The organism is Rossellomorea aquimaris (assembly GCF_003315075.1).
In the GTDB taxonomy this organism is placed as follows: Bacteria; Bacillota; Bacilli; order Bacillales; family Bacillaceae_B; genus Rossellomorea; species Rossellomorea aquimaris_C.
Genome location: NZ_QNRJ01000017.1, coordinates 1 through 57671, shown reverse-complemented (window position 1 = coordinate 57671; position 57671 = coordinate 1). Strand labels below are relative to the sequence as shown.

General features: G+C 38.3%; 56 protein-coding genes and 2 pseudogenes (1 of these 58 running past the window's edge). 48 read left to right on the top strand and 10 right to left on the bottom strand.

Annotated features, from left to right (window positions below; translation table 11 throughout):
* From DET59_RS16880 to DET59_RS16855, 5 genes are all read left to right on the top strand, one after another.
* A protein-coding gene (locus DET59_RS16880) for a type III polyketide synthase (RefSeq protein WP_113970784.1) crosses the window boundary here: on the top strand, positions 1-467 show its 3' portion. Its footprint begins 604 nt before the window's first position; 467 of the gene's 1071 nt are visible here — the last part of the coding sequence; its start codon lies beyond the left edge, outside the window; it ends in the stop codon at positions 465-467.
* Positions 467-1033, top strand: a complete 567-nt coding sequence (locus DET59_RS16875) for an isoprenylcysteine carboxyl methyltransferase family protein (protein ID WP_113970783.1) — start codon at positions 467-469, stop codon at positions 1031-1033. The genes DET59_RS16880 and DET59_RS16875 overlap by 1 nt, the downstream gene beginning before the upstream one ends.
* Before the next feature lie 446 nt (positions 1034-1479).
* A complete protein-coding gene (locus DET59_RS16870) occupies positions 1480-5097 on the top strand; it encodes a dynamin family protein (protein WP_113970782.1) in 3618 nt (1205 codons plus the stop codon).
* Positions 5098-5296: 199 nt separating this feature from the next.
* Positions 5297-6127, top strand: a complete 831-nt coding sequence (locus DET59_RS16860; protein ID WP_113970780.1) for a sulfurtransferase — start codon at positions 5297-5299, stop codon at positions 6125-6127.
* Between the two features lie 114 nt (positions 6128-6241).
* Complete coding sequence (locus DET59_RS16855; RefSeq protein ID WP_113970779.1) at positions 6242-7141, top strand: 5'-3' exonuclease; 900 nt, start codon at positions 6242-6244, stop codon at positions 7139-7141.
* Between the two features lie 60 nt (positions 7142-7201).
* Here the strand turns inward: DET59_RS16855 and sspL are convergent, their stop codons facing one another.
* A complete protein-coding gene (gene sspL / locus DET59_RS16850) occupies positions 7202-7339 on the bottom strand; it encodes a small, acid-soluble spore protein L (protein WP_113970778.1) in 138 nt (45 codons plus the stop codon).
* A gap of 107 nt (positions 7340-7446) precedes the next feature.
* Here sspL and DET59_RS16845 point away from each other — a divergent pair, with 107 nt between their 5' ends.
* Both DET59_RS16845 and DET59_RS16840 read left to right on the top strand, forming a co-directional pair.
* A complete protein-coding gene (locus tag DET59_RS16845; protein WP_113970777.1) occupies positions 7447-7935 on the top strand; it encodes a divergent PAP2 family protein in 489 nt (162 codons plus the stop codon).
* Positions 7936-7969: 34 nt separating this feature from the next.
* Positions 7970-8236, top strand: a complete 267-nt coding sequence (locus DET59_RS16840) for a DUF6123 family protein (RefSeq protein ID WP_113970776.1) — start codon at positions 7970-7972, stop codon at positions 8234-8236.
* A gap of 159 nt (positions 8237-8395) precedes the next feature.
* Here the strand turns inward: DET59_RS16840 and DET59_RS16835 are convergent, their stop codons facing one another.
* Positions 8396-8782, bottom strand: a complete 387-nt coding sequence (locus tag DET59_RS16835) for a reverse transcriptase-like protein (RefSeq protein WP_113970775.1) — start codon at positions 8780-8782, stop codon at positions 8396-8398.
* A gap of 137 nt (positions 8783-8919) precedes the next feature.
* Positions 8920-9597: a queuosine precursor transporter gene (locus DET59_RS16830; RefSeq protein ID WP_113970774.1), complete on the bottom strand. Its 678-nt coding sequence runs from the start codon at positions 9595-9597 to the stop codon at positions 8920-8922.
* Positions 9598-9697: 100 nt separating this feature from the next.
* Here DET59_RS16830 and DET59_RS16825 point away from each other — a divergent pair, with 100 nt between their 5' ends.
* Positions 9698-10354 carry a reverse transcriptase-like protein gene (locus DET59_RS16825; protein WP_113970773.1) on the top strand — a complete coding sequence of 219 codons (657 nt, stop codon included), beginning with the start codon at positions 9698-9700 and terminating at the stop codon, positions 10352-10354.
* 72 nt (positions 10355-10426) lie between these two features.
* A complete protein-coding gene (locus DET59_RS16820) occupies positions 10427-10603 on the top strand; it encodes a zinc-finger domain-containing protein (RefSeq protein ID WP_113970772.1) in 177 nt (58 codons plus the stop codon).
* Positions 10604-10675: 72 nt separating this feature from the next.
* Here the strand turns inward: DET59_RS16820 and cspD are convergent, their stop codons facing one another.
* A complete protein-coding gene (gene cspD, locus DET59_RS16815; protein WP_113970771.1) occupies positions 10676-10876 on the bottom strand; it encodes a cold-shock protein CspD in 201 nt (66 codons plus the stop codon).
* A 195-nt stretch (positions 10877-11071) separates the two neighbouring features.
* On the opposite strand from cspD, the gene DET59_RS16810 reads away from it, so the two are divergent.
* Both DET59_RS16810 and mntR read left to right on the top strand, forming a co-directional pair.
* A complete protein-coding gene (locus tag DET59_RS16810; RefSeq protein WP_258549710.1) occupies positions 11072-11557 on the top strand; it encodes a metal ABC transporter permease in 486 nt (161 codons plus the stop codon).
* Between the two features lie 79 nt (positions 11558-11636).
* The gene (gene mntR, locus DET59_RS16805) at positions 11637-12053 is read left to right on the top strand and encodes a transcriptional regulator MntR (RefSeq protein ID WP_113970769.1); all 417 of its coding nucleotides are present in this window, start codon (positions 11637-11639) and stop codon (positions 12051-12053) included.
* A gap of 118 nt (positions 12054-12171) precedes the next feature.
* Here the strand turns inward: mntR and DET59_RS16800 are convergent, their stop codons facing one another.
* Positions 12172-12390 (bottom strand): DUF3892 domain-containing protein, encoded by a 219-nt coding sequence (locus DET59_RS16800; protein WP_113970768.1) that lies wholly within the window; start codon positions 12388-12390, stop codon positions 12172-12174.
* Between the two features lie 700 nt (positions 12391-13090).
* On the opposite strand from DET59_RS16800, the gene DET59_RS16795 reads away from it, so the two are divergent.
* From DET59_RS16795 to DET59_RS16735, 13 genes are all read left to right on the top strand, one after another.
* Complete coding sequence (locus DET59_RS16795; protein WP_113970767.1) at positions 13091-13765, top strand: class I SAM-dependent methyltransferase; 675 nt, start codon at positions 13091-13093, stop codon at positions 13763-13765.
* A 248-nt stretch (positions 13766-14013) separates the two neighbouring features.
* Positions 14014-15705 carry a formate--tetrahydrofolate ligase gene (locus DET59_RS16790; RefSeq protein ID WP_258549709.1) on the top strand — a complete coding sequence of 564 codons (1692 nt, stop codon included), beginning with the start codon at positions 14014-14016 and terminating at the stop codon, positions 15703-15705.
* Positions 15706-15733: 28 nt separating this feature from the next.
* On the top strand, positions 15734-16231 hold the full coding sequence (locus tag DET59_RS16785; protein WP_113970766.1) for a hypothetical protein: 498 nt from the start codon (positions 15734-15736) through the stop codon (positions 16229-16231).
* A gap of 44 nt (positions 16232-16275) precedes the next feature.
* Entirely contained in the window at positions 16276-17139 is an 864-nt protein-coding gene (locus DET59_RS16780; protein ID WP_113970765.1) for a DegV family protein, read from the top strand.
* Between the two features lie 91 nt (positions 17140-17230).
* Complete coding sequence (locus tag DET59_RS16775; protein WP_113970764.1) at positions 17231-17875, top strand: HD domain-containing protein; 645 nt, start codon at positions 17231-17233, stop codon at positions 17873-17875.
* On the top strand, positions 17872-19758 hold the full coding sequence (locus DET59_RS16770) for an ABC-F family ATP-binding cassette domain-containing protein (RefSeq protein ID WP_113970763.1): 1887 nt from the start codon (positions 17872-17874) through the stop codon (positions 19756-19758). The genes DET59_RS16775 and DET59_RS16770 overlap by 4 nt, the downstream gene beginning before the upstream one ends.
* A 78-nt stretch (positions 19759-19836) precedes the next feature.
* Entirely contained in the window at positions 19837-20964 is a 1128-nt protein-coding gene (locus DET59_RS16765; protein ID WP_113970762.1) for a conserved virulence factor C family protein, read from the top strand.
* A gap of 23 nt (positions 20965-20987) precedes the next feature.
* Complete coding sequence (locus tag DET59_RS16760; RefSeq protein WP_113970761.1) at positions 20988-21422, top strand: BrxA/BrxB family bacilliredoxin; 435 nt, start codon at positions 20988-20990, stop codon at positions 21420-21422.
* Between the two features lie 105 nt (positions 21423-21527).
* On the top strand, positions 21528-22304 hold the full coding sequence (locus DET59_RS16755) for a class I SAM-dependent methyltransferase (RefSeq protein WP_113970760.1): 777 nt from the start codon (positions 21528-21530) through the stop codon (positions 22302-22304).
* Between the two features lie 288 nt (positions 22305-22592).
* The gene (locus DET59_RS16750) at positions 22593-23183 is read left to right on the top strand and encodes a YpjP family protein (protein WP_113970759.1); all 591 of its coding nucleotides are present in this window, start codon (positions 22593-22595) and stop codon (positions 23181-23183) included.
* 313 nt (positions 23184-23496) lie between these two features.
* The gene (locus DET59_RS16745; protein WP_113970758.1) at positions 23497-24186 is read left to right on the top strand and encodes an anthrax toxin lethal factor-related metalloendopeptidase; all 690 of its coding nucleotides are present in this window, start codon (positions 23497-23499) and stop codon (positions 24184-24186) included.
* A 22-nt stretch (positions 24187-24208) separates the two neighbouring features.
* Positions 24209-25003 (top strand): thymidylate synthase, encoded by a 795-nt coding sequence (locus tag DET59_RS16740; protein WP_113970757.1) that lies wholly within the window; start codon positions 24209-24211, stop codon positions 25001-25003.
* Entirely contained in the window at positions 25000-25485 is a 486-nt protein-coding gene (locus tag DET59_RS16735) for a dihydrofolate reductase (protein WP_113970756.1), read from the top strand. The genes DET59_RS16740 and DET59_RS16735 overlap by 4 nt, the downstream gene beginning before the upstream one ends.
* Positions 25486-25557: 72 nt before the next feature.
* Here the strand turns inward: DET59_RS16735 and trhA are convergent, their stop codons facing one another.
* Entirely contained in the window at positions 25558-26196 is a 639-nt protein-coding gene (trhA, locus tag DET59_RS16730) for a PAQR family membrane homeostasis protein TrhA (protein ID WP_113970755.1), read from the bottom strand.
* Positions 26197-26389: 193 nt separating this feature from the next.
* Here trhA and DET59_RS16725 point away from each other — a divergent pair, with 193 nt between their 5' ends.
* From DET59_RS16725 to DET59_RS16715, 3 genes are all read left to right on the top strand, one after another.
* Complete coding sequence (locus DET59_RS16725) at positions 26390-27043, top strand: SOS response-associated peptidase (RefSeq protein ID WP_113970754.1); 654 nt, start codon at positions 26390-26392, stop codon at positions 27041-27043.
* Between the two features lie 84 nt (positions 27044-27127).
* Complete coding sequence (locus DET59_RS16720; protein WP_258549708.1) at positions 27128-27400, top strand: YpmP family protein; 273 nt, start codon at positions 27128-27130, stop codon at positions 27398-27400.
* 211 nt (positions 27401-27611) lie between these two features.
* The gene (locus DET59_RS16715) at positions 27612-28454 is read left to right on the top strand and encodes a DegV family protein (protein ID WP_113970796.1); all 843 of its coding nucleotides are present in this window, start codon (positions 27612-27614) and stop codon (positions 28452-28454) included.
* Positions 28455-28534: 80 nt separating this feature from the next.
* Here the strand turns inward: DET59_RS16715 and DET59_RS16710 are convergent, their stop codons facing one another.
* On the bottom strand, positions 28535-29020 hold the full coding sequence (locus DET59_RS16710) for a PCYCGC motif-containing (lipo)protein (protein WP_113970752.1): 486 nt from the start codon (positions 29018-29020) through the stop codon (positions 28535-28537).
* Between the two features lie 220 nt (positions 29021-29240).
* Here DET59_RS16710 and DET59_RS16705 point away from each other — a divergent pair, with 220 nt between their 5' ends.
* The 3 genes from DET59_RS16705 to DET59_RS16695 all read left to right on the top strand — a co-directional run bounded on the left by DET59_RS16705 (position 29241) and on the right by DET59_RS16695 (position 31752).
* Positions 29241-30218: a nucleoside hydrolase gene (locus tag DET59_RS16705; RefSeq protein WP_113970751.1), complete on the top strand. Its 978-nt coding sequence runs from the start codon at positions 29241-29243 to the stop codon at positions 30216-30218.
* 119 nt (positions 30219-30337) lie between these two features.
* Positions 30338-31168 carry an SGNH/GDSL hydrolase family protein gene (locus DET59_RS16700; RefSeq protein WP_113970750.1) on the top strand — a complete coding sequence of 277 codons (831 nt, stop codon included), beginning with the start codon at positions 30338-30340 and terminating at the stop codon, positions 31166-31168.
* Complete coding sequence (locus DET59_RS16695) at positions 31165-31752, top strand: YpmS family protein (RefSeq protein ID WP_113970749.1); 588 nt, start codon at positions 31165-31167, stop codon at positions 31750-31752. The genes DET59_RS16700 and DET59_RS16695 overlap by 4 nt, the downstream gene beginning before the upstream one ends.
* Positions 31753-31828: 76 nt before the next feature.
* Here the strand turns inward: DET59_RS16695 and DET59_RS16690 are convergent, their stop codons facing one another.
* Positions 31829-32569, bottom strand: coding sequence for a DUF4397 domain-containing protein (locus DET59_RS16690; protein ID WP_113970748.1), 741 nt, complete (start codon positions 32567-32569; stop codon positions 31829-31831).
* A 327-nt stretch (positions 32570-32896) separates the two neighbouring features.
* Here DET59_RS16690 and rsgA point away from each other — a divergent pair, with 327 nt between their 5' ends.
* From rsgA to DET59_RS16670, 4 genes are all read left to right on the top strand, one after another.
* Positions 32897-33925 (top strand): ribosome small subunit-dependent GTPase A, encoded by a 1029-nt coding sequence (gene rsgA / locus DET59_RS16685; protein ID WP_258549707.1) that lies wholly within the window; start codon positions 32897-32899, stop codon positions 33923-33925.
* A 156-nt stretch (positions 33926-34081) separates the two neighbouring features.
* Positions 34082-34624, top strand: a complete 543-nt coding sequence (msrA, locus tag DET59_RS16680) for a peptide-methionine (S)-S-oxide reductase MsrA (RefSeq protein ID WP_113970794.1) — start codon at positions 34082-34084, stop codon at positions 34622-34624.
* Positions 34621-35043, top strand: a complete 423-nt coding sequence (gene msrB, locus DET59_RS16675) for a peptide-methionine (R)-S-oxide reductase MsrB (RefSeq protein WP_113970747.1) — start codon at positions 34621-34623, stop codon at positions 35041-35043. The genes msrA and msrB overlap by 4 nt, the downstream gene beginning before the upstream one ends.
* Before the next feature lie 108 nt (positions 35044-35151).
* On the top strand, positions 35152-35652 hold the full coding sequence (locus DET59_RS16670) for a PTS sugar transporter subunit IIA (RefSeq protein ID WP_113970793.1): 501 nt from the start codon (positions 35152-35154) through the stop codon (positions 35650-35652).
* Between the two features lie 100 nt (positions 35653-35752).
* On the opposite strand, the pseudogene DET59_RS16665 reads toward DET59_RS16670, so the two are convergent.
* A pseudogene (locus DET59_RS16665) lies at positions 35753-35965 on the bottom strand (DUF502 domain-containing protein); the annotation flags it as partial.
* 164 nt (positions 35966-36129) lie between these two features.
* Here DET59_RS16665 and DET59_RS21885 point away from each other — a divergent pair.
* Positions 36130-36270 (top strand): YjcZ family sporulation protein, encoded by a 141-nt coding sequence (locus DET59_RS21885; RefSeq protein WP_113970745.1) that lies wholly within the window; start codon positions 36130-36132, stop codon positions 36268-36270.
* Positions 36271-36334: 64 nt separating this feature from the next.
* Here DET59_RS21885 and DET59_RS16655 read toward each other — a convergent pair whose 3' ends face one another.
* Positions 36335-38128: a methyl-accepting chemotaxis protein gene (locus tag DET59_RS16655; protein ID WP_181778208.1), complete on the bottom strand. Its 1794-nt coding sequence runs from the start codon at positions 38126-38128 to the stop codon at positions 36335-36337.
* Between the two features lie 918 nt (positions 38129-39046).
* Between DET59_RS16655 and DET59_RS16650 the strand changes: the two genes are divergently transcribed.
* The 13 genes and pseudogenes from DET59_RS16650 to DET59_RS16585 form a co-directional block, all read left to right on the top strand.
* Positions 39047-40354, top strand: a complete 1308-nt coding sequence (locus DET59_RS16650) for an aspartate aminotransferase family protein (protein ID WP_113970743.1) — start codon at positions 39047-39049, stop codon at positions 40352-40354.
* 2 nt (positions 40355-40356) lie between these two features.
* Positions 40357-41055 carry a 3-oxoacid CoA-transferase subunit A gene (locus DET59_RS16645; RefSeq protein WP_113970742.1) on the top strand — a complete coding sequence of 233 codons (699 nt, stop codon included), beginning with the start codon at positions 40357-40359 and terminating at the stop codon, positions 41053-41055.
* Positions 41034-41696, top strand: coding sequence for a 3-oxoacid CoA-transferase subunit B (locus tag DET59_RS16640; protein ID WP_113970741.1), 663 nt, complete (start codon positions 41034-41036; stop codon positions 41694-41696). Before DET59_RS16645 ends, DET59_RS16640 begins: the two co-directional genes overlap by 22 nt.
* Before the next feature lie 11 nt (positions 41697-41707).
* Positions 41708-42973: a peptidase gene (locus DET59_RS16635; RefSeq protein WP_113970740.1), complete on the top strand. Its 1266-nt coding sequence runs from the start codon at positions 41708-41710 to the stop codon at positions 42971-42973.
* Positions 42974-43181: 208 nt separating this feature from the next.
* Complete coding sequence (gene ablB / locus DET59_RS16630) at positions 43182-44015, top strand: putative beta-lysine N-acetyltransferase (protein WP_113970739.1); 834 nt, start codon at positions 43182-43184, stop codon at positions 44013-44015.
* 92 nt (positions 44016-44107) lie between these two features.
* Positions 44108-45112: pseudogene (gene kamA / locus DET59_RS16625) on the top strand (lysine 2,3-aminomutase); the annotation flags it as partial.
* 79 nt (positions 45113-45191) lie between these two features.
* A complete protein-coding gene (locus tag DET59_RS16620) occupies positions 45192-46760 on the top strand; it encodes a recombinase family protein (protein WP_113970738.1) in 1569 nt (522 codons plus the stop codon).
* A gap of 703 nt (positions 46761-47463) precedes the next feature.
* Complete coding sequence (locus DET59_RS16610; protein ID WP_113970736.1) at positions 47464-48705, top strand: MFS transporter; 1242 nt, start codon at positions 47464-47466, stop codon at positions 48703-48705.
* A gap of 12 nt (positions 48706-48717) precedes the next feature.
* On the top strand, positions 48718-50163 hold the full coding sequence (locus tag DET59_RS16605) for a serine hydrolase domain-containing protein (protein ID WP_258549712.1): 1446 nt from the start codon (positions 48718-48720) through the stop codon (positions 50161-50163).
* Positions 50160-50891: a 4'-phosphopantetheinyl transferase family protein gene (locus DET59_RS16600; protein WP_113970734.1), complete on the top strand. Its 732-nt coding sequence runs from the start codon at positions 50160-50162 to the stop codon at positions 50889-50891. The genes DET59_RS16605 and DET59_RS16600 overlap by 4 nt, the downstream gene beginning before the upstream one ends.
* Positions 50882-55306 carry a non-ribosomal peptide synthetase gene (locus DET59_RS16595; RefSeq protein ID WP_113970733.1) on the top strand — a complete coding sequence of 1475 codons (4425 nt, stop codon included), beginning with the start codon at positions 50882-50884 and terminating at the stop codon, positions 55304-55306. The genes DET59_RS16600 and DET59_RS16595 overlap by 10 nt, the downstream gene beginning before the upstream one ends.
* Positions 55307-55331: 25 nt before the next feature.
* Complete coding sequence (locus DET59_RS16590) at positions 55332-56030, top strand: thioesterase II family protein (protein ID WP_113970732.1); 699 nt, start codon at positions 55332-55334, stop codon at positions 56028-56030.
* A gap of 22 nt (positions 56031-56052) precedes the next feature.
* The coding region (locus DET59_RS16585; protein ID WP_142675602.1) for a condensation domain-containing protein at positions 56053-57671 on the top strand (1619 nt) is incomplete at its 3' end.

Here is a 57671-nt window from a genome sequence, read left to right as displayed (position 1 = left end):
ATAGTCAGGTGCTCAAAGACATTTCACATCCTCTGCCAACCATCTTTGCCACCCAGTCGACATTGCTCCGGGATTCCCTTGATGTGATGGGATGGGAAGTAAAGAATAATGGTCTGTATGTGGTGTTTTCAAAGGATATTCCAACACTTGTAAAGAACTGGCTTCGTCCGAATGTGGAGGGATTCATCCACGATAATGATCTCAGGCTTGAAGACATTAAACATTTCGTAGCTCATCCCGGCGGAAGGAAAGTCATTGAAGCCTACCAGGAAGCTTTAGGGATGGATGAAAGTATGACATCTGAATCTATGAAGGTGTTGAAGCAATATGGGAACATGTCCTCTGTAACGATACTGTATGTCCTGAAGGAATTCATGAATAAAGGCTGTGAACGGGGAGATATAGGGTTAGGTACAGCTTTAGGACCGGGATTCAGTTCAGAACTGCTTTTGATGAGGTGGGAATGATGCTTTATTTTATCCTGTTTTTTTCTGTACTCCTGATTCAGAGACTTGTGGAGCTGTACATCGCCAGATCAAATGAAAAGTGGATGAAGGAGCAGGGAGCGAAAGAATATGGACAATCCCATTATAAACTGATGGTCGCTATCCATATAGCGTTTTTTGTTTCCCTATTAATAGAAGGAGGGATCTTTCATACTGGGGTTAATACCTATTGGCCTCTTCTGTTGACTGGTTTTATCCTGACTCAGCTGGGAAGAATGTGGGTGATCTCTTCCCTCGGGAAGTATTGGAATACGAAAATCATTGTGCTTCCGAGCGCTGAAGTGGTGGCGAGAGGTCCTTATAAATATTTGAAACATCCTAATTATTTTATCGTTACATTGGAATTCTTGATTGTGCCGTTGCTCTTTCATGCGTATTGGACACTTTTTATCTTTGCACTATTGAATCAATTCATTCTCTCTATCCGTATCCCACTGGAGGAAGATGCCCTCCGAATTGAAACCGATTACGAAAGCGTCCACCTCCATACTAAAGGTTGGATTCCCCTAATCAAAAAAGAAAAATAATTTTCTTATTGAAAATGATTATCGTTTTTGATAAGATTCTAATTGAAGATGAAAATTATTCTCATTTATATATTAACAAAAGGGTGGGGACAAATATGGTATCGTTTCTGATAGTGTTTACTGTAATAGTGTATGGCTTCATGATGAAGTATGTTTTATCAAATGTGATGAAGGATTCAGCACAAGAAAAGAAAATATCTTCATACCAGAAAAACTCAAAAACTTTTGTTCATTCAAACCTGATTGCAACCGAAACAACTCGATAGATACATAGCCTTCTTCTCCGGAAGAGGGCTTTTTTGTTTTTTCACTCAATAAACCATCTGCATATACTGATATCGTTATCATTATTTCCTTTGCTTGATATGATTTCATAGAGAAATTGAGATAAATACGATAAAATAAAACCGTTATCATTTTTCTGAAAACAGAAAGGAACTAGTACAATGAGTCAGATAGAGCATAAAAGTACACAATTACATAATACATTGCAACAACTTACAGCCTACCACGATCGGTTCCTTCAAAACGGAGACGACGAGCGGGCTGCAAAGGTAGAAAGATTAGCGGAGAAATTACACAACCATGAATTGATTTTAGCCTTTTGCGGCCATTTCTCTGCAGGGAAGTCAACGATGATCAATCACTTAATGGGAGAAGAAATCCTCCCGTCTAGTCCAATCCCTACCAGTGCAAATTTAGTAAAGGTGCACCATGCACCAACGGATTTCGCAAAAATTCATTATCATCATTCCCAACCCCTATACTTTCAGGCACCGTATGAGTTCTCCACCATTAAGGACTTCTGCAAAAACGGAGAGGAAGTATATTCTGTAGAAATAGGTCGAAGCAAAAGTGAGATGCCGGAGGGTGTATCGATTTTAGATACCCCGGGTGTAGACAGTACGGATGATGCCCACAGGCTGTCAACGGAATCGGCCATTCATCTTGCTGACGCCGTCTTTTATGTGATGGATTATAACCATGTTCAATCTCAGGTGAACTTCGAGTTCACAAAGGAAATGATCCGTCATGGAGTCAAGCTGTATCTCATTGTAAATCAGATTGATAAGCACCAGGAAGAAGAATTGGCATTCAGCGACTTTATAAAAAGTGTAGAGAATTCGTTTGCATCTTGGGGTGTGGTCCCCAATGGGATGTTTTTTACAAGTTTAAAAGCTCCTCATCATCCTCATAATGATCTTGAAAAATTAGAGTCATTGATTGAAGAACAGGTGAAGAAGAAAAGCGAACTGATAGAAGCCTCTGCTGAATCGGCCATCTCACAATTGCGGTCTGAGCATGAGAAGTGGTATGAGGAAGCCCTTGAGAAAGTTGAAGAAAAAGGAAGGGACATCCTGACAGCTGATGAATGGAATGACAAAGCCTCCCTTCTGCAAGCTGAAAGTAGATTGATTGATACTTTAGCAAAAAATAACGTAAAAACGATAAAAGACCATTTTGAGGAAGAAAGAAGGGAAATCCTTAAAAATGCGTATTTAATGCCGTTTGAAACAAGAGAATTAGCGAAAGATTTTCTCGAAAGCAGGCAATCAGACTTTAAAGTAGGGTTTTTATTTTCGAAACAAAAAACAGAAGACGAAAAAGCGCTCAGGATCCGGAAGTTCAGAGAAGATATAAATACCAGGATCGAATCTCAATTAGAATGGCATTTGAAGACACTGGGAAAAAACATGGACAAAGAATACAGTCCTTCATCAGGTCAACCCATCAAGTGGGATCAATTATCTCTTGAAGTGGATGAAACATTCCTTATCGATTTGATCAAACCTGGTGCAGGAATTACGAGTGATTACGTTCTCCAATACTGTGATGATCTTTCTGAGGAATTAAAGAGGAAAGCCAGGAATATTACAAATGATTTGATTGAAGCAACTTTGAATGAAGTGGAAAGCGCGTCTGCAGTAGAGAATTCAGCTTTAGAAACTGAGCTAAATGAACTCCAAAAGAAAACAGGAGTCATCTATCAATGGAACACATTACATGAAGAAAAGACTATCCAACTTCGAAAATTAATGAACATTGAAATCGATCAGAGACAAGCAGATTCTGTTCTCCAACAGTGGATCGTGAATTGGAAGGCAAGGGCGGAAGAGTATATTCTCGCCACTGACATGGAGTTGGATCAGAAAGAGAAAACCACACGAACCAGGGAAAAAGTTGAGACGGAGCCACGGCAACAACAGCAAGCTTCCATTGAAGAGGTTATCGAACGTTTAGAAACGATGACCAGTGTATTCAGGAAATACAAAGGGTTCAGAAAGACGGCAGATTTATTAGAAGGAAAGAAAGAGCGACTGTCCAATCAATCCTTTACAATCGCATTATTCGGTGCGTTTAGTGCGGGGAAATCATCATTTGCCAATGCACTATTAGGGAAGAAAATACTCCCGGTGAGTCCGAATCCGACAACGGCCTCCATCAATCGAATCAATCCGGTATCAGAAGTCGGTGAGCATGAGACTGCTCATGTCCAAATCAAGACGTACGACCAGTTATTTCAAGACATTGTTCATTCACTTTCCTATTTCAATCGCAGTGTTTCAACACTTGATGAAGCAATGGAGGTTGTCCCCGCTTTAACGAGTGAAGGCAGCGGTAAGGAGAATGTACACCTTTCATTCCTGCAGGCTTTTACTAATGGTTATCCTGCCTTTAAAGATAGTATTGGAATGACTAAGAAGGCAAATCTTGATGAGTATAGGGGATTTGTAGCAGATGAAGCTCAGGCTTGTTTTGTGGAGTCCATCGATCTCTATTACGATTGTGATATTACAAGGCAGGGAATCACACTCGTCGATACACCAGGAGCAGATTCGATTAACGCGCGTCATACGGGAGTGGCATTTGAATATATCAAAAATGCCGATGCGATACTATTTGTGACCTACTACAACCATGCATTTGCCAAGGCAGACCGTGAATTCCTCATTCAATTGGGCCGGGTGAAGGACACGTTTGAACTAGATAAAATGTTCTTTGTCGTTAATGCCATCGACCTTGCAAGCGGCGAGGAAGAAAAAAATGAAGTGATCGATTATGTAGAGACGCAGCTGGTTCAATATGGAATCCGTTTTCCGAGGATCTTTGGGGTATCTTCTCTCCAAGCTCTTAGAGAAGCAGATTCAGAAAAATCAGGAATGGATCTATTTAAGAAGGAATTCCAAACATTTATACAGAATGAATTAGTGAGCATGAGTATCGAGTCCGCTCTCAGTGAGTGGGATAGAGGCCTGCAGCGATTTAACCAATACATTCATACGGCTTCAAGTGATAAAGCGTATAAGGAAGTACGCAAACAGGAGCTGAACGATGCGAAGGTTGAGGTTCGCTCACTTATCGATACGAAATCCGTCCACCCACTTGAAATCGAAATGCAGCAAGAATCGAAGGAACTTGTCTATTATGTGAAGCAAAGGGTATTTTTCCGGGTATCCGATTTTTATAAGGAAGCCTTTCATTCAGGATTATTTCTGCAATACTCCAACCAATCCCAAGCGATAAAGGAAGGATTAAAGGAATTTCTTGCAAGTGTCGGATTTGATCTGGCACAGGAAATGAGAGCCACTTCTCTTCGCATTCAGCAGTTCATTCAGAAACTACTGAGTGAGCATTGGTTGGTACTTGAAGAAATGATTCAACAGGTGGAGAAAGAACTGGTATTATCTCCTCAGGACTACCAAAACGAAAGCACCATTGAATTTGAGAACGCATTAAAACAAACAGAGCTGCGACTATTCGAAGAGGCATTTTCTTCATTTAAGAATCCAAAGCATTTCTTTGAACAAGGCGGAAAAAAGAGTGTTCAGGAAAAATTGGAAGCATTACTTCATGAGCCTGCAGACAGCTATTTAGAACAGGAGCAGAAACGGCTGGAAGGTTGGGGTGCTTCGTATTTAAGTAGAGAGTTTGACAAGCTAAAAGAAGAAATGTTGATTCAGGTGATGGAGCAGATCGATTCAAATATTGATGCATTAGAGAGTGTTCAGGACCTCAACAAGCTAAAGTATGATTTGGAGCAACTCGAACAGATTCAATCTTAAAGAAAAGAAGGAGGAAAGTCGTGGCGAATCCTTATCATTGCTGTGCTACATGTATTCACATTCAAGGAGTCAAGACTGAACAGAAGACCTCCTATTTCTGTTCCCGACTGGGCTATGAAACCAAAACCACTTATCAATTTTCTTGCTGGGAACCTAAGGAGGAAGTACTGACGTTAATGAAGAAGAGGGGGATAATATCATGAAGACAATTATCGATACGGATTGGCTAAGTGAGCATGTTCATGATGAGAATCTAAGAATCATTGATTGTCGTTTTTCTCTGGGAAACCCGGCAGAGGGGCGGGAGCGGTACAAAGAGAGTCATATTCCGGGAGCCGTCTTTTTCGATTTGGAAAAGGATTTATCAGGATATGTGAAAAAGCATGGGGGGCGCCATCCCCTTCCGAATATGAAGAACTTTTTGCGCAAGGTGGAGGACGTCGGTATTGATAATGATACAACGGTCGTCATTTATGATGAAAAGGAAGGTGCATTCGCTGGCCGGTGCTGGTGGTTGTTCCAATACATCGGACATGAGAAGGTATATATCTTAAATGGTGGGTTTGCAGCTTGGAAAAAGGCTGGAGGGAAAACTGAATCGACCGTTCCTGTGTTTCCTCTGAAAAGCTATCGTCCAAGCTTTAACGAAACGATCGCGGCTTCTCTGGATGAGGTGAGGAGCATTGCAAATGGGGATCGAGACATCCCATTAATCGATTCCCGTAGCAGAGAAAGATACTTAGGCCATGAAGAACCGATAGACCGCATTCCGGGTCATATTCCAGGGGCGGTCAACCTTCCATGGACAGATGGTGTGACGGAAGGGTATTTTATTCAGGGAGAACAGCAGAATGATCGCTTCGCTCATCTTAATAAAGATGAGCCGGTGATTGTCTATTGCGGATCCGGTGTAACAGCGACACCGAATTTCATTGCACTTAAGGAAGCAGGATTCCATACTGTGAAACTTTATGTTGGAAGCTACAGTGATTGGGTGTCCTATGAGAATCACAAGGTTGAGAAGGAATAATGGCGAATAGCTAATTGGAAAAGGTTCATCACTTTTCCAATTAGCTATTTATTCGTATATGTTATACTTTATAAAGTGAACAAAAACGAGAATGAGCGATGAGGAGTGTATGAATTGAATAATAAAAATGAGCATTTATTACTTATAGATGGTATGGCGCTATTATTTCGATCTTTTTTTGCAACAGCCGTAACGGGTCAATTCATGATGAACTCAAAAGGACTTCCCACCAATGGAGTTCAGGGGTTTATGAAGCATTTACTGATGGCGGCGGACCATGTGAAGCCCACACATATCATAGTATGCTGGGATATGGGGAGTCAGACATTCCGTAATGAAGTATTCAATGACTATAAATCGAATCGAAATGCACCACCTGTTGAACTGATCCCTCAATTTGATCTTGCAAAAGAGGTGGCGGAAGGATTCAATCTTTCGAATGTGGGTGTAGTTGGTTACGAAGCAGATGATTGTATCGGGACACTTGCCAAGATTCATCAAACCGATCGCAAAGTATCCGTCCTGAGCGGTGACCAGGATCTCCTGCAGCTTTTGGACGACAATATTGATATTATGCTCCTGAAAAAAGGCTTTGGTAACTATCAAACCTATACGAAAGAGATTTTTGTGGAAGAGAGAGGAATTACTCCTCAGCAATTCATTGATGTGAAAGCATTAATGGGTGATACAAGTGATGGATATCCAGGAGTTAAAGGAATCGGCGAGAAAACGGCACTAAAGTTGATTCAACAATATAAGGATATTGCAGGTATTCTCGATCATCTGCACGAGTTAACCCCATCTCAACGAAAGAAGATTGAAGTCGATCTGGACATGCTTCATGTTTCAAGAAAGTTAGCTGAGATTCACTGCGAGGTGCCGCTATCTGTTTCGGTAGAAGAAGCTCGTTGGAATAACGTAGCCCATGAAACGCTTTCCTTTGTGGATGACTTAGAGTTGAAGGTGCTTAGAAGATATTTGGTAGGTTCTAATGTGATGGTTGCCACAAGCTAGCCATTTATAGGAGTGTCAGGGATCCGTTTTGGCCCCTGACACTTTTTTATGTGGAAATGCTTACTTTGTATTCGATTTCTTAGCGGAATTTTCCAATTGGCCCTTTGGCTCCATGGCAAATTCTGCATCCTGGGATATCCCTTGTGGATTCACGCTTTTGGCATTTTTACCTTTGTTTTTGTTATTTCCTTTTGTCATACCGAAACCCCTCCTTTACTGTAATCACTATTATTTTGGCTATGTTCATAATAAATATCCTATGTGCAGAGAATTTTAGGACAAACTAAAGACAGGGAGGTGTAAGGGTGAATAAAGGGATTGTTACAGCACTTATTAGTATCGCTCTCGCACAGGGTCTGAAGATTCCACTGCATTTTTTAAAAAAGAAGGAATGGAAGCCTGATCTGTTTTTCCAAACGGGGGGAATGCCAAGTTCTCATAGTGCAGGAGTTGCTTCTTTAACGACATTTATAGCATTAAAGAGGGGTGTCAGAACGATTGACTTTGCTCTTTCATTTATCTTTGGTCTAATCGTCATGTACGATGCACAAGGAATTCGAAGACAAACAGGTGAGCTGACCCTTAAGGTGAATAGTTTAGATGAGCTCGTTCGCAAAGCTCATGATAAAGAAGCGGTAGAATTCGAAGAGAAAAAACCAAAGCGCCTGAAAGAAATGCTGGGGCATCAACCTCAAGAAGTAGTCGGAGGAGCATTACTCGGTTCGTTTATGGGCTACATTGCCTTCCTGTTTTCGAAAAAGGATAGGCAAAAGAAAAAATTTTCTGTAAGATAAGAGGAGACAAAGTGGCGATAAGGTGAGGAGAAACGTGAAAAAGACAACTGAAGAATTTCTCATAGATCTTGAAAATAAAGGCTTCAAATTTCAAGAAGACGCAATTGGCTTCATCTATTTTGGCAAAAAATACACAGATGCCCCGGATGAACTGGTCAATAGCGCCATTGAAATCACATTAAAAGCTCAAAAACAATTCGATAGCAGTTTTTACATGTCCATATTAGAAAGACTTCATTCCCAAAACATCGCATCCCGAAAAGAAGCGCTGAGATGGATGGAGAAACAGGGCTTGGCATAAGACACGGGACCACCCAAAAGTGTTGTTTCCTTTTTGGTGGTCTTTCCTATTGCTCACCATAAAAAAATAGGAGAGCCGTTAATCGGCCTCCTATCTCCCTCCAATAGAATGATTGCAGTCCAAGGCCATATCAGTAATCCGAGCCAAATGAATCCGCCTCTAGTTCAGATGAATGGCTTTTCTTGCCAGCTCATCTGCCGCTTTATTTTCCTTACTGGGTATCCACTTTATGAAGAAAAGGTCCATTTGCTTCGTCATGTCCAATATATCATGGAGTAACTGCTTATATTGAGCATTCCGTACAAACTCTTTCTCTATCGCATGAACGACAGCTTGAGAATCACTCTTCAGCCACACGGTATCAGGATGTTTATCTAAACAGATCTCCAGAGCTTTCTTGCATGCCATGAATTCAGCTTCATGATTATCCATGATTCCTAAAGGAATAGAATATTTTTCCACTTCCCCGTTATGTTTAATCAATATTCCGGCTCCACTTGGCCCTGGGTTACCAGCACTTGCTCCATCAATATTCACTTCGATCATATGCGTTCACCTCAAAGTACATCTTTAGCATAATAGTATAGTAGCACATTAAATAGAAGGTAGGGAGAAGGGAACCTTAATCCATCCCTTCAATAGAATAGCCGGGGATAACCAGTTCCCCCGGCTCCAACCAACGATCACACATCTTTAGGGAATCGTTTAGCCACATAACCAAATGGGGTATCAATAATGGATATGACCCATTTGAGGAGATAGGTCGTAATGAAAATTTCAAACCAGACATCCATCGGATATTCTCCCAGGAAAGCGATGCTTGTGAAGACAAGAGTATCCAATAGCTGACTCACCATCGTACTTCCATTATTACGAATCCAAAACTGTGAATCTGAAGGGAATTTCCTCTTTAAATACGTGAAGATATACACGTCCGTTAATTGACTCACGAGGTAAGCAACTAAGCTTCCAAGAGCAATTCTAGGGATGATCCCAAAGATTGTTGCCAGAGATTCTTGGGCGAAATCTTCAGGATGTGGTTGAAATACTAACACGAGCTGCATAATAATAGTCATAACGATTAAAGTGAAGAACCCCATCCACACTGCTTTCTGGGCTTCTTTCTTTCCATATTTTTCATTAAGGATGTCCGTTACTAAAAAAGCGGTCCCGTACATGGCATTCCCTAAAGTAGCGGTCAACCCGAAAATCTCAATCGTTTTAACGACCTGTAAGTTAGCTAGTATCGTGGATACCCCTATCCATACAAACAGTCCGGTTCGTCCAAACATTCGATACATAATCAGTAGTAAAGAGAATGTAATGAGAACGAAGACCAATCCAAACCATATATTAAACATATAAAGTCCTCCTAATGAAGATGTTAATGAAACAATAGTCCTCATTATACAAATAAAAGCAAAAATGAACAATCGTATGAAGAAAAAGGAGTGAATGATTATGGAAATGAAACTAAAATTTAAATATGCAAGCAAAACAGCGTCGAGTATATGGTTTGAATCCAACTACTTCCCAAGAAAAGAAACAATGATTCATATCGATGATCTGATGAAAACCGGAAGAGTCCATGATCTTGAAATCATAGATGAAATGGGGAATTCGTGGTCAAGAAAGGAATTTATCAAACTGAATCAGGAATTGGAAAAGGAACCAGAAAACATCGTTGTGTATTTCGACGGAGGGTTTGATAAGGAATCGCTCATTGCCGGTGCAGGGATTGTCATCTATTACGATAAAGGTGGAGAATCTTTTAGAATCAGAAAAAATGAACTTCTCGAGGAAATTGAAAATAATAATGAAGCTGAATACGCAGCTTTACATATTGCCCTCGGATTACTTGATGAAATCGGTGTAAAAAATGCCCCTTGTACGATTAATGGAGATTCCCAGGTGGTCATAAAACAGTTGGAAGGGGAATGGCCTTGTTATGAAGAGGGCTTGAGTCGGTGGCTCGATCGTATTGAAGCACTGATCAAAAAGCTTCGATTGAAAATCCATTGGTCCGTGCTGAACAGAAAAGATAATAAGGAAGCGGATAAGTTGGCCAATCAAGCCTTACAAGGGACAAAAGTCCACAGCAATAAACGAATAGAATAATTTCGTTCCCAATTATATACTCTATAAATAACCATACACAGTATGCCTTCGAACAAGCTTAGGAGTGATCACATGAATCGAAAAGAAGTGGTGGATAAAGTGGATGAGCTCATAGACACCTACTGCAACGACTGCTTACTTAAAGCACACTTTCGCAAAGAGTATGGAAAAACCTATGCTCACCGCTTTTGTATAGAAAAATGCACCATAGGAGAACAAATTCGGAATTACGGACAAAAATTGAATTGAAAAATAAAGGGCAGCAATTCTTAGGTGAACCTAAGAATTGCTGCCCTTTGGTATGCTATATTGTTCGAACGATTATAATTTAACTACGTTTGCTGCTTGAGGTCCGCGATTTCCTTCAACAACGTCGAAAGAAACTTCTTGCCCTTCTTCTAATGCTTTGAACCCTTCGCCTTGAATCGCTGAGAAATGTACGAATACATCTTCTCCACCTTCAACTTCGATGAATCCAAACCCTTTTTCATTGTTGAACCATTTTACTTTACCATTCTGCATTTTCGAATCCTCCTAAATCGTTCAAGCACGTTTGTGCCTCTGGAAAATAGTTTTCACGAAATGATTGACTCTCATACGTTAGAAAGAGGCATGAAAATCGTTCACTTCAATGATGTCTTTACTATACAATATGACGATTTTTGAGTCAACATTCCCACCTGTTTTTGCGGAAATGTTTAAACGATTTGGTTAATATTGTCATTTCCGATACTTGGGGACATTCCTAAATCAGTTGTGATGCTGGGATCTGTATTGCTATTGGATATCCTTATCATCTTCCTTCTGTTCAAAGAGTTTAAATTAACCTCTTTTGATCCAAGTATGGCAGCGGCAATCGGTATCCCGGTACTTGCGGTTCATTATATCTTAATGGGTCTGGTATCCGTTACGACTGTATCCGCATTTGATAGCGTTGGTGCGATTCTCGTGGTAGCGATGCTCATTGCCCCTGGTGCTACAGCATATTTACTTACGGACCGATATAAAGTGATGCTTCTATTAAGCGGAGTCATTGACGTCTTTGACAGCATCATCGGATATTACGGGGCAAAGATGTTCGATGTGTCCATTTCCGGTGCAATGGCAGTGGCCGCAGGACTTGTTTTCTTCATCGTATGGATGTTATCACCGAAATACGGGTTGATATCCAGATTCTTAAATCAGAGATTGACAGAGGAGTAATTTAAAGTGCTTGGGTTGTATTCATTCTGTAGTTATAGTAAACTTTTAATGATATTTATGGAAATTTGGAGGGTACAGAATGCCTACACCAAGTATGGAAGATTATATAGAACAGATTTATATGTTAATTGAGAACAAAGGTTATGCCAGAGTATCAGATATAGCAGAAGCTTTATCTGTTCACCCCTCCTCAGTTACCAAAATGGTGCAGAAGTTAGATAAGGACGATTATCTCATTTACGAGAAATATCGCGGGCTTGTTCTGACTCCAAAAGGAAACAAAGTAGGAAAGCGTTTAGTATATAGACATGAACTGTTAGAACAATTCCTTCGTGTAATTGGAGTGAAAGAAGAGCATATTTATGAAGACGTGGAAGGAATCGAACACCACCTAAGCTGGGATTCCATTGATCGTATTGGAGATCTCGTCCAATTCTTCGATGAAGAGAAGGACCGGGTAGAAGAACTTCGAACCATTCAGAATCGTAGTGAATAAACAATCATGATTAATGGAACAAAGACAAGAGGACTTCATGCACATGGCATGAAAGTCCTTTTTGTTGTATTTAGGTACTGTTTTATTCTCAGTGCACGTGTCAGGAAAAGGTTCCCGATCAAAAAATGGAAGGATAGTCATTGAAACTTCCGTCATCAACGGACATACTTGATATTTCTGTTTCTCCCCATTCATTCTCATTCAAGGTCACTCCTTGAAGTAATCCCTCAGAAGCTTCCAATACAGCTTTTCGATAGGAGATTATACGGCCAGAAGAAGTTTGGAAACTGATAATGTCTCCATGGTAGTTCCGTTGAACTTTAGAAATCTCTTCCATACAACATCACCTTTCTTGTTCTGATTATAGAAATAGTATGGACAAAAAGGTTGGAAAACATAATCGACTTGGCAATCCGCTTTATAAGTTTACATAATATTATTATTTATCCAAGGCTCTTTTCGCAAAGATAGTTGTTTTCTAAAATAGAATCTGCCAGGGCTCTGTCAACCAGTTTATGCTGGATGGTGAGGGGAACTGCTCCGCTTGCAGCTAGCGTTCGGCCGAGCCTCCTCAGCTTAGCCGAACGGGGTCTCGGCACGACCGTATTTCCGCAGGAGTCTGTGCAGTTCCCCTCACCATCTTTAATAGGATTTTCATGACAGAGCTTCTAGATGTGCAAAAAAACTAGAATTACCTTTAATTGAGATTGTTTACTAAAATCCTTGTTTTTATTGTTTTCCATTAAGGATACATGCTCAGAAAGTTGATTGGAGCGGAAGGGTGCTCGACTCCTGCGGGAATAGCTGGACAGGTGAGACCCCGGAGGCGCAGCCGAGGAGGCTCACCGCCAGCCCCGCGGAAAGCGAGCATCCTGGAGCGGAAATCAACTATTACTTTCTCCTCTACAATAGCCACAAACTTTACGAATAGAGCCTTATCCAAACAACGTTCACCAAGTCCTCACTCTTGGAAAGAAGGATTTTCGCTGATGGAATGAGAATATAGAACTAAAGAGAAAAATGATTGAGGTGTACATATGAAGAATTCAGAATGGCATACAAGTGCGAAAACCCGTTGGGAAGACAATGCAGATCACTGGCACGAACGAAGTGTTGAAATGTGGACGAGTGGAAGCAGGAAAGCGATCATTCCATTCTTTACTAAACATATTAATAATGGGAACCGTGTAGCTGATTTAGGATGTGGGGACGGGTATGGTTCCTACTTGTTGTATAAGAAGGGGTATGCAGTCACAGGGATGGACTTCTCTGAGAAAATGGTTGAAATAGCGAAGAAGCAAGAGAAGGACCAACTATCATTTCTCCAGGGTGATTTGCGATCCCTTCCATTTCAAGATGAACAATTTCATGCCGTCATGGCGATAAATTCAGTTGAATGGACTGAAAATCCCTTACATACTCTAAACGAAATCGAACGGGTTGTGACTCCGAATGGGTTCATATGTATTGGTTTATTAGGTCCCACTGCTCACCCCAGAGATAATGCCTTTCCACGTCTTCATGGAAAGGAAGTTATATGTAATACGATGATGCCCTGGGAATTAGAGAAACTGGCTAGTGAAAAAGGGTGGAAGAAGGTCGATGAAGACTGGGTCTACAAAAAGGGTGTGAAGCCGTCCTTAACAGAGAATCTCACAAATGAATTAAAACAGGCTTTAACCTTTATGACCTTGTTCATGTTCCAAAAATAAAAAAACATGATCGATTCTCTAATGTGAGGACCGATCATGTTTTTATTAGGAAGGGCAATAATGATGGAGATATAAATTCAAAAGGGATAAGGTTGATTTATAGTGTAAAATAAAGAAATACTATAATTACAGTGTACAAATTGTTTCAAAGTAAAGTTTAGGGAAATGCGTGCTATTTCGTAAAAGATTGAATGATATAAAAGTACAGGCTGCTTAACAGTAAATATGAAATCAGAAGGTGAGTTCAAGTGACGACAACGAAGAAAAAAGTGAAATCAGATATTGAAATTGCTCAACAATCTACTATGCAACCGATCCTGGACATTGCGAAAAAAATCGGTCTCACAGAAGATGATTTAGAGCTATATGGTAAATACAAAGGGAAATTATCTTATGAAGCGATACATAAACTCAAGGACCATGCCAATGGGAAATTAATCCTTGTAACTTCGATAAACCCGACTCCGGCAGGCGAGGGGAAATCAACGGTTACCGTCGGACTGGGGGATGCGTTAAATCAATTAAATAAAAACACCATCATTGCCATGAGGGAACCATCACTTGGTCCAACGATGGGAATCAAAGGCGGAGCAACAGGAGGAGGGTATTCCCAAGTCCTGCCCATGGAGGATATCAATCTTCATTTCACAGGTGATATCCACGCGATCTCGACTGCCAACAATGCTTTAGCCGCATTGGTAGATAATCATATCCATCAGGGAAATGAATTGAATATTGATCAAAGAAGGATTGTATGGAAACGGGCTCTGGACATGAATGACCGTGCCCTTAGACAAATCATCGTTGGTTTAGGCGGACCCCTACAAGGTGTTCCCCGTGAAGACGGATTTGATATTACAGTGGCTTCTGAGATTATGGCGGTTCTTTGTTTATCTCAAAATCTTGAGGAATTAAGAAGAAGGCTTGGAAGAATGGTTGTCGCATACAATTTTACCAAACAACCCGTTACCGTCGAAGATTTAGGAGTTGAAGGTGCACTCACATTATTGTTAAAGGATGCCTTAAAACCTAATCTTGTTCAAACGATCGAACATTCTCCCGCCCTTATTCATGGCGGTCCATTCGCAAACATTGCCCATGGGTGTAATAGTGTCATGGCGACCAAAACAGCCCTTAAGCTGGCTGATTATGTTGTGACGGAATCTGGATTTGGTGCTGATTTAGGAGCCGAGAAGTTTCTGAATATCAAATCTCGAGCTGCTGACTTAGCCCCGGATGCCATCGTGCTAGTAGCCACCATCCGTGCTCTGAAAATGCATGGAGGTCAAGAAAAAAGTGATCTGCAAGCTGAAAACCTTCAGTCTCTGCAAAAAGGATTATCTAATCTGAAGAAGCACATGGAAACATTAGATCATTTCAACGTACCTTATGTGATTGCCGTTAATCGATTTGTGACGGATAGTGATGACGAAATCCAGACCCTTATCAAGTGGTGCGAAAATTTGGGAGTGCAAGTTTCACTAACCGATGTATGGGCTAAAGGTGGAGAGGGTGGAAGAGACTTAGCCGAAAAGGTGTTGAATGAGATCGAAGGGAACACGAAAGAATTTTCTCGCCTATATGAACTTTCTGATTCACTCCAATCTAAAATTGAAACGATTGCGAGTAAGGTTTATGGAGCGAAAGAAGTAGATTACACGGTGAAAGCACGGAAGCAGCTCCAGCAATTTGAAGATCAAGGATGGGGGATCCTGCCCGTTTGTATGGCTAAGACACAATATTCCTTATCCGATGATCCATCTAAACTCGGTCGACCTGAAGATTTTACGATCACAATCAGAGAGCTTAAGCCGAAAATCGGAGCCGGATTTATTGTTGCATTAACAGGAGAAGTAATGACTATGCCAGGCCTGCCAAAAAAACCGGCCGCATTCGGAATGAATGTGGATGATGACGGCAGGGCTGTAGGGCTATTTTAGTCATTGAGGTTTGAAAGGAGAGGAGAACATGTTTGATCCAACAGCATTTGATAACTTAAAGGTAGTCTTTGAGGGAGCAGTCTATGATCTTGATTTAACAGGTGAAATCCAAATCCTTGACCGGAAGGATTTATTTGACTTTGCCCACTATGAACGTTGTTATCAAATACACTATTCATTACCTTACAAGAAATCCATTTCGATAGAATTTCATTTGAAAGCTGATATGGGTCATTTTCTAGCAGAGAGAAAGATGATGACAGAAATGAATTCGGCAGGAGCTGACATCCTCATCGTCTATAAGGGAGATGAGAAGTTGCACCATTGCCGGTCGTTTCTTCAAGAAACATGGAGTAAGGATAAAAATTGGGAATGGAAAGAAGTTACATCTTCTCTTCATCCGACTGCCTACGAGGGGGTTCTGACTTTTAATAGAGTCATTACTGAAGAAATGGTGGATGATGTTCTTCAAATGATTTCATTTTCGGTTGATACTTTACAACAGCTTGATCGAATAGACTTGTAGTACTAAAAAGAGTTCATCACTATATAGAAAAAGGGGATTTTACAATGAGAATAGCCTGGGTAACAGATAGCACAGCATTTGTACCAATTCATTCAAGTAGTAAAGAAAATCACATCTATATCGTTCCAATGAATATACTTTTTGGGGAGCAGGAGTATCAAGACGGTGTAGACTTATCTCCGGAAGAGTTGTTCTTGAAATTAAAGGTAGAAAAAGAAGAGGTGAAAACCTCACAACCTTCAATCGGGACGTTTAAAGAGTTGTATGAAGAATTATCCAAGGACTATGATTATATCTTTTCGATTCATGTTTCTTCTCATTTTAGCGGCACATATTCATCTGCCCATCAAGCTGCAGAGCTGTTAAAGGATACACTACCGAACATTATCTGTATAGATTCGAAGGTCATTTCCAATCCGTTGACAGAATTGATCCTGTTCGGTCAAAGATTGTTGCATGAAGGGAAGGACCCACTTCAAATTAAAGTAGCTATTGAAGAAAGAATCGCTTCTTGTGAAACCTATGTAATGGTGGGCAGCTTAGAGCAACTACATAAGAGTGGACGAATGAGCGGGCTTTCGTTCTTTCTGGGAAGTGTTCTTAATGTAAAACCTATGCTTGCAATAGAGAATGGAAAACTTGAAGTGAAGGACAAGGTAAGAAGTATTAAAAAGGGTTTGACGAGCATGAGCGATCGCTTAGATCAAGCTCTATCTGTGAAAAAAATAAAGAAAGTATCCGTTTTACACGGATTAAACCGGGAAGATGCCTTAGAATGGATTGAACAATTGAAAAAAACGTACCCGGAGATAGAATTCGGGGCCTATCCTTTGGGGGCTGTAATTGGAGTGCATGCCGGCGCTAATACGATCGGAATAAGCTGGTTTGGAGATAACGAAGAGAATTAGTAGAGAAAGGAGGGATGTGTAGAATCATACATCCACTCCTTTTTGTTCTGATTAGAGGATTTTATTTGGTACAATAGAGGAGAAGATGACCATGGAGCGGAAAAAGCTGGACGGTATAATCGACTATTTAAAACGTGAGTACCTGGGTGAGTCTACAGGACATGATTGGTATCATTTGGATCGTGTACGAAAACAGGCACTTAACATAGCCAGGGAAGAAAATGTACCCCATACATATATCATCGAGCTGGCTGCATTGCTACATGATGTACCGGATGATAAGTTCGTGGAAGAAGAAGAGGGGAAGAGAAGGCTGGATCACATCCTATCCTCCATCTCACTTACGGAAACTGAAACGAAATTACTGAAATCGATTATTTATTCCATATCTTATAAGGGTGGTCACGAAGCAGTGTTAACATCGTTAGAAGCGAAAATCGTGCGCGATGCCGATCGTCTTGACGCCATTGGTGCCATCGGAATCGCAAGAACGTTTGCATATGGAGGAAAGAAAGGTCGACCACTGTATAACCCTGAATTTCAAGTAAGGACCGAGATGACCCTCGAGGAGTACAGAAATGGGGATAGTTCCAGTATCCATCATTTTCATGAAAAGTTATTGAAGCTGAAAGACTTAATGTGTACGGAAACGGGACGAAAACTGGCAGAGCAACGTCATGCTTTCATGCTGCGGTTTTTAGAGCAATTTAATAAAGAATGGACTGGTCAAGAATGAGAATGTTAACAGCTGAGAATCTTTCTAAAACGTATGGAGAGAAAACTCTGTTTAAAGATATATCGTTTTCGATAAGCGAGAAAGAAAGAGTCGGACTGATCGGCGTGAATGGAACGGGTAAATCAAGCCTGTTGAAACTCATTGCCGGGATGGAAGAATACGATACCGGAGAGCTTTCGAAACCTGGCGATTATCATATTGCCTACCTTCAACAAGAGCCTGCTTTTGATAAGAATTTAACCGTGATACAACAAGTGTTTCGTGGGGAAGCAAAAATCATTCAGGCTATGCGGAAATATGAAATGGCCCTTATGGAAATGGAGAACAACTCAGAAAATCCTCGAATTCAAGAAGATTTATTTGAAGCTCAAAAGCAAATGGATATCCTTCACGCCTGGGACGCAAGTGCAAATGCGAAATCCATTTTAACAAAACTGGGAATTCACGACTTTTCAAAGAAAATGAGCGAGCTGTCAGGTGGTCAAAAAAAGAGAGTCGCACTGGCAGGCGTCCTTATTGAAACACCGGACTTGTTAATTCTGGACGAACCGACCAACCATTTAGATTACCAATCCATTAAATGGCTGGAAGATTATTTGGGAAAGTATAACGGATCTGTGTTACTCGTAACCCATGACCGTTACTTCCTCGATAGGGTAACGAACAGAATCTTCGAATTGGATGGAGGAAACCTTTACTCCTACAAAGGAAATTATGCTTCATTTATTGAGGCGAAGGCTTCCAGGGAAGAAGTGGAACGCCAATTATCCGAAAAGCAGCAAAATCTTTATCGAAGAGAGCTTGCCTGGATGAGAAGGGGAGCAAAAGCCAGAACCACTAAACAAAAGGCTCGAATTCAACGATTCGATCATTTGGAGGATACGATGTCTTCAGGTCCCTCAGGCGGCCAGGTTGACATAGCAATCGGAGGAAACCGTCTGGGTAAACAAGTATTTGAGTTCAAGGATGCGTCAAAAATGTTTGAAGACACGCAAATTTTAGATGAATTTTCTTTCCTCATTAAGCCTAAAGACCGAATCGGAATCGTAGGTAAAAACGGGAGCGGAAAATCAACATTTCTTAACCTCCTTGCCGGAACCGATGAGCTTACAAGTGGTGAATTACTCAAAGGCCAAACCGTACAGGTCGCTTACTATACCCAGGGTCATGAAGAACTTGATGAGAATATGCGTATGATCGAATATATAAGAGAAGCAGGAGAATATATAACGACGGATAAAGGAGAGCAAATTTCTGTTACTTCCATGTTGGAAAGATTCCTATTTCCCATGAGTACGCATGGGACATTGATCCGAAAGCTTTCCGGTGGAGAAAAACGAAGACTCTTCTTGCTTAAGCTATTGATGTCAAAACCGAATGTCCTTTTGCTTGACGAGCCGACGAATGATTTAGATACAGAAACCCTCACCGTTCTGGAAGATTATATAAATGAATTTTCAGGTGTCGTCATAACCGTTTCCCATGACCGCTACTTTTTAGATAAAACAGCTGAGCAATTACTGGTCTTTAATGGAGATGGACAAATCGACTTTTACTTTGGGGAATATACTGAGTACCTGGAAAAGAACGAAGCTAAAAGTAAGAAGCAGGATCTGGTCAAGAAGCAAGAATCTGCTCCCGTGAAAGAGGAGAAGGAAAAAGAGAAAAAGAGGCTTTCTTACATGGAAAAGAGGGAATGGGACGAAATTGAAGAAAAGATGGCCGACATCGAGGATAGGATAGAAGAAGCAGATGCTGAGCTGCAAAAGGTCGGCAGTGATTTTGATAAAGCACAACAGTTAATGAAAGAAAGTGAAAAACTCAACGAGCAATTGGAAGCGCTCATTGAGAGATGGACCTACCTTTCCGAATTTGCTGAATAAGTCTCTTCATTTAAGGCTTAATGGATACTGTGTTAGAATGGATGGTATACGAACTGTTTATAGAAAGGGGTAACAAGCTTGAGGATAGTATCGATCGAACCTACTCCAAGTCCGAATACGATGAAAGTTCTTCTTGATCAAGAAATGAAAGCCGGGAAGAGCAATAATTATAAAAAAGATGAAGCGGATGGGGCTCCTCCCGTCATTAAAGATATCCTTGCCATTGACGGCATTAAAGGGGTCTATCATGTTGCCGACTTCTTAGCCGTTGAACGGAATGCGAAATTCGATTGGCAAGAGCTTTTGCCACAGGTTAGAAAAGCATTCGGTGAAGATACTCTGGACCAGGAAAGTGAATCTCCCATGGAAGAACATTTTGGTGAAGTGAATGTTGGCGTGCAGATGTTCAAGGGAATTCCGATGCAAGTAAAAGTGACAGACGGGGACCAAGAGAAGCGATTTTCCCTTCCTGCCCCATTCCTGGAAGCGATCGGTCAGGCTCAAAAAGATGGGGATAATGTCGTCCTTCTCAGAAAGTGGAAGGATTACGGCATCCGCTACGGTGACTTAGATGAGATTGGGAACAATGTGACGGAAGAACTAGTTGCAGCCTATCCTTCTGAAAGGCTGGCAGCACTTGTCGAAGAAGCACAGGAAACTACCGATTCCAAGGGACCACTCATTTACAAGAAAAAGCAAAAGGTGAGTGTCTCGGACTTTGAAGCCCCGGACTGGCAAACAAGGTATCAGAAGCTGGATGCGATGGAGGATCCGACGTTAAATGATTTACCTCTCTTGGAGAAAGCCCTGGAGGACGAGAAAGTATCCATTCGCCGATTGGCTGTTGTCTATTTGGGAATGATTGAAGATGAAAAGGTCCTTCCTTTGCTGTACAAGGGTTTACGTGATAAGTCAGTCACAGTAAGGAGAACGGCGGGCGATTGCCTTTCGGACTTAGGTTTTGCAAAAGCTACTCCGGAAATGATTCAAGCCTTAAAGGATAAGAGTAAGCTTGTCAGATGGCGCGCTGCCATGTTCCTTTATGAAGTAGGGGATGAATCTGCATTGCCTGCCTTACGGGAAGCGGAAAATGATCCTGAATTCGAAGTGAAGCTTCAAGTGAAAATGGCCATCGAACGAATAGAAGGTGGCGAAGAAGCAAAAGGATCTGTTTGGAAACAGATGACCGAAGCACGTCACCAATAAAAGAGGGAAAGGGTTGATGATAGATGTCAATGGCATACGAAGAGTATATGAGACAGTTAGTGACGCCGATGAGACAAGAACTTACACAAGCAGGCTTCAAAGAGTTGGATACAGAAGAAGAAGTAGTGAATTATATGGAACATGCAGATGGAACAACCCTGGTCGTTATTAACTCTGTATGTGGGTGTGCAGCGGGACTTGCAAGACCTGCTGCAACGCAATCCGTCATGAATAATGAAAAAACACCGGATCACCTTGTTACAGTCTTTGCTGGACAAGATAAAGAGGCTACAGCCAAAATGAGGGAGTACTTCGAAGGGTACGAACCTTCTTCCCCATCAATGGCTTTATTTAAAGGAAAAAAAGTCGTTCACTTCATCCCAAGGGAAGAAATTGAAGATCATGACATTTCATCGATTATTTCCAATCTGTCCACAGCCTTTAACGAAAATTGCTAAAGACCAAAAAGAAACGGGTGACTCTGTCATCCGTTTCTTTTTATGGTAGGATAAATAAATGGTAGAAAAAACGTACAACGGCACCATTAAAGGAGAATGTTCATCGTGTTTGTCACAACATGCGGGAGAGCGAACCAGGTAGTCATAGAAAAAGCATATAAAACAGCAGAGGTACTCGATATCCCCTATATCCCCAGAAAAAAGAGATCGATTTTACACCATATGAATCTGCATGAACAAAACTGTTTAGTGATTGGAAAAGAGAGACTAGAACTTCATACTAGGGAAAACAATAGCGAACCGTTCTTTTTTCACCCTAATTCCGCTTCCTTCCGAATCAAAAGAATCATTCGCGGAGAGACCGATCCACTCATTGAAGCTGCTGACCTTAAAGAGGGCATGAGTTTCCTGGACTGTACGCTGGGTCTTGCTTCAGATAGTATTATCGCCAGCCATATCGTCGGCGAAAAGGGGAAAGTAGTCGGAATCGAAGCGAATAAGTATATCTCGCATATCCTTCATCACGGACTTCAGGACTGGGTATCGCCACTCCATGAACTGAATAGCGCCATGAATCGAATCAGCGTCATAAATGGACATTTTCAGGAAGAATTAAAGAATATAGATGATGATGCATTTGATGTCGTTTACCTTGATCCCATGTTTGAAGAAGCCTTAACAGATTCTCATGGAATTAACCCGATCCGCCAATGGGCAAGCTATACAGGCATAACAAAAGAAGGAATAGAAGAAGCAATAAGGGTGGCAAGAAAGAGGGTAGTATTAAAAGAACACCATAACTCCCCATTATTCAAAGAACTCGGATTTGACGTGATCAAAAGACCATCAGCCAAATTTCACTTTGGAATTCTGCGTGTTTAAAAGTCCTCATAAATTAATCAAATAAAATAGACAGGCATCTTAAGCCTGTCTAATCATCTAAGTATTAATCAGTAAATCCTAGTACAACGAAATAACCTAATAGAAGTAAGTATCCGATATTGATCATAAGTCCTGTATCCATCTAGTTATCCTCCTTACAAAGTATCCTCATTAATATACTACCACATAAATATTTTTATATCCTACAAAAAAATGAAACCTTTTTCACTTTTTATCCGTAAGAAATAGTATAATAATAGACGTAATACATAGGAAAGGACGTTATCTATGTCAATCTGGCTCAAAAAGTCGTTTTTCATCCTGCTATCCATTTTAACATTTGGACTTGTTTCCCCTTCACAAGCCTTTCTCAATGAACAAAATCACACTATGGCAAAAGGCAATGGAAAGCCTTCGTCGGTCGAATCTGTTCCAGAGGAAGTACTGGAAGAGGAGTCTTCCATTTCCCATGAGGATTTCATAGGGAATATGATGGTACAAGCAGAGAAAAACGCTTATGAAAAGTTCGGGACTAAGATCAAGCCTGTCATAGAAGACGAATTCAAGTCTTTGATCCTTCCTAAGATCGAAAAGGCGATAGCTGATACAGCTGTTCAATTTCCAGAAGAAGACTTAACGTCACTTACTATTTCAGAAGTGCCTCAATATGCAAAAACAGAAAAGATCTTTCATATTTATGACCAACGCTCTGGTGAAGATGTCATACGATTTCATGTAAGAAAAGATCATCCGCCGAAAGATGGCTATTACTTTAACTTTCACTATCATACAGTGCATGATCAATTTCAGGCTCACCATGATTTAGGAAGCATATATTGGGATAAAAACACTCCGCCACAATGGAGAAGTGTCTCGTAATCTCTATTATTATATAGAAATGAATGAAAGCAAGTACGTGGACAAGCGTGCTTGTTTTTTGGTTTCTAATAGGCAAGCCGCCTCCGCTTTAGTATCATCCAGCTCCGGCGGCTTGCCCCTCGAGGTCATAAGTCAAGCTTGCCCTAAAGGCAAAAACCGCCTTTTGTGCAAGCTTGCCTTATGCTTGTCGGGGCAGAACGAGCCGCCTCCGCTTTAGTTATTGGAAACAATCTCTCCTAAAAACAACTCTATCATTATGTTAAAATAGTAATAACAACATGATACTTTCCTTAGAAGAAAGGAGGGACAATAAGTGAAGCGTATATTCATCATCCTCGCTATTTCGGTTACTCTAGTCATTCTGTGGACCAACTCAAAAGCCAACTACAGCGGAACCCTCTTAAAGCATTCTCCCCTTAAAACACAATTGCAACTTCAATCCAGTAAACAGTTAGAAAATATGGTCCTGTTGCCACAAGCTGCATATGATAAAACAGCTGCTATGGAAATGATTGAAAGATTAGATCATATTCCCACCTCACTCTTAGAGTCCACGGATTCACAGGAAATCAAAATAAGGCTGTTTGAAAAAAAATTAACCGATTTTTCTACCACAAGTCACTTGAAAGGAGTGACCCCAAGAGGGTACACTAATAAAAGTATTACATGGGATGACGTTCCTGGAATCGGTGGATCGAAGCTTGTATTAGTGAAAATCGGTCATAGTGAGAAAGGAAGGGGTCATAATTCGTCAAATCTGGAATTACATGAACTCGCTCACAGTATTGATCGTTACGTCTTAACGGACCTTTATTACGAGCTGGAATTTTTGCCTCTTTGGAAGAGGGAGGCTCCACGGGTATTCCCGAATGAACCTTATTTTCTTCAATACAAAGAAGAATATTTTGCTGAAACATTTGCTATGTATTATTTAAACTCTGAAACTAGAAATCTTCTGAAGAAGAGAGCACCAGCAACATATCAATTCTTTAAAGAACTATAAACTTATAAAAGGTGTGGTCGTTGTGAAGCAATATCTAGACTTGTGCAAACATGTCCTTGAAAAAGGCACCAAGAAAGAAGATCGAACAGGTACAGGCACGATAAGCACGTTTGGTTATCAAATGCGTTTTGATCTAAAAGAAGGGTTTCCTCTACTTACAACGAAAAAGCTGCATGTAAAATCCATTGTCCATGAACTCCTTTGGTTTCTAAAAGGAGATACAAACGTTGAATATCTTCAAGAAAACGGTGTCCGGATTTGGAATGAATGGGCCGATGAAAATGGAGAGTTAGGCCCTGTATACGGTCACCAATGGAGATCATGGTCTGGAGCAAACGGGGAAACGATTGACCAAATAACGAACCTCATTGATACGATTAAAAACAATCCCGATTCCAGAAGAATGATTGTAAGTGCGTGGAATGTTGCGGATGTAGATCATATGGCTTTGCCTCCTTGCCACTGTTTATTCCAATTCTATGTAGCCGATGGCAAATTATCCTGTCAGCTGTACCAACGTTCCGCTGATGTATTCCTTGGGGTTCCTTTTAATATTGCTTCATACGCTCTATTAACGATGATGGTCGCCCAGGTATGTGATCTGGAAGTAGGGGAGTTTGTCCATACTTTTGGTGACGTGCATATCTATCAGAATCACCTTGACCAAGTGAACTTACAGCTTTCCAGGGAGCCAAGATCATTACCAACATTATCTATCAATCCTGAAGTGAAGGATATTTTCGGATTTAAGTTTGAAGATTTCAACCTTGAAGAATATGATCCGCATCCACATATTAAAGGAGCCGTGAGTGTATGATCTCTTTTATATGGGCAATGGATCAGAATCGTTTGATTGGTAAAGACAATGGATTGCCATGGAGGCTTCCTGAAGACCTGAAATTTTTCAAGAAAACGACGGATGGACATGGAATCGTCATGGGAAGAAAAACGTTTGATTCCATCGGTAAGCCGTTACCTAAACGTGAGAATGTCATTCTTACAAGAAATACAAGCTTTCAACCGGAAGGCTGCCTTGTCCTGCATTCTGTGGAGGATATCCTGGAATGGGCGGAAGGAAGAGACTCAGAAACCTTTATTATGGGCGGAAGAGAAGTGTACAAGCAGTTTATCCCTCATGTCGATAAGTTGTATGTAACAGAGATTCATCATGAATTTGAAGGCGACACGACCATGCCTTCCATCCCATGGGAGGATTTCACCTGTATCTCCTCCGTTAAAGGATTGAAGGATGAGAAAAACCCTTACGACTATGAATTTAAGATTTATGTCCGTAAATAGATGAGAAGATAATAAAAGGGTACTGCCGGGACATTCCGTCAGTACCCTTTTATTGGTAAAACATAATCTTGCTTAAACGTAAAACAAAATACAGAAATACATAAAGCTGCTTCCTGCCAGGACGAAAAGATGCCAGATTGCGTGATTGTAAGGCAGTTTGTTCCACACATAGAAAATGGCTCCTATGGAATACATGATTCCACCTGCCAGCAATAGTCCGAATCCGGCACCGGTAAGACTTGCGTACAATGGTTTAATGGCAATGATCACGAGCCAGCCCATCACCAGGTAAAAGAGGGTGGAAACAACTTGAAAACGTTGAACAAAGTAACATTTAAATACAATCCCTACAATGGCGAGTCCCCAGACAATTCCAAACAATGTCCACCCGAGTGTACCTCTCACACTGACTAGCATAAACGGTGTATACGTTCCCGCGATCAGGATATATATCGCCGAATGATCTAAAATGGCAAACAAATTCTTTACCTTCGAAGGCTTAAAGCTGTGTAGCAGGGTTGAAAATAAGTATAGAAGTATCATTGAAGCACCGAAGATAGAGAAACTGACAACGTGCCAGGCAGAGCCTTCATGAACGGCGAAAACGATTAACATCACTAAAGCGGGTATGCTCAAAATCAATCCGATTCCATGGGTAATGGCGTTCGCAACTTCTTCTTTCCAATTGGAAAAATCGAAATCATATGTCAAAAAAGTCTCATCCTTTCTATTATCCCCTCATTGAACGCTCAATGAGTCAATATTGTATATATTTATGATAATCCTCTTATCGTCATTGTGCAATCATTAACATAGTAAAGGGATAAAGTGCGCCTTTTGGATTAGAAATTCTCCTCATAATGATGTATATTCCTAAGTAAAGATAATAAATGAGGTGACAGTGATGTGCGGTAGGTTTTCCTTAACAACCCCTTTAGAAGAATTAGTGAGACAATACTTAATTGATGAATTCCTTGAAGAGTGGCAGCCAAGATACAATATTGCCCCAACGCAAAAAGTTTTGTCCCTTATTTCACATAAGGGCAGGCGCAGAGCGGGAGAGATAACGTGGGGCCTCGTTCCTCATTGGGCCAATCGGAAGAAGTGGAAACCTTTGATCAATGCCCGCAGTGAAACCTTATTGGAGAAACCGAGCTTCAATTCTCTTGTCCATAAGAATAGAATGGTGATTTTTGCCGATGGATTTTATGAATGGAAGAAGGAGAAAGACCAAAAGGTACCTGTAAGATTTCAATTAAAAGAAGAAGAGCCATTTGTGTTTGCCGGATTGTGGGATCGGAGTGGAGAGTTCACAACCTCCACGATCCTTACGACAGAGGCCAATTCCATTGTACAACCAGTACATGAACGAATGCCTGTTATGCTCACGGGTCAGGAAGCGATTGAGAAATGGTTAAACACAGACGATTACTCTTTTGAAGAAGCTTCTTCCGTTTTAACGCCGCTTCAAAAAGACCAAATGAAAGGGTACCAGGTATCCGATATCGTCAATTCACCCAAACACGATTTCCCTGAATGTATTGTGCCTGTTTCATAACCGATTTAGAGAAAAATATTCGTATTTTTGCACGATTAGACATTTTATGCGCCTTAATATGGGGTATAATAAGAGTATAAACGGGTGAAAAAGAGGATTGATACTTTGCTGACAAAAACCATTGAGTTCAAATCAAAGGATGGACGGAAGATCAAAATCTTAGAAGTTCCTGTCATGAAGGAAGATAGCCCGCTCTATTTAAGGGTAAACCTCAGGCTTCATCAATTCATTTCAAAGGTTGTCAATCAGAATGGGCCTATGACCATGTACAGCTTTAGAGAACATTTAAAGAGAACGACGAAATGGTCAGAGTATGAAGAAATTTATCAATCAGAAGAGTTAAAGAATAATGCATAATTCTCTTGGGGCCTGGTCTATGAGCGTATCTTTACGTGGGACCAGCCCTTTTTATATGAATATTCCTACATGTATGAAACAATTATGGACGTTACACGTTCAAAATGTAGAGCAATTTAGACAACCGGTTGTGGAAATCCTTCGTATCTATTTAATTCCTTGGCATTTAACGATATAATACTAATGATATGGGAGATAGGATGTGGCAAAATTGACCAAGATTAAGATTGTAACAGACTCAACAGTAGATTTATCAGATGAGGTCGTAAAGGAACTGGATATACATGTAGTTCCTCTATCCATTTCAATCGATGGAGAGACATACTTAGATAGAGTAGATCTTTCACCGCTTAGCTTTCTGGAAAAAATGAAAGCTTCTAAGGAATTACCAAAAAGTTCCCAGCCGCCGGCAGGAACATTTGTTGAACTTTATGATGAATTAGGAAAAGATGGTTCGAAAGTTTTATCCATACATATGACAGGTGGAATGAGTGGTACAGTACGCTCAGCCGAGTCTGCTGCAGAAATGTCTTCATCCGATGTGGCGGTTGTAGATTCACGCTTTATTTCTAAAGGACTGGCCTTTCAGGTAATGGAAGCTGCCAAGCTTGCCAAAGAAGGAAAACCATTGGAAGAAATTCTGAAAGCAGTTGAAACGATCCGTCAAAATACCAACTTGTTCGTCGTGGTAGATACACTTGAGAACCTTGCAAAAGGCGGTAGAATCGGAAAGGGACGTGCCATGATCGGTTCCTTATTAAATATTAAACCAATCGCTTCATTAGAAGGAGGCGAATACACTCCGGTTGCAAAGGTTCGAAGCCATTCACAGGTTGTAAAATACTTAACAACGCAATTCTTAGAAGATGTAAAAGGGAAGACAATTCGTGGTGTAGGGCTTGTACATGCAGATGGTATCGAGCTTGCACAAAATCTTAAGGCTAAGATTATCGAGAAAACAGGTTACGACCAAATCGATATAGTTCCGACCACACCAATCATCAGTACGCACACTGGAATTGGTGCCATAGGATTTATGTATTACACGGATTGATCAATCCAAAGGCGAAAGCGGATTTTCCTTTCGCCTTTTTCATTCAAAAAGACAGCAGAACCATCTGCTGTCTTTATTCATTATGAAGGCATAGGCGTCGGGGTAGGCTTAGCGTAACCTTCCTTATATTGTTGATCAATAAAGTTTCTAATTTGCTTGATGGATTCACCATTCTTGTACTTCACAATGGATTCCGCCGCAATCTCCAAACACACCTGACATCTGGTACCGTGATCATCCCATACCACTTTTTCCCCTTTTAATTCGTAAACAAAGCAATTCAGATTGCTCTCGTGCCCGGCAGAATCACCGCACCCGCAATAACAAGGGATATATTGTAACAGTTCAGGGTTTTTAGCAGCTGAAGAATAGATAAGCTTCATATTGTCGTCCTTATCATCGAGAAAAGAGGGAAGTGTATCAACGGAAGCCGTCTCCTCCCGAAGATCCCCATTGGCTGCTGTATGATCATGATGGGCTTCCTCCTCCTGATTGCTTGAACAACCCGCAAGAATACCTAATAAACTAAATACAACAGTGAAATATAATAAGAGATTTTTCTTCATACGTGCCCCTTTCCTATACGATTATATATGTATTGTACCACTTTTTAAAAAGCAGGTTCGTCCCTTTTCTTGATGACTTTATGAATCTTATTGCGTCCTCATAACCATTGTCATCATATCATAGAAGTATAATAGGTAAGAAGTATGGTCTGATCTTTCCAATCCATATAGAAGATTCTTTCTTATTACATTGTAAACAAAAGAAAGGAAGTGACCGGACTTGGCTGATAAGAAAAAAGTATTGGTGATTTCAGACTTTGGAATCGATGATATTGTCGCAGTATTATATGCTTACTATAGTGAGACGATTGAAATTGTCGGGATTGTTTCTGATTATGGAAATGTCTCTAAAGCGAGTGCATTGAAAAACGTCAAATATCTTCAAACTATTACCGGGATCACCGATATACCTGTTATTGGGGGAGCGGTCTCTGCTTTAACGGGCATTCAACCAAAATTCTATCCAGATGTACACGGTATCGAGGGATTGGGACCGATAACCCTTGATGATATAGAACTCGACAACTCAGAAATAACCGAAAACTTTTATGAAATCAATGCACTAATTGATAAGTATGCCGGTGAGTTATATATATACTCAGCTGGCCGATTGACTTCCTTGGCAACTGCCTTCGTGCTATACCCGGAAACAATGAAAAAGGTGAAAGAATTTTATGTGATGGGAGGTGCATTTCATGTACCGGGGAATGTGACCCCGACGGCAGAAGCAAATTTCTATGGCGATCCTTATGCTGCCAATATCTTGATTCAACTCGCCCCCAAACAAATTCACCTCATCCCCTTGGATGTAACCATGTATGCTCTTGTAACACCTGCTATGATTGATTCTCTCCATCAATTTTATGTAAATTCTAATGACAAAGTCGGGCAGATCATTAAGCCGATGGTGGATTATTACTATAAGTTCTATAAGAAAACGTACCCTGATATTTCGGGGAGTCCCCTGCACGACTTATTGGCAATGTGGACTCTTGCGGATGGCAATAAGATGATGTTTGAAGAAGTTCCTATCCGGGTTGCCACCAATACAGGCTGGACTTTTGGTCAGAGCATAGGAGATTTCAGGCAATCAAAGGAAAAAGAAAATTGGCAGGTCCACAAGATCGCAAAGCAGTTCAACTATGGGGAGTTTATCACAGAGGTATTCCAGACATTGAAATCTGGCCCCAGCCGATAGTTGATGAACAAATAAACAAAGGCATATAAATTTACATGTTCTTGATGATTTGTTTACAAAGGTTTCATGACGAAACAAGCGTGATATAATAATATTAAAGTGCAAGCGAGGTGACGCATATGAAGAAAATACCGATTATCATGCTCGCTTTTGTTTTTTTCCTGTCAGGGTGTTCGTTAGAAGATGCTGCTGAGCATATTACAAGAGAAGTATCCATATGGGATAAAGATAATCCGAACGAAACTTTCATACCGAAGAACTTAAAAGTTGTTTCAGTGGGCGATTCGTTAACTCAAGGTGTAGGTGATAGTACGAAAAAGGGTGGATATGTCCCTTACTTAGAGAAACATCTGGAATCATTGGATGGAGTAAAAGACGCCCAATTCCATAACTATGGGGTAAGAGGGAACCGTACCGATCAATTATTAAAAAGATTGAAAAAAGAAGATGTGAAAACATCGATCGAACAATCAGATTTAGTCATGATCACGATCGGCGGAAACGACGTTATGAAAATTTTTCGTGAAAATCTGTCCCACTTGAAGTTAGAAGTGTTTCAAGAAGAGAAACGAAAATACCAATTGCGGTTACAGGAAATCATCGAGACGATCAGGAGCTATAACCCAAACGCAGGAATCGTTCTGGTAGGGTTATATAATCCATTCAATACATGGTTTTCCGATATTGAGGAAGTCAACCAGGTGATTCATGATTGGAATGGTGCCAGCCGGGAGATTCTTTCAGATTATGATAAAACCTTATTCGTTAAGATAGAGGACTTATTTATTGATGCAGGGGATACTTTATTATTTGAGGACTACTTTCACCCAAATGATGAAGGCTATAAGATGATTGCAGACCGCATGTTTATAAACCTGACAAACGGGGAAACATTAGCTACATTGACAGATAGAACGAAACCTGTTGAGGAAGAGGAGCAGCCGTCATGAAGAACAAATGGAAGGTCGGTTTTTTTGTTCTTTTAGGAGTGGTATTCATAGGATTAGCCATCATTGTTTCAATGATTTTTATGCCGATTAAGGATGATGCACTGCCTGAAAACAGCAAAAACACCAATCAAGAAGTAGGATTTAACGTAGAAACAAACAAAAAAGATTTAAATCTGATTATTGAACATTATATTGAAGAAGAAGGAATGAAGGGACCTGTAGATTATGAGGTTCAGTTAAAAGACGACGTGGAATTAATGGGTTCTGTTCCGGTATTCACATCAAACTTAGACTTTAAGTTGGATTTTGAACCTAAAGCTCTGGAAAATGGAGACATACTCCTGAAACAGAAATCCATATCCGTAGGACAATTGAATCTGCCCGTTTCATACGTATTGAAGGTAATGAGAGATTCATATAACTTTCCGGAATGGGTGAAGATACAACCTACCGATGAATTAATCTACGTTTCATTACAGGACATGAAATTGAAGAGTGATATTAAAGTAAGAGCGAAGGAATTTGACTTAAAGGAAGATAATATTTCTTTCCGGTTATTAGTACCAGTAGATCGTGCTCAATAGGAAAAAGGTGGCCTCCTGATGGAAGCCACCTTTTTCGTATTGCATAAGTAGACACAATCTTAGGACACATTCGAGTTTACCCTTTTAATAGAATGGCTTCTAATTCAGGGGTTCCGTTGGCTAACCCGACAGCTACGATGGTGTAAGCTTGATTGGGGCTGAATTTAACATTCGGAACACTCAGGACCGTATTTTTACTTCCTGCCACTCTTGCCTCCAGGTTGACTGTCATTGGAGTTAATCCAAGATAGTCGGTAGCTTGCTTGAAGGATACATTCGGAAATATGACGTCTCCACCTTTTACTGCGATATCCACTGCAGGGGCGTCAGGGGAAAGATGAATGAACTTAACCTTTGTTTCTCCACTGGGAACCGTCGGATCATCAATGAACGGAAGGAGTTGTAGTTTATTAAGAGTACCTACAGCGGCGAGAGTATAAATTTTGCCTGGGTCAATTTTTACCTTTTTGCTTATAACAGTCGTCACACTTGTACCAGCAGGATAAACGTCAATATGATATTTCCCAGCCGGTAAAGTTAAATAATCACTTACATCCTTAAAGGCCACATCCCTTAGAACACGGTTTCCATTTACATAAACATCCACATTCGGTGCATCGGGTACAGCATGTAAAACGCGAACATAAGAAGGCTGGGTGGATGTAGTCATATCAGCGCGCTGTGCTTGTAAAGCCAGCCTCATGTATTTTAAATGTTTTTGATAGTAATGAATATGCATGGATGGATCTGTGTATTTATAATAACCGGATAATAGGTCATACATCGCTGCTTTATTCAAATAATCGTGTTGGCTCATCCGTATCTCTCCCTTTTGTTTATTAACACAATAGATTATGCGGAGGAGAAAAAATGGTGAAAGAACCTATTTTTTGAATAAATCAGAAATATTTCTTGCGTTATAGAAGAAAATAATGGATAATAAAATTACTAATTGAGAAAGTGGGTGATGACATATGAGCGTATTTTTGATTTGTTATACAAGTAAACTAAATATGCTTCATAATGGTTCTGCACGTCAACTCACTTTTAACGGGATAATCTGATTTTTTATTCTTTCAAACTTGAAAATCCGTTGACGTGTCGAATCACGCAACGGATTTTTTAATTTTTGGGAGGAACTGAATTGAATAACAGAAAATACGTATTTGAACTAATGGGACACCTTGAAGAAGAAGGATACACGTTAGGTAGAGTTGTGACCGAGCAGAAGGGAGCCTTCATGGTCATGACTGAAACAGGAGATCGATTAAGTAAAATCTCCGGGAAACTCAGGTTCCAAACGGTAAAGCGTGAAGATCTTCCTGCAGTAGGGGATTGGGTTCTCCTAAGCGAAGAAGGCGCAATCATAGAAAAGGTTTTGTCACGAACGAGTAAGTTTTCAAGAAAGAAAGCAGGGGAAGAAGCAGAAGAGCAAATCATTGCTACGAATATAGACACCGTATTTATTCTATCTTCTTTAAATGATGACTTAAACAGTAAACGGATGGAGCGGTATGTACTTCTCTGTTGGGAAAGTGGGGCAAATCCCGTTATCATTCTTACAAAATCCGATACATGTGAGGACATTGAGGAGAAAAAGAGAGAAGTTGAAAACGCATTGCTCGGGGTTAAAGTGTTAGCCATAAGCGCTGTAAATCATGAGGGAATCGAGGAACTGCATCCCTATCTGAATAAGGGCAAAACGGTTGCTCTTGTCGGTTCTTCCGGTGTTGGAAAATCGACCCTAGTCAATCTTCTTGTAGGAAATGACGTTCAGAAGACTAAAGAAATTAGGGCATCTGATGATAAAGGACGCCATACCACAACACACAGAGAGTTATTCTTATTGGATAGTGGTGCATCCATCATTGATACGCCCGGTATGAGGGAGATTCAACTATGGCAGGGACAAGAAGGACTATCCACACAGTATAACGAAATTGAAGAGCTGGCACTTCAATGCAGATTCGCCGATTGCCGTCATGAGGATGAACCTGGCTGTATGGTTAGAGCAGCGATACAAGAGGGAAATCTGTCAGAGGAACGATTCGGGCATTATCAGAAATTGCAAAGAGAAATTGCCTACATGGAGAGAAAAGGGAATAAGCGACTGGAGTCGTTAGAACGAAAAAAATGGAAGAGTATCGGTAAGCAGAGAAAGCTTAAATATTAGATGTAAGATGGACCCTGGATGACTCCAGGGTCTATTTTTATATTGCTATCTGTAAGCCAATTCGACAAGCTTAATATTTTCCCTTTTAACGTGAATGCGTTAAAATCTCTTACAAAGGGAATAGTGAGAGAGAATGAAATGGAAAGGATGATGAGCATGTCGGAAGCTTCGCAGTATGAAAAAGCTACATTTGCCGGAGGATGCTTTTGGTGCATGGTGAAACCGTTTGATGAACAGCCGGGGATTGGCAGTGTGATTTCAGGTTACACGGGAGGAACCGTTCCGAATCCAACCTATAAAGAAGTATGCTCAGAAACGACTGGTCATTATGAGGCCGTTCAAATTGAATACGATCCATCAGTGTTTCCTTACGAGAAATTACTGGAAGTATACTGGCAGCAAATTGACCCAACCGATCCAGGAGGGCAATTCTTTGACCGTGGACATTCGTATAAAACGGTTATTTTCTACCATAATGAAGAGCAAAAGGTGCTTGCCGAACAATCTAAAAAGAAACTTGGGCAGTCAGGCAAGTTTCAAAAGCCGATTGCCACTCAAATTCTGCCTGCGAAGGAATTTTATCCTGCAGAGGAGTATCATCAGGGTTATTACAAAAAGAACCCTGGTCATTATAATCGATACAGCCAAGGGTCTGGGAGAATGGCATTCATTGAAAATCATTGGGGGGAAGAGAAATGAGTAAAGAAGATTTAAAGAAAACGTTAACTCCTGAACAATATGATGTCACACAAAAGAATGGCACTGAACCTCCTTTCAGGAATGAGTATTGGAATACGTTTGAAGAGGGAATCTATGTAGATATCGTATCAGGTAAACCTCTCTTTAGCTCTAAAGATAAATATGATGCCGGCTGTGGTTGGCCAAGTTTTACAAAACCGATCGACGAAGAGGAAGTCACTGAAAAGGAAGACCGCAGTCATTTTATGGTCAGAACGGAAGTAAGGAGTAAAAAAGCAGATTCTCACCTGGGTCACGTATTTAATGATGGTCCGGGACCAACGAAGCTTCGATACTGTATTAATTCAGCCGCTCTGCGATTTATCCCGGCAGAGAAGCTTGACGAAGAAGGATATGGGAAATATACAAAGTTATTTTAATATAATGAAGTGTTGTGAAACTCTTCACATATGTGCTAGAATAGATTTCTGATGTTTACATTGCGCTACATATGTGTATATAAAATATATATAGGAAGGTGAATGATCATGTTAAAGAAACTTTTCGGTAAAAAAGAAGAGGCACCTAAAACCGTTCATGCAGTTGCGCCTTTAACGGGTACATTAAAATCACTTGAAGAGGTTCCGGATCCAGTATTTTCTCAAAAGATGATGGGAGACGGGATTGCGATTGATCCTACAGTAGGTAAAGTCGTTTCACCTGTAGACGGCGAAATCATGCAGCTTTTCCCAACAAAGCACGCAGTTGGGATCAAAGCGAAAAACGGTGCTGAAATTCTTATCCACATTGGTCTTGAAACAGTATCAATGAACGGTGAAGGCTTTGAAGCACATGTTTCAGAAGGATCCAAAGTGAATATCGGTGATCCATTAATTACGTATGACTTAGACCTTGTGAAAGAAAAAGCAAAAAGTACCATCACACCAATCATCTTAACGAACGGTGATGACATGGCTGAACTAGTGAAAAAAGAGTTGACGTCTGTGACAGCAGGACAAGATGAGGTATTGGAAATTTCATCTAAATAATATAGTAGGGAGGGACCGGCTTGATTGCCGGTCTCTTTTTTTAGTGTATACATCGGGATCGGAGCAAATCACCGCAATGTTCCTGTAATCAGCCTATCAACTATTTCTCCTTCTTCGTCGTCATCCCGCCAGACAATATAAATTTCATCGCTTCTTCAGATTTAATATCCAGTATTTCAATATCGCTTTTGGGAATCAAAAAGGTGAATCCTGCTACTTGGAACGTTTGAGGTACGTATACTGCTACGTGATCTTGCAGGTCATTATGCAAATCTGTAAGGTTTTCTGTCGTAATAAAGCCCAGGCATTTCATCCTGTCATTTCTACTGTATACTCTTGTAACCTATTCCTATTATATAGAAAGCCTACGGTACAGAAAAGGAGTAGCCCTAAATAAATTAGGCAAATACACAAACCATTTATAGGTGAATGACATACAGTGTAATGTAAATAAATATTTTTTGAGGAGTGATAGGTATGAACTATGGTTATGGTTGTGATCCATGTTATCAAGGTGGATATGCTTATCCAGTTGCCGGTGTCAATAATTTTGCGTTGATTGTTGTGTTATTCATCCTGTTAATTATTATTGGAGCCGTTTGCTACTGCGGGAAGTGATTCCAGATTTAGTTGTTAAATGAGAAATGAAAAAGAGCCGTCACTCGACGGCTCTTTTTCAGTCTTAAATTTTAAAACTTGAAATAAGTTCTTTCAATTTTTCCGCTTGTTGTGAAAGCTCTGAAGCGCTTGCTGTTACTTGTTCCATCGCAGCAGATCCTTCCTCGGATGCAGCAGCAGTGGTTTCTGTGTTAGAAGCAGTAGATTCAGCAATTTCATTGACCAGGGCAAATGAAGCGGCTACATCTTGACTGAGACTAAGGGTTTCCTGAATATGTCCAACCATTTCATCCACTACCACCGTTGTTTTGGTGGTTTGGCTTAGAATATCTTCAAGGGTGGCGTTTGTTTCATTGGTGATTTCGACCCCTGCGATAACCTCTTTTACTCCATCCGAGTTTTGCTTAATAATGACATTCACTTCTTCTTGAATACTGTGTACGATTTCGGTTACACCTTTTGCCGCTTGTCGGGATTGTTCCGCCAGCTTCCTGACTTCATCTGCCACAACGGCAAATCCTCTTCCATGCTCCCCGGCACGTGCCGCTTCAATGGCAGCATTCAAAGCAAGTAGGTTGGTTTGTTCTGCAATGTCAGTAATGGTACCGATAATCGTCGTAATTTGTGATGAACGCTGTCCTAACGCTTCGACGGTTTCACTTGTATTGGACATGGTTTCTTCAATGTTCAACATTTTAGAAGAAGAGGCTTGAACGGTTTTGCCGCCTCGTTCAGCGACTACTCTCATATCACGAGCGGTTTCTTTAACTTGTTCAGCTTGATTGAATAAGAAACGGGCGGCTTCTTCCAAGCTATTCATTTTTTCTAATGAGGTAGACATCCGACTTGTTGTTTGATCGCTTCCAGCTGCAATTTCAGTAGATGTTTCTGCAATGGAAGTAATCGTCCTTGACGTTTCTTCGGCTGAAGCAAGAAGCTCCTGACTGCTGGCTGAAACGTTTTCTGCCATTTCCGAAACCTGCTTTACCAGGAGGGCAATTCCGGCAATAAGCTGATTTGTATCAGATGCCAGGTCAGCTAGCTCATCCTTGGATTTCACATGAATTCGTTTTGTTAAATCTCCGCCTGCGTTGGCTATTTCTAAAATAGAGCGACTGATTTTCCTTGTGTTCGTCTTAATTGTATGAGATAAAATGATTCCGAAGAAGATAGCCAATAAAACCGCAAATGCTGATAAGCCAATGGTAACGACTTTGGACAGGAAAACCTGTTGATTTAGAGAATCAATCCGATTATTCAGATCCTTTTGTTGGTCGACCACAATCATATCTACATATGAGCGGATTCCGTCCAGATACTTCTTCCCCGTACCAGATTCAACGAGGGTTGCTGCTTGCTCAAGACCTTTATCTTTCCTTGTCTCGATTACCCGATCAACGAATTGAATCCAGAATCCATATTGAGCTTCGATCTTATCTAATTTATCAAGCTGCTCCTGATCGTCCTGTAATAAAGTATTCAAGTCTTCGATGTGACTTTCTACCTGACCTTTACCATTTTGATAGGGTGCCAGAAATCCCGTTGCCCCTGTAATGACAAAGCCTTGTTCTCCTATTTCAATCTCATTTAATACCTTTGATAAATCCTTCACCTTCGTATCAACCTGCATATCGTATGTAATCAACGTGTTGATTTCTTTTCCCAGCTTCAGCATATTGAAGTAAGAAGTAGAGGCAAGGACTAAAAGGACAATGGTCAATAGACCGAAAGACAGAACCACTTTTCCCCGGATTGTCCGGAAATATGAGAAGGCTCCCAAGGTTTTTTTCTGTTTTTCTTTCTTATTTTTCTTCGTTTTTGGTGCTTTTTTTAGATGTTTTTCTCTTGTCTTTTTCACCATTTCCCCCTCCTGAAGATAAGCAAAAAGTAGCATCATAGGATGAACTTACCATTATTTTATACATATCGACCTAATTTATCTAGTCACTTTGCAAACTTTTTGTCGAATTTTTAAGAATCTTAGTACATTTCACTCAATATACTCTTAATGAAAGGTTCTTTTCGCAAAGATTGTTGTTTTCTAGCATAGAATCTGCCAAGGCTCTGTCAACCAGGTTTATGCTGGGTGGTGAGGGGAACTGCTCCGCTTGCAGCTTGCGTTCGGCCGAGCCTCCTCAGCTTTAAAAAAATTATTTGCCAAAAGCTTGTTGTTTTCATTTGTATATAAAGCATCCAAAGAAAGTTTATTTTCACTGAATGATACTCGTCTCCTGAGGCAATAGCTGGACAGATGAGGTCCACTGGCTTTGCATAGTAACTGATTTTTTAGCTATCATAATGAGCATTTTGTACTTATCTATCCGTAATCAGGTAGTTAAAATATAGAAGCACAGAGTGGATTGTAGCGGAAGGCACTTGACTCCTGCGGGAAATAGAGGAAAGGTCGAGACCCCACAGGGCAAAGCCCGAGGAGGCTCGACTTCCTCCCCGCGGAAAGCAAGTGCCTGGAGCGAAAAGGAACGGTCGCTGTTTTCATACCACCACTCATTTAAGAGATGAAGCCACTTTTTTAGAAGGTTTGCAAAACCAGTGGGTGAGACCCTTGAGGCGTGCCGATTACACTCATTCCCGGAAAGCGAGCATCTTATAGCGGAAATCAACCTTTCTAAGATAACAACAAAATTTATAAAAAGAGACTAAAGAAAAGAAAGATTCTGTTTTTCATACATATGAATAATGGTAGGGAAATCTTTTTATGCAACTAGATGAGCGAATCGAAAGAGAGTACGAATCTGATTCTTTCAGGAGGGGGATTATGCCTCATTCGCATTTAATAAAGCCGTTGATTGGTGAACACTATCCGACAATTGATTACGGAAAAGGTGTGTATTTGTACGATACTGATGGCCGGGAGTATATAGATGCTTGTTCTGGAGCAGTTACGGCAAATGTAGGACATGGTATGGAAGAAATTCTTCAATCCATTGTGAATCAAGGAAATAAAGTGGCATTTGTGTATCGCTCTCAATTCAGCAATCAGCCTGCTGAGGATTTAGCGGCCTTTCTTCACGATAAGACAGGCTATCCATGGAGTTTCTTCGTGAATAGTGGTTCTGAGGCGGTTGAGACGGCCATCAAAATTGCCATCCAACATTGGCAGGAACAAGGGAAACCGATGAAAAGAAAGATTTTATCCAGATGGCTGAGTTACCATGGTATCACTTTCGGTGCATTATCCGCATCAGGACATCCATCCAGAAGAGAACGATTCGACTCCTTCTTAGGTGACTGGCCGACCATTGAGCCGCCTTATTGTGTTCACTGTCCTTTCGGAAAAACGCATCCATCGTGTGACCTTGCCTGCGCTTCTCAATTGGAAACGATGATCAGCAGAATAGGTGCCGATAACATTGCAGCATTTATGGCAGAACCGATCATCGGTGCGGCAGGTGGGGCGATTACTCCTCCAAAAGGTTATTATAAACGGATAAAATCAATCTGTGAGAAACATGATATTTTGTTTATTTCAGATGAAGTGATGACAGGCTGTGGTCGGACTGGAACCTTTTTAGCTTTAGAGCAGTGGCAAGTAAAAGCCGATATTGTAGCGATAGGGAAAGGGCTGAGTGCCGGGTATGCCCCTATTGCTGCAACGCTCATTTCCGATAACATTATGGAGCCGATATTGAATGGGTCGAGAGTCATTATGAGCGGTCATACCTACAGTGGAAATCCAATGTCTGCAACAGCAGCACTTGCTGTTCTAAAACTGATTGATTCAGAAAAGATGATTGAAGGTGTCGATCATAAAGGAACCTATTTGAAAAATCTTTTGGATAAATTAAAAACTGAATTTTCCTTTGTGCAAGATGTGAGAGGAAAAGGACTGATGCTGGGAATTGAGCTGAATTCCTTTGGAGCTCCATTTACTTCTTATATTGTTCAAGCCGGGGTAGAATGTGGGATTTTATTATATCCCGCAGCGGCGGGGATAGATGGGAGGAAAGGATCCGCCATTATGGTTGCTCCTCCATTGAACAGTTCGAAAAGGGAGCTCGAGGAAATGGTAAAAAGACTCAGAAGAACCTTTCAAGTAGTAGATGAGAATTGGAAGGAGACCTAAATATGTCCCGTCTTCAAAATAAAAGAAGCAGCTATGAAAATATAAAGCATTTCTTCAATGATGGAATGACCTTGATGTTTGGCGGATTTGGAGGGGTCGGTTCTCCTCCTACTATATGTAAGCACTTATTGGATTGGGGAACAAAGGATATCACGATTATTGGAAATGATACAGGATTTCCTCATATCGGAATCGGACAACTGGTTGCACAATACAGAGTCAAGAAGGTGATAGCCTCCCATATCGGGTCTAACCCGGTAGCAGGTCGATTAATGAGTGAAGGGAAGCTGGAAGTTGAATTCTCTCCTCAAGGAATATTGGCCGAAAGAATCCGGGCTGGTGGAGTGGGGTTGAAGGGTATCGTAACCGAAATAGGCGTGGATGATCCATATTTAAATAAAGGAAAAGAGATACTGGAGATAGATGGGGACCGTTACTTATATGAAACAGCCCTGGTTGCAGAAATTGGGATAGTATATGCCCAAAAAGCCGACACATATGGGAACCTTATTTATGATAAAAGTGCCAGAAATACGAATCCACTTGTGGCTATGGCAGCAGATATCACGATTGTTGAGGCAGAAGAAATTGTGGATGTCGGCGAGTTGGATCCTGAGGGAATTGTCACGTCGGGTGTTTTTGTAGATCATATTGTGTTATCTAAAGGAGTCGACTGGAAATGGGCCTGGGAAACGAATTGAAGGATAAGTTAGCTAAGCGTGCGTCTTTGGAAGTGAAAGAGCATATGATCGTAAATTTAGGGATCGGAATACCATCTCTCGTACCCAATCATCTCCCCCCGGCGTTTCCCGTTGTTTTTCAATCGGAGAACGGGATTATTGGAATCGGACCTGCACCAGGGGAAGGGCAAGAGGACGAAAACTTGTGTAATGCGGGAGGATACCCTGTTTCATTGATGAATGGAGGTTGTTATACAGATAGCTCCATCGCATTTGCCATGATTCGCCGGGGCAAAGTTGATTTAACGATTCTGGGTTCCCTGCAAGTTAGTGAAAAAGGCGATCTTGCCAATTGGATCATACCAGGCAAAAAAGTACCGGGGATGGGAGGTGCGACCGAACTTGCCTCGAAGGCAAAGAGAGTCATCGTGCTCATGACCCATTTAGATAAAAAAGGTGGAAGCAAAATCGTTCGGGAATGCACGCTTCCATTAACGACGAGATCATGTGTTTCAATGATCATAACGGACAGGGCCGTATTTACCATTGAGGATGGTCGAATGATATTAAAAGAACTATTTAATCCATACACACTTCAGGATATTGAAGAGACTACAGATGCTCAATATACCGTGAGTCCCGCTATCAAGTATATAGATTAGGAGGAACCGCTTTGGAAACTCACCGTCTCATCAAGGAAATAATAGAAGAAAAAAAGAAAAGCACTATCAAGCTCCTGCAAAGGCTGGTGCAGGAAGATAGTGTAAGGGGCAATGAATCTAAGGCTCAGGCGATTATCATCGAAAAATGCAGGAAGCTTGGCTTGGAGTTGGACATTTGGGAAGTGAAAGAATCGGATGTGCTGGATCATCCTTTTTATCGTTGTGATCGTGAGAACTTCGAAGGCAACCCAAATGTAGTGGGTGTGCTAAAAGGAACAGGTGGAGGAAGGAGCCTTCTGTTAAATGGACACATCGATGTCGTAACTGAAGGGGACAGGGAGAATTGGACATATGATCCTTACGGTGGTGTGATTGAAGATGGAAAGCTTTACGGAAGAGGGTCAACCGATATGAAGGGAGGATCGGTTGCTTTACTCCTTGTATTGGAAATTGTGAAGGAGTTAAACATCCCACTGAAGGGTGATATCCTCTTTCAAAGTGTGATAGAGGAGGAAAGTGGCGGGACCGGGACGCTTGCCGCCTTAGTGAGGGGGTACACAGCTGATGCTGCCATTATTCCCGAACCCACCAACATGAAGATCTTTCCGAAGCAACAGGGATCCATGTGGTTCCGCTTGAAAGTAAAAGGGAAATCGGCACATGGGGGCACCAGGTATGAAGGGATAAACGCCATTGATAAAGCCTATGCCGTCATTCAAACTCTTCAAGAACTGGAATCATCGAGAAACAAGAGGGTGGACGATCCATTATATAGAAATATTCCCATTCCATTACCCATTAATATCGGAAGAATTGAAAGCGGGAAGTGGCCGTCCTCCGTTCCCGATCTTGCTATCATAGAGGGAAGGGTGGGGGTTGGCCCATGGGAGTCCTTACAACAAGTAGAGAAAGAGGTAGAAGATGCCCTCGCGAAGATGAATGAGGTTGATTCATGGTTTGATCATCATCCTGTGGAAATTGAATGGTTTGGTGGAAGGTGGCAGCCGGGTGACCTTTCCTGTGAACATGAATTAGTGGAGAAGCTTTGCTATCATGCCAATGAAGTATTGCAAACCACTCCAATCATTGAAGCTTCTCCCTGGGGAACGGATGGTGGAATCCTATCTAAGGGAGGGAATATTCCGGTCGTCGTATTTGGTCCTGGAACAACTGAAGTGGCCCATGACGCAAACGAATACATCGAATTGAATAAAATCTACCAAACTGCTGAAATACTTTCCTTATTTATTTTGGATTGGTGTAATAAAGAGTCATAATTTTCCTCTTTATGGGTATAGAGTAATAAATGGTGATTTAACCCTTTTACAATCCGTTGGTCAGCTTCAATGTAATCTTATAAACTTCATATCATCCAAAGAAGGAACAACTCTCATGATTAATGACATAGGTTGTTCCTTTTTATAGTGGTTTGTTTCATAACTTTCCTTATCCCTTCATATGTTGGTAAAAAAGGGGCTTATAAGAATGCAAACATACGAATATATTAAAAAACCGAAGATAGAAGCTGCCATTTATAAAGATGGCTATAACAGAAGGCTGCGGGTGGATGAGTTTAGAGGGAACCCGGTATTACTGTGGGAGTATGTGAAGAAAGAAACTCAGTCCAATCTTTATGAAAAAGTAATTGTGAAAGCAAGACGGGATCAATCTCTCTTTTTTTTCGAAAAAGGGTTCATCTTGGAGGGGGGAGTAAACGCTTACTTTAATGGGGATAAAGCTTTTTTTATGAGTAAGTTTTTAACGGATGAAAGAAGAAATAGCTCGTACTGGAGGGATGAGGATTCCATTCTTCAATCCGTCCAGGAGCTCGGCAGTCACGAAAGCGGAGGTCTTATACCGATTTCCGTCGCGACCCAAGACCATGCAGGGCAGCTGGCCGACCTTTATCAGGAAGTATTTAAGCTATATCCTGTACCATTACACAATCCCGACTATGTGAGAGAGTCAATGAAAAGTGGGACAATCTTTGTTTATATCGAGGAGGGAGGAAGAATCATCAGTGCTGCTTCCGCCGATGTATCTTCAACCTGTAAGAACGCTGAATTGACGGATTGTGCTACACGCTCTTCCTATCGCAAAGGCGGGTATATGAAGCATCTGATCCAAAAATTGGAATGGGAACTGCTTAACCGCGACATTTTCTGTGCTTATACGATTGCCAGGGCACTTTCATTTGGTATGAATGCGGTATTCCATCAGCTCGGATATCGATACGGTGGAAGACTGGCGAACAATTGCATCATCTTCGACAAAATGGAAGATATGAACATTTGGGAAAAAGATTTGAGTGTAATGTAAAAGGATGAAAACCGATTGGGATTCTATTTCATAGGCTAATGTATAGTTGTGTTCCAGGTGGAAAGATACTTTTTTGAAAGTTGGTGGAGTAGATGAAAATGAATCTCTATAAACCGAAAAGGGATTGGAAGGATATTGAGCTTTGGAAAGACGTAACGGATGAACAATGGAATAATTGGTTATGGCAGCTGACAAACACCATCAGGACCCTTGATGACTTAAAGAAAGTGGTAAACCTGACACCGGATGAAGAGGAAGGTGTCAGGATTTCAACTAAAACGATCCCGCTTAATATTACCCCTTATTATGCATGGTTAATGAATGAGGATGACGCGCGCTGCCCTATCCGGATGCAATCCGTTCCGATCGGTCAGGAAATTCATAAAACGAAGTATGATCTGGAGGATCCTTTACATGAAGATGAAGATTCTCCTGTTCCCGGATTGACGCACAGATATCCTGACAGAGTGTTATTTCTCGTAACCAATCAATGCTCCATGTACTGCCGTTACTGTACGAGAAGAAGGTTTTCGGGACAAATTGGAATGGGCGTACCAAAGAAGCAACTTGATGCAGCCATTGAATATATACGGGAGACTCCCACTGTAAGAGACGTACTGCTATCGGGTGGGGATGGTCTACTGATTAATGACCAGATTCTTGAATACATCTTAAAGAACTTAAGAGATATTCCACATGTTGAGATCATCCGGATTGGAACGAGGGCGCCCGTCGTGTTTCCGCAGCGGATTACCGAGAATCTGTGTAATATCTTGAAGAAATATCACCCAGTGTGGTTGAATACTCACTTTAATACATCGATCGAAATTACGGAAGAGTCCAAGAAAGCGTGTGAAATGCTGGTAAATGCAGGAGTTCCTGTAGGGAATCAAGCGGTTATTCTCGCCGGTATAAACGACAGTGTGCCTATTATGAAAAAGCTTATGCACGATCTTGTTAAGATCCGGGTACGTCCATACTATATTTATCAATGCGATTTATCAGAAGGAATCGGCCACTTCCGCGCACCTGTTTCCAAAGGACTGGAGATTATCGAAGGCTTAAGGGGGCATACATCCGGCTATGCCGTACCGACGTAATTTTTTATTGTAAGTATGAAGTACGTAATATATGCCTATACTTTTAACTAAAGAGAAGTATAGGGGGATTTTTTAATTGAAGTTAAACCACCAGTATCACCATATAGCCATCTATTTAAGAATAAGCCAAGAAAAGAAAAACGAAACTGAAGAAACTCTAAAGAATCACAGAGAGATACTGATTGGTTATGCACAATCTATAAAATGTACATATGACATATACGGTGAGGTAATTAGTGGAGGGAAATCTGAACTTGAAGATAGAAAGGAACTAAAACGATTACTAAGCAACATAGAAGAGTATGATGCAATCCTTTGCTTTGAACTATCAAGGCTATCTAGAAATGGCCTTATTTCACAAACGGTAAAACAACATTCTATCGACTATGGAAAGTCAATTTTAACTCCATACCACGAATACGACCTTGCTAATAATGAAAATGATCGGTTAATGTTTGACTTGGGAAGTTTAATTGCAAGTCATGAACACAGTGTTATTGGAAAAAGAAGTAAACTCAATAAGATACAAATGTCAAAAGCAGGGTTACATGTTAGCGGAAATGTTCCCTTTGGATATGTTCGAAATAATACAACTAAAAGACTAGAAATTAAGGAAGAAGATGCTAAAGTAGTCAGATATATATTTGAGCTTCATTCAATTGGATTGGGTAGCTTTAAAATACGCGATATTTTAAATAGTGAAGGATATAAGACATCAAAAAACAACCCTTTTGGATTACCTACAATAAAAAGAATCATAAAGAACCCGGTTTATAAAGGTACTATTGTATTTAATGATAGAAAAAGAAAAAAGAAAAACGGAAAGTTTATATATGAAATTGTAGATACAATTGTAGTAGATAAAGCACATCCATGGATAATATCCCCTGAAGAATGGGAACGTGTGAACCAAGACCGAATAGCAAGGGCAAATAATGCATCTATAATTAGGGAAAAACCAGCGTGTAAGACAGGGACAACTATGCTAAAGGATTTAATATACTGCGGGATTTGTGGAAGAAAAATGTCCATTAGAAAAGATAATAAGAGTAGTACCAGTTATACCATTAAGCGATGTGAATACTTACTAACTGATGGTGTTAAATGTAAAAATAGTGGGATAAAATTAGAGTTTGTAGAAAATGAAATACATAAAGAAATTCAAGAATTTAAAGTTAAATTGATAAAAAGTGTTGATCTGCTTGAGAGTAATGATTTCTCTAATATAGAACAACAGTTGGTAAATAGACTTAATCAAATAGATAAGAAGTTAGAAGAAGTTTTAAACCAAGAGAAACGTCTAATTGATTTAGCAGTTGAGAGGATATTTTCAATAGAAGATATTAGGGTGAAAAAGCAAAATTTATTATCATTAAAACAAAGTTTAGGTGTTGATAAAAATAAAATACTAAAGGAGTTAAATAATCATTCTAATGAAAGTAAAGGTGAAAAAATGAACGGGATTATCGAGACCATTGAAAATTTAAAGGGAAAGAATGCTGAGCAAGTAAACCTGACACTGAAGACTTTTATTAATAAAATTTATTATTCACGAGTTATACCTGAAGAATTACTAGTAAAATCAACCCGAAATGATGAGAGGAGATGTTACCCATTTACATTAGAAATTGATTACAAAGAATAATGTTTAACCCAAGTAGGTTGTGCTTATTGATTCAATCTTTTTTTTTCAGTTAAGTGACTTTAATAAACAAAATCAATTCCCAAGGAAGTAGTAGAAACTGCCCTGTACAATTAATAAGAATAAAATCGATACTGATTGGTTCTCTAGAGTGGCAAAATTAAATAAATAGAGATAATCTTCAAATTAAACCCACAAAAATAATTAAGTTCTTTAATCGGAAATGGAAAGGAACGTTTGAAATGACTTTTGACAATGCAAAAGGAGAGTTAAGTGTTGTTTAAAGATTTTGAGAGGTCAAAAAAGTTTTAATGCAGGCGATTTTGTTAATACGAAAGATGAAACTGATAAACTTAACAAAAAAATGATTGGCAAGACTAGTAATTTTAAAAATAATGAACCCCTACCTTCGTATTACACGAAGGTAGGGGTTTCCATTTCATTAAGACTGATAACTAGTAATTACAAAAAAGATTTCCATAAATATGCCTAGAGTTATAATTTTTGTCGGAAAAGCTAGATAAAGGTAAAAATATGTAGAATTTTCCTAGGGAATTAGTATATAAGGAGTAATATGGGTTGATTTTGTTATGTTAATATAATCAAGGAATTAAATGGTAAATGAAAAAACAGTTCATCAGAACCATTTATTTTTTACTATTAATATTCCAAATAAATTAAATATAAAAAAATAGGAGGAAATTTAATGCTGAAAATACTTAAAAATAAAAATTTTAAATATCTTTTTATTGGTTTGCTGACTTCTCATATTGGAAATAGTTTGTTTATTTTATCATTATTTTGGTATGTTCAATCAAAAACCGGAGAGCCTAAATATTTGGTCTGGCTTGGTTTAATGACAACTATTCCAATTGTTTTTGGCTTTTTTGGTGGAGTATTATCTGACAAGTATGATAGAAGAAATATCATGATGTTTGCTGATGGTTTCCGTTTAGTTTTAGTAATTATCTTGACCTTATTAATCACATTTTCTGAATTTGATTTTTCTTATATTGCGATAATATATCTCTTAATAAACCTGGGTAATTTTATTTTTATACCTGCATGTAATGCGATTATACCTGATATTGTTGAAGAGGATAATTTGTTTGCTGCAAATGGTCTAGTTCAAAGTACCGGGCAAATTTCCACAATTTTAGGAGCGTTAGTGGGAGGAATTCTTTTAACTTTGGTAGATACAAATATTTTATTCCTCGTGAATGCATTAACCTTTTTAGTATCATTGGTTTGCTTATCTTTAATCAAGAAGCAAAAAGAAGATACAAGTAAGGATCCTTTATCTGTTAAGAGCGGAGTTTTTAACCACTATAAAGACTTTGTAGAAGGCCTAAAATATATGTTTTCTTATAATGTCTTAAAAGGTTTGCTACCTGGTATTTTCGTAATTAATCTATTTTTTGTTCCGTTTTTTACTCTAGGGCCTGCTTGGTCCGTTGAAATTCTAAATAAAGGCTCATTTGGATATGCAGCAATGGAAGTATTTATTGCACTTGGAGTATTAACGGGTAGTTTAGCAACTAAGTATATTGATAAGCATCTTTTATTAAATAAGTCAATTGTATTATCACTTTTATTAATGTTAAATATCATATACTTTCCTTTAACATCTAATTTATATATTAATATCCTCTCACTATTTATGTTCAATATGGGATTAGGTATTTGGAATACTTTACTTTTTAGTTTACTGCAAATTCATGTATCAGAAAAATTCAGAGGAAGAGTCTTCGGTAGTTTGTTTAGTATAGTTGGATTTGCATTTCCTTTAGGTGCAGCAATGTTTGGCGTGCTATTAGACTTTATTGACCTGAGGCAGATTTTTATTTTATCCTCTAGTTTTCTTTTCATATCAGTTGTTTATATAGGATTGTTTTTGAACTACAGTAACAAAAAAGTTAAGTCGAATCAAAATGCAATTGAGGTATAGGTATTGAAAACAGTGATTAGTATTTTCAAAAGAGCAATTGTAATTGTAATTTTTTTAAACTTTATTAGTTTAAGTGTAACATCTGCTACTGATAGAGAAGAAACAATTAATGAGTACCTATTGAATGAGATTGATAAAGGTGATATTAAAGATCTTTCGGTAGTAATTGTAAAAGACGGAAAGATTTTTTATCGTAATACATTTAACAAATCAAGTGAAATAATAACAAATAATACGTTATTTGAGATAGGATCGAACTCAAAAGCTTTTACAGCATTAGGTGTCTTAAAGCTATATAAAGAAGGAAAAATCGATTTAAATGATGATATAAAGAAATATCTACCTTGGTTGAATGTAACATTTAATGGTAAAACTGAAAAAATTACTATTCATGATTTATTGCATCATCGAAGTGGAATACCATATTCATCTATATCTGAAATTCCTAAAAATAATAAAAATTTTGGTTTAAAAGCGACAGCTTGGCAGTTAAAGGATTTAAAATTAAATCAAATACCAGGAAAAAAATATGAATACGTAACTTTTAATTATGATTTATTAGGATTAATAATTGAGGAAGTCTCAGGAGAAAAGTTTAGTGATTTTATGTATAAAGAAATATTACAACCATTAGGATTAGAAAATACTACCGTTGGGTATGAATATTTTGGTCATGATAAAGCAATAGGTTACAAAAATGGATTCTTTACAACTTTCAGATACGACGCACCAAAGTATTATGGAAATGTTCCCGCAGGGTATTTTAACTCTAATATTATTGACATATCAAGATGGATTAATATTCAACTAGGAAATATTAAGATCAAAGGATTTGAGGATCTAATTATTTTATCGCAAGAAAACAGTTCTTCTATTAATAGTAAATTAAATTATGCAGCTGGATGGTTTCAACTTGATGATAAAAAAAATACAGAACTTTTTCATGGGGGGAATAACCCGAATTACTCTTCCTTTATTTTAATTGATAAAAAAAACAATATTGGAATAGGAGTACTCAATAATCTAAATACTTCCTACAGTACTAGTATTGCTTATGGTTTGAAGGATATAATTTCTCCAGGGGTTACAGAAAGCATACCCAAAGATTTCAATCAAAGAATAGATAAAATTCTCACGTTTTCAATATTAGTTCTCTTGATTTTTAATGTTTTTCTTTTTCTTAAGATAAATAAACTAATTAAAGAAGATAGAGGACAGAATATTCGTATAAAAATCGTAAACTTGAAAACAATTTTCATTGCAGCTTTAATTACAATATTTTTCTTTTTATTGTATAAATTACCAACTTTGTTATTAGGAATGTCGTGGGATTTTTTAATTGTTTGGTTACCTTTTTCTTTAATACCGGCTGTTATATTAATAAGTTTATTAGTCTTATCAACTGCTATATATTTTTCTATTAGGTTAAGTTTAAGAAACAGACGTGAAATAACATGAATGTATACGCTATAAATGTTTCCGAATTTAATTTAGAGCTTCCTAAATATAATAATTTGATTAGAGAAGTATCAAAATCTTTACAACAAAAAATTATACAACTTAGATATCAAAACGATAAGACTAGATCGCTTGTTGGTGAGCTGCTATTAAAATATATAATTCTTAAAAATAATAGTGGAAAAGTAAATAATTATAAAATTTTCAGGAACAAATATGGTAAACCATATTTAAATATTGACAATCTTCATTATAATATATCGCACGCTGGAGATTGGGTTGTTTGTTGTATAGACAAAAAATCTGTTGGGGTTGATATCGAACAAGTAATTGATATAGACATAGAAATTATAAAGGAGCAATTTCATACAAAAGAGATTGAATTTTTAAACAGTAATTCTAATAACCTGAAAGAATTTTACAGAATCTGGACGGTTAAAGAAAGTTTTGTTAAATATACTGGTCTGGGGCTAAGCTTGTCATTTAAAAGCTTTTATGTGGAATTTGCACAAAAAAACGTTATTACCATTGGATATGAAGACAATTTAGCATTTCCAACTATAAATAATAAAATAAAAATACAATCGTTAATATTAGACTCAAACTATATGCTGTCTATTTGTTTTGAGGAAGGTAGTGAATTTGAAATAACAGAAATTATTAAAATGCAAGATTTGTTAAATTTTTATGAAGAATATAAATTGAAAGGAGAAAAGCAATGGACCTAGAATTCCATAAGTTATCCCATGCACAAAAGAGAATTGTAAATATTGAAAAGGTTTATAGTGACTCTTCAATAAATAATATTTGTGGGTATGCGTTAATTGAGGGAGAAGTAAATTTCAGTACCCTTATTAATTCAATAAATATATTTATAAAGGAAAACGAAGCACTGAGAATTCTTCTGTTTCGAAGAGAAGGAGAAATATTTCAAACAATAATGGAGTATGAACCCAAAAACTTTGAAGTATTTAACTTTGCAAATGAAAGAGAAATGTTATCCTATTTTGATAATCTAGCAAAAATTCCATTTAAAAGTATATTTGAAACCGAGTTATATTCTTTTGGTTTATTTAAACTCAATAATGAAAGATCAGGTTATTTTGTGAAGCTACATCATGTTATTTCTGATGGATGGTCAGTAAATTTATTATCAAATGGAATTGTGGATATTTATGAGAGGTTACTTCAGAAGAATTCATCTAGCACTAGTAACATAAAAATTAAAAATAGATATTTGAATTATTTAAAAAAAGAAACAAACTATTTAAATTCGAAAAGATTTTTAAAAGACAAAGATTTCTGGTCTAATTCACTAAACGATTTCAATCCCTCTATAGATAATAGTCAAACTTTGTATGAAACTGATGCTAAAAGAATCGAGTTTATATTAGATAGTCAGATGAGTAGTTCAATAAGAACGTTTATACAAAGTAACGGATTAAATAACAGTACATTCTTTATTTCAATAATAAAACTATATTACTCTTTGGCATTTAACAATAATAAAAAAATAATAGGGGTCCCTGTTTTTAACAGGGTAGATCATGAACTAAAAGAAACTTTTGGTATGCTCACAAGTACAGTGCCCATATTGTCAAAAATCAATGAAAACAACAGTGTAATTAATGAGATGTATGAAATTCAGAAAGCACTATTTAAGAGTTATAAACATCAAAAATATCCTTATAATTTAATAATCAAAGAATTTTCATCAAATAATCTAAATAACTTAATAGACATTAGTGTGAATGTATACAATATGGATTTAAAAGAAGAAATTGATGGGAAAAAGATAGTAAATAAACCAATTTTTAGTGGGCAGCAGTTTTATTCAAAACAGGTAATTGTTAACAAAATAAATGAAAATTTTGTTATTACTGTAGATTATAAATCTACTGACTATAACGATTTTCAAATAAAAACATTTGTCAATCTTATAAAAGATTTAATTTCAAAAATAACGTTTCAACCCAAAAAGGAACTAACTGTAAAAGATTTAGAATTAAAGCCTCTATATAAACTTGAATCTAAACAAGAAGACTTTGATTCTAATTATAGTTTATTAGAAATTATCGAAAAGAATGCATTACTAACTCCCGAAAGTATTGCAATCATTTCAGAAAATGGAAACGTTAGTTATGACGAGCTAGCAAGTAAAGTTAATGCATTTGCGAATATTTTACTAAGTAGAGGAATTAAGCAAAACTCAAGAGTAGGATTGCTAATGCATAACTCAACTGAAACAATAGTTTCTATCTTGGCAATAATGAAAATAGGGGCTATATTCATTCCCATAGATGGAAATTCTCCAAAGGAGAGAATAAGGTTTATAGTGAAAGATGCGAAAGTGTCTCTAGTCATTATTAATGACAGTAAAAATGGATGGTTGGAAATGTTTACTCCTATAATTCATGTGAATTTAATGGAAATTAATAACTCAATTTACCATAAAACAGAAAGTGTAAGTTCTAAGCCTGATGACATAGCTTACATACTCTATACCTCCGGATCAACTGGTAATCCAAAAGGAGTATTGGTACATAACAAAGGTTTATTAAACTATATTATATGGGCAAGTAAGAATTATTTAAATAGTCCGTTGGATGTATTTGCTTTTTATTCATCTATATCATTTGATTTAACACTTACCTCTATTTTTGCACCACTTGTTAGTGGGAGTAAAGTAGCAATTTACTCTGAAGAAACAAATAAATTTATTCTAAAGAAAATAATAGAAGATAAGACCGCCAATATAATAAAACTTACACCTTCTCACCTATCATTACTTTTGGATATGGAAACAAGTAACTCTAGCTTAAAAACTTTTATTGTAGGAGGAGAACAATTATTAACTAGTTTAGCAAGTGATATTTATGAAAGGTTCGACCATCCTAATATTTACAATGAATATGGACCAACAGAAACGGTAGTAGGCTGCATGACATTTAAATTTAACCCGAAAACATATGTAAATAATTATGCTGTTCCGATTGGTGAGCCAATTAGTAATACAACTATTCATTTGTTAAACGAAAATTTAGAACCCACTTTACCAGGCGAGATAGGTGAAATTTTTGTCTCAGGTACAGGAGTCTCAAAAGGGTATTTGAATTTACCTGAAGTGACCCAAAAGAGTTTTATTAAGAGAAATGATAAAACTCTTTATAAAACAGGAGATTTAGCAAGGTTTATAAATGGAGAAAATTTGGAATATGTGGGTAGGAAAGATAATCAGGTCAAAATAAACGGCCATAGAATTGAATTAGATGAGATTAGTAATAACCTATTAAAACATTCTAATATTAGTGAAGTTGCTTTAATGCAACATCCTTCCCAAAGTATAATTTGTGCATTTATTATCGGTAAGAATACACTTACGAATACAGAAGTATCAAGATACCTTTCAGAAAAAGTTCCAAGTTACATGATACCAAGGAGTATTATGCTAGTTGATGAAATTCCACTTACACATAATGGAAAGGTAGATAAAAACAAATTATTATCTCTTTTAGAAATAGACCAATTTCAAATCAACTATCAATCAGAAAATGAGATATCAAAAATTTTACTGTCAACAGTTAAAGAAGTGCTGAAGTTAAACGAAGTTACAATTAATGACAACTTCTTCTTGTTGGGTGGCGATTCCATAAAAGCTATGCAACTTACAAGTAAGTTGAGGATTTCCGGGTACCTCTTAGACGTTCGGGATGTGATATTAACACCACTTTTATATGATTTAGTACACCTGATTAAAATAAACAAGAAAATTCCTTCTAATTCTAGTTTACAAAACGGATTCATTGAAAATTCTCCGATGATGGACTGGTTTTTGAGTAAAGAATTCAAAGAAAAGCATTATTGGAACCAATCAATATTAATTGAGACCATGAAAAGTATAGAACTATCCGAATATAAAAATGCTTATAACAAGCTTATTAAAGCACATGACTCTCTAAGATTAAATCTAGATTCTCAAAAAATGAAAATGTATTTTAATAATGCATTTATAAACGGTGATCCTTCAGAAGATGGTTTAATTTATTTTGATTATTCGGGGAAATCCACCGAAGATAATATAGAAGATATTTACAGTATATGTAATGAAATAAAAAGCAAAATGGATGTAGAAAAAGATTTGTGTTTTAAAATATTGATATTTGATTTTGGTGAACAGAAAGAAAAATGGATACTGTTCACTGCACATCACCTATTAGTGGATGGAGTTTCTTGGAGAATTATCCTCGAAGATTTTGAACGAACGCTATCAGATCCAGATTACAATTTAATTTCTTTTAAAAGTGATTCAATTAAGGAATGGAACAACAAAGTTAATACTGTTTTGCAAAATAAAAAGTCTAAAAAAGCAGAGACTATAGATAATACTATTCTCAAGGTAGAAAAAGAAAGTTATGTCAGTACTGAAATGAACAATGAAAAAACATCATCAAAATTAGACTTAAGACAAACAAATTCATTCCTTGCAACTACTCATTTAACTGCGAATGAGGTATTGTTAGCTGCATTTGTTATTTCTTTAAGAGATTCTACTGGAAAGAATGATATAAGTTTCGAACTTGAAACACATGGTAGAGATATAAATGGATTCGACTATGACGTTAGTAGAACAGTCGGTTGGTTTACAAATATGTTCTTAGCTCAATTTTATTTACCAAAAAACACTTGCTACGAAAAAATCATTTATTCCATAAAAGAGCAAATTAGAGAGAATTATAAAAATGCATTTGACAATACTCTAGAATATTGTATGACTAATAATATTACTCTAGCTAATTCACCAATAAGGTTTAATTTTTTAGGTGATTTGGATAACACTTTTGATAGCAAGGATTTTAAAATTTCGTATCGATCTCTAGGAAGAGATAAAGGTTTGTCAAATTCACTTACTACTTCAATTGAATTTAATTTATTTGTAGTGAATGGGCTTCTAAATATAGAAGCAAGTTATGATTCTTCAAAGTATGATATCACGTCAGTATTAAAATTTATTGAAAAATTTAAAGAGCAAATCAATGAAATTGCTGAATATTCAAAGATGAATCAAACTCTTTTTACGCCATCGGATTTTGAAACGGTTGATATTAGTGAAGAGGATTTATTTGAATTGATAGATATGAATTGAAAGAAAGTTAAGGAGTAGTTATTTTATGAAGAATATAAAGTTATTCTGCTTCCCTTATGCAGGCGGATCTTCAAATTCCATTTTTTTTAAATTTAGAAAGGAAGTTAATCAAAATATTGATGTTATTCCTATTGAATTAAAAGGAAGAGGAAGTAGATTTACAGAACCATTTTACGAGTCTTTTGAAGAATTAATTGAAGATGTTTATTCTATCATTGACCCTGAAACCATTGAATCGGAATACGCATTTTTTGGTCACAGTATGGGTGCTAAGATAGCATATTATTTATGTGATAGAAATGAAAAACTTTGTTCTCCACAACCAGTTCACTTATTTTTATCAGGGGCTCTACCACCTACTCGCAGAGCGTTTGAGAGAAAGATTTATCTTTATAATAATGACGATTTCTTCAAGGAAGTAATTAAATTGGGGGGGACACCTCGAGAAGTTCAAGAAAATAAGGAATTGCAGAAAATTTATATTCCTATTCTGAAAAACGATTTCAAGTTACTTGATACTATTGATTTTATCCCGGATCTTAAATTTCCTATAGATTTTAGTGTTCTTTATGGAACAAATGAAAATATCAACATACCAAAACTTTTTGAGTGGAGTACTCATACAGAAAAATCGTGTGAATTTTATGAGTTCGGAGGAAATCATTTTTTTATAAACAGTAATGTAGGAAAAATTAGTAGGTTAATTTCTAAAGAATTATCTTAATTTAGAGAGTAAGGTGACTATTATGAAAATTGATAAGAGTAATATAGAAGACATCGTTGCACTTAGTTCTACACAAGAGGGAATTTTATACCATCATTTAAAAGATGTTAGGAGCAACAAATATTTTGAACAGTTTTCACTAACATTAAATGGGAAACTAGACAAAGAACTTTTTGAAGAAGCATGGAACTATGTAGTAAAGAATAATGAAGCCTTGAGAACTGTGTTTAGATGGAAAAAACTTAAGCAACCAATTCAAGTGATCTTAAAAGAAAAAGAAATAAAAAAAGAATACTACGATTTATCCAATACCCAAAATCAAACAAATGAACTTGAGAATATAAAGGAAGAAAATCGTTTAACTAATAAGATAGACCTTACAGAAAACCCTTTTAAAGTAACATTGTGTAAATTAAATGATGTTAAGTATGAAATGATAATTGATAATCATCACATTATTTTAGATGGCTGGAGTAATGGGATTCTCTTAGCCGAATTTAGTAAAGCATATGACTATATTGCTAATGATAAAATTCCTGAGTTTCCTCTTAAGTTAAAAACAAAGGAGTATATTAAATGGATAAATAATCAAAAAGATAAGTCAACAAGCTATTGGGAGAATTACTTAAAAGAATATAAATCGCAGGAAATTAATTATGGCAGTAAAGATGAAAATGATTTAAATCAAAGTAATAAGGTGTCTAGTTTTTGGACGTTGGATGAAGTTCAGTCTTTAAAAAATATTGCTTCTAAGTTAAATATTACGTTAGCAAATTTTATTAATACTGCTTGGGGAATTCTTCTACAAAAACTTACAAATAACCAAGACGTCATATTTGGAACAACTGTATCTGGAAGAAACGTCCCTCTTTTAAATATTGAAAATAGTGTGGGCCTCTTTATTAATACCTTACCAATGCGATTTAATTTTTCGGGTGACGAAAGATTAATTGATTGTCTAAGAAAGGTTCAAGATAGTTCCTTAGAGAGACAAGAATTTGAAAATATTTCATTGCTTGATATAAAAAAGGTTTTTAACCTAAATGCAAGTGAAGAACTTCTGGAGTCCATTGTTGTTTACGAAAATTATCCAATTGATAAATATCTGAAAGATAATTCTACCTTTTCTATTAATAAGATCGATTCAAAAGCACTAACAAATTATAATTTAACTCTAGTAGTGCATGAGAATCCTTTTAATATTGAAATCTTATTTAATAAACAAAAGTATTGTCACAAAGATATAGAATCTATCTTAAATTTTCTAAAAACAATTATGCTATATATGGTAGATAATGTTGAAAAAAATATAAATGAAGTTAATTTAGTAAATGATTACGAAAGAGAAATTTTATTAGATTTAACAAACAAGAGGTCTGTAAACTTCCCTAAAGATAAAATGATTCATACTTTATTTGAGCAACAGGTAAAGAAAAAACCAGATAACATCGCTGTTGTCCTAAATGATGAGTGGCTAACTTATGATGAACTGAACAGGAAAAGCAATCAACTCGCCAGAACCCTAAGAGAACATGGGGTTAAAAAGGGAGAGTTGGTAGGAGTGATGACCGATAGGTCTCTTGAAATGATCATTAGTATGCTTGCTGTACTAAAAGCAGGAGGAGCATATGTCCCGATAGA

Bases quoted from the DNA above. Each gene is read 5' to 3' on its own strand.
- DET59_RS16795 (WP_113970767.1), top strand. From the start codon at position 13,091: ATGAAGAATTCAGAATGGCATACAAGTGCGAAAACCCGTTGGGAAGAC.
- DET59_RS16875 (WP_113970783.1), top strand. From the start codon at position 467: ATGCTTTATTTTATCCTGTTTTTTTCTGTACTCCTGATTCAGAGACTT.
- DET59_RS16645 (WP_113970742.1), top strand. From the start codon at position 40,357: ATGTCCCGTCTTCAAAATAAAAGAAGCAGCTATGAAAATATAAAGCAT.
- DET59_RS16725 (WP_113970754.1), top strand. From the start codon at position 26,390: ATGTGCGGTAGGTTTTCCTTAACAACCCCTTTAGAAGAATTAGTGAGA.
- DET59_RS16750 (WP_113970759.1), top strand. From the start codon at position 22,593: ATGTCAATCTGGCTCAAAAAGTCGTTTTTCATCCTGCTATCCATTTTA.
- DET59_RS16650 (WP_113970743.1), top strand. From the start codon at position 39,047: ATGCCTCATTCGCATTTAATAAAGCCGTTGATTGGTGAACACTATCCG.
- DET59_RS16695 (WP_113970749.1), top strand. From the start codon at position 31,165: ATGAAGAACAAATGGAAGGTCGGTTTTTTTGTTCTTTTAGGAGTGGTA.
- DET59_RS16870 (WP_113970782.1), top strand. From the start codon at position 1,480: ATGAGTCAGATAGAGCATAAAAGTACACAATTACATAATACATTGCAA.
- mntR (WP_113970769.1), top strand. From the start codon at position 11,637: ATGCCTACACCAAGTATGGAAGATTATATAGAACAGATTTATATGTTA.
- DET59_RS16800 (WP_113970768.1), bottom strand. From the start codon at position 12,390: ATGGAAGAGATTTCTAAAGTTCAACGGAACTACCATGGAGACATTATC.
- DET59_RS16735 (WP_113970756.1), top strand. From the start codon at position 25,000: ATGATCTCTTTTATATGGGCAATGGATCAGAATCGTTTGATTGGTAAA.
- DET59_RS16640 (WP_113970741.1), top strand. From the start codon at position 41,034: ATGGGCCTGGGAAACGAATTGAAGGATAAGTTAGCTAAGCGTGCGTCT.
- DET59_RS16710 (WP_113970752.1), bottom strand. From the start codon at position 29,020: ATGAAGAAAAATCTCTTATTATATTTCACTGTTGTATTTAGTTTATTA.
- DET59_RS16785 (WP_113970766.1), top strand. From the start codon at position 15,734: ATGTTTGATCCAACAGCATTTGATAACTTAAAGGTAGTCTTTGAGGGA.
- ablB (WP_113970739.1), top strand. From the start codon at position 43,182: ATGCAAACATACGAATATATTAAAAAACCGAAGATAGAAGCTGCCATT.
- cspD (WP_113970771.1), bottom strand. From the start codon at position 10,876: ATGCAGAATGGTAAAGTAAAATGGTTCAACAATGAAAAAGGGTTTGGA.
- DET59_RS16775 (WP_113970764.1), top strand. From the start codon at position 17,231: ATGGAGCGGAAAAAGCTGGACGGTATAATCGACTATTTAAAACGTGAG.
- DET59_RS16770 (WP_113970763.1), top strand. From the start codon at position 17,872: ATGAGAATGTTAACAGCTGAGAATCTTTCTAAAACGTATGGAGAGAAA.
- msrB (WP_113970747.1), top strand. From the start codon at position 34,621: ATGAGTAAAGAAGATTTAAAGAAAACGTTAACTCCTGAACAATATGAT.
- DET59_RS16670 (WP_113970793.1), top strand. From the start codon at position 35,152: ATGTTAAAGAAACTTTTCGGTAAAAAAGAAGAGGCACCTAAAACCGTT.
- DET59_RS21885 (WP_113970745.1), top strand. From the start codon at position 36,130: ATGAACTATGGTTATGGTTGTGATCCATGTTATCAAGGTGGATATGCT.
- DET59_RS16835 (WP_113970775.1), bottom strand. From the start codon at position 8,782: ATGATCGAAGTGAATATTGATGGAGCAAGTGCTGGTAACCCAGGGCCA.
- DET59_RS16590 (WP_113970732.1), top strand. From the start codon at position 55,332: ATGAAGAATATAAAGTTATTCTGCTTCCCTTATGCAGGCGGATCTTCA.
- DET59_RS16760 (WP_113970761.1), top strand. From the start codon at position 20,988: ATGTCAATGGCATACGAAGAGTATATGAGACAGTTAGTGACGCCGATG.
- DET59_RS16595 (WP_113970733.1), top strand. From the start codon at position 50,882: ATGGACCTAGAATTCCATAAGTTATCCCATGCACAAAAGAGAATTGTA.
- DET59_RS16690 (WP_113970748.1), bottom strand. From the start codon at position 32,569: ATGAGCCAACACGATTATTTGAATAAAGCAGCGATGTATGACCTATTA.
- sspL (WP_113970778.1), bottom strand. From the start codon at position 7,339: ATGACAAAAGGAAATAACAAAAACAAAGGTAAAAATGCCAAAAGCGTG.
- DET59_RS16825 (WP_113970773.1), top strand. From the start codon at position 9,698: ATGGAAATGAAACTAAAATTTAAATATGCAAGCAAAACAGCGTCGAGT.
- DET59_RS16700 (WP_113970750.1), top strand. From the start codon at position 30,338: ATGAAGAAAATACCGATTATCATGCTCGCTTTTGTTTTTTTCCTGTCA.
- DET59_RS16610 (WP_113970736.1), top strand. From the start codon at position 47,464: ATGCTGAAAATACTTAAAAATAAAAATTTTAAATATCTTTTTATTGGT.
- DET59_RS16820 (WP_113970772.1), top strand. From the start codon at position 10,427: ATGAATCGAAAAGAAGTGGTGGATAAAGTGGATGAGCTCATAGACACC.
- DET59_RS16780 (WP_113970765.1), top strand. From the start codon at position 16,276: ATGAGAATAGCCTGGGTAACAGATAGCACAGCATTTGTACCAATTCAT.
- DET59_RS16600 (WP_113970734.1), top strand. From the start codon at position 50,160: ATGAATGTATACGCTATAAATGTTTCCGAATTTAATTTAGAGCTTCCT.
- msrA (WP_113970794.1), top strand. From the start codon at position 34,082: ATGTCGGAAGCTTCGCAGTATGAAAAAGCTACATTTGCCGGAGGATGC.
- DET59_RS16830 (WP_113970774.1), bottom strand. From the start codon at position 9,597: ATGTTTAATATATGGTTTGGATTGGTCTTCGTTCTCATTACATTCTCT.
- DET59_RS16860 (WP_113970780.1), top strand. From the start codon at position 5,297: ATGAAGACAATTATCGATACGGATTGGCTAAGTGAGCATGTTCATGAT.